Origin of the sequence: Streptomyces sp. NPDC087440 (assembly GCF_044744005.1) — a bacterium.
Lineage (GTDB): Bacteria > Actinomycetota > Actinomycetes > Streptomycetales > Streptomycetaceae > Streptomyces.
Map to the genome: position 1 here is coordinate 57,672 of NZ_JBIUXN010000011.1, position 56,096 is coordinate 113,767.

Annotated in this window: 49 protein-coding genes (2 of these 49 cut by a window edge); 25 read left to right on the plus strand and 24 right to left on the minus strand. The window is 72.7% G+C overall.

Annotated elements, in window-relative coordinates; all coding sequences use genetic code 11:
• A protein-coding gene (locus ACIO3O_RS22020; RefSeq protein ID WP_401748345.1) for a hypothetical protein crosses the window boundary here: on the plus strand, positions 1-328 show its end. Its footprint begins 347 nt before the window's first position; the window shows 328 of its 675 coding nt (coding positions 348-675); its start codon lies beyond the left edge, outside the window; the stop codon is at positions 326-328.
• A gap of 62 nt (positions 329-390) precedes the next feature.
• Here the strand turns inward: ACIO3O_RS22020 and ACIO3O_RS22025 are convergent, their stop codons facing one another.
• The 5 genes from ACIO3O_RS22025 to ACIO3O_RS22045 all read right to left on the minus strand — a co-directional run bounded on the left by ACIO3O_RS22025 (position 391) and on the right by ACIO3O_RS22045 (position 5,699).
• Positions 391-837: a hypothetical protein gene (locus ACIO3O_RS22025; RefSeq protein WP_401748347.1), complete on the minus strand. Its 447-nt coding sequence runs from the start codon at positions 835-837 to the stop codon at positions 391-393.
• Positions 838-1,044: 207 nt separating this feature from the next.
• A complete protein-coding gene (locus ACIO3O_RS22030; RefSeq protein ID WP_401748348.1) occupies positions 1,045-2,229 on the minus strand; it encodes a thiolase domain-containing protein in 1,185 nt (394 codons plus the stop codon).
• Positions 2,222-3,301, minus strand: a complete 1,080-nt coding sequence (locus tag ACIO3O_RS22035; RefSeq protein ID WP_401748350.1) for a thiolase domain-containing protein — start codon at positions 3,299-3,301, stop codon at positions 2,222-2,224. Before ACIO3O_RS22035 ends, ACIO3O_RS22030 begins: the two co-directional genes overlap by 8 nt.
• Positions 3,302-3,304: 3 nt before the next feature.
• Complete coding sequence (locus ACIO3O_RS22040; protein WP_401748352.1) at positions 3,305-4,258, minus strand: Zn-ribbon domain-containing OB-fold protein; 954 nt, start codon at positions 4,256-4,258, stop codon at positions 3,305-3,307.
• A gap of 655 nt (positions 4,259-4,913) precedes the next feature.
• Positions 4,914-5,699 (minus strand): crotonase/enoyl-CoA hydratase family protein, encoded by a 786-nt coding sequence (locus ACIO3O_RS22045; RefSeq protein ID WP_401748353.1) that lies wholly within the window; start codon positions 5,697-5,699, stop codon positions 4,914-4,916.
• Between the two features lie 272 nt (positions 5,700-5,971).
• Between ACIO3O_RS22045 and ACIO3O_RS22050 the strand changes: the two genes are divergently transcribed.
• A complete protein-coding gene (locus ACIO3O_RS22050) occupies positions 5,972-7,597 on the plus strand; it encodes an acyl-CoA synthetase (RefSeq protein WP_401748354.1) in 1,626 nt (541 codons plus the stop codon).
• Between the two features lie 64 nt (positions 7,598-7,661).
• Here the strand turns inward: ACIO3O_RS22050 and ACIO3O_RS22055 are convergent, their stop codons facing one another.
• Positions 7,662-8,093 (minus strand): SRPBCC family protein, encoded by a 432-nt coding sequence (locus tag ACIO3O_RS22055; protein WP_401748355.1) that lies wholly within the window; start codon positions 8,091-8,093, stop codon positions 7,662-7,664.
• 112 nt (positions 8,094-8,205) lie between these two features.
• Between ACIO3O_RS22055 and ACIO3O_RS22060 the strand changes: the two genes are divergently transcribed.
• On the plus strand, positions 8,206-8,709 hold the full coding sequence (locus ACIO3O_RS22060; RefSeq protein ID WP_401748356.1) for a DUF4232 domain-containing protein: 504 nt from the start codon (positions 8,206-8,208) through the stop codon (positions 8,707-8,709).
• A 7-nt stretch (positions 8,710-8,716) separates the two neighbouring features.
• On the opposite strand, the gene ACIO3O_RS22065 is transcribed toward ACIO3O_RS22060, so the two are convergent.
• Positions 8,717-9,661 carry a ketopantoate reductase family protein gene (locus ACIO3O_RS22065; protein ID WP_401748357.1) on the minus strand — a complete coding sequence of 315 codons (945 nt, stop codon included), beginning with the start codon at positions 9,659-9,661 and terminating at the stop codon, positions 8,717-8,719.
• Between the two features lie 255 nt (positions 9,662-9,916).
• Between ACIO3O_RS22065 and ACIO3O_RS22070 the strand changes: the two genes are divergently transcribed.
• Positions 9,917-10,123, plus strand: a complete 207-nt coding sequence (locus ACIO3O_RS22070) for a DUF4236 domain-containing protein (RefSeq protein WP_401748358.1) — start codon at positions 9,917-9,919, stop codon at positions 10,121-10,123.
• A 7-nt stretch (positions 10,124-10,130) separates the two neighbouring features.
• Here the strand turns inward: ACIO3O_RS22070 and ACIO3O_RS22075 are convergent, their stop codons facing one another.
• From ACIO3O_RS22075 to ACIO3O_RS22085, 3 genes are all read right to left on the minus strand, one after another.
• On the minus strand, positions 10,131-10,505 hold the full coding sequence (locus ACIO3O_RS22075) for a hypothetical protein (protein WP_401748360.1): 375 nt from the start codon (positions 10,503-10,505) through the stop codon (positions 10,131-10,133).
• Between the two features lie 72 nt (positions 10,506-10,577).
• Positions 10,578-11,333 (minus strand): alpha/beta fold hydrolase, encoded by a 756-nt coding sequence (locus ACIO3O_RS22080; RefSeq protein WP_401748362.1) that lies wholly within the window; start codon positions 11,331-11,333, stop codon positions 10,578-10,580.
• A gap of 411 nt (positions 11,334-11,744) precedes the next feature.
• The gene (locus tag ACIO3O_RS22085; RefSeq protein WP_401748364.1) at positions 11,745-12,188 is read right to left on the minus strand and encodes a hypothetical protein; all 444 of its coding nucleotides are present in this window, start codon (positions 12,186-12,188) and stop codon (positions 11,745-11,747) included.
• Positions 12,189-12,460: 272 nt separating this feature from the next.
• On the opposite strand from ACIO3O_RS22085, the gene paaK reads away from it, so the two are divergent.
• Positions 12,461-13,747 carry a phenylacetate--CoA ligase PaaK gene (paaK, locus tag ACIO3O_RS22090; RefSeq protein WP_401748366.1) on the plus strand — a complete coding sequence of 429 codons (1,287 nt, stop codon included), beginning with the start codon at positions 12,461-12,463 and terminating at the stop codon, positions 13,745-13,747.
• 19 nt (positions 13,748-13,766) lie between these two features.
• On the opposite strand, the gene ACIO3O_RS22095 is transcribed toward paaK, so the two are convergent.
• Entirely contained in the window at positions 13,767-15,299 is a 1,533-nt protein-coding gene (locus ACIO3O_RS22095) for a fatty acyl-CoA synthetase (protein WP_401748367.1), read from the minus strand.
• 269 nt (positions 15,300-15,568) lie between these two features.
• Here ACIO3O_RS22095 and ACIO3O_RS22100 point away from each other — a divergent pair, with 269 nt between their 5' ends.
• From ACIO3O_RS22100 to ACIO3O_RS22110, 3 genes are all read left to right on the plus strand, one after another.
• Complete coding sequence (locus ACIO3O_RS22100) at positions 15,569-17,893, plus strand: penicillin acylase family protein (protein ID WP_401748707.1); 2,325 nt, start codon at positions 15,569-15,571, stop codon at positions 17,891-17,893.
• Positions 17,894-18,136: 243 nt separating this feature from the next.
• The gene (locus tag ACIO3O_RS22105; protein ID WP_401748369.1) at positions 18,137-20,383 is read left to right on the plus strand and encodes a germacradienol/geosmin synthase; all 2,247 of its coding nucleotides are present in this window, start codon (positions 18,137-18,139) and stop codon (positions 20,381-20,383) included.
• A 79-nt stretch (positions 20,384-20,462) separates the two neighbouring features.
• A complete protein-coding gene (locus ACIO3O_RS22110; RefSeq protein ID WP_401748371.1) occupies positions 20,463-20,636 on the plus strand; it encodes a CsbD family protein in 174 nt (57 codons plus the stop codon).
• 476 nt (positions 20,637-21,112) lie between these two features.
• Here the strand turns inward: ACIO3O_RS22110 and ACIO3O_RS22115 are convergent, their stop codons facing one another.
• Both ACIO3O_RS22115 and ACIO3O_RS22120 read right to left on the minus strand, forming a co-directional pair.
• On the minus strand, positions 21,113-22,678 hold the full coding sequence (locus ACIO3O_RS22115; protein WP_401748373.1) for an acyl-CoA synthetase: 1,566 nt from the start codon (positions 22,676-22,678) through the stop codon (positions 21,113-21,115).
• A 6-nt stretch (positions 22,679-22,684) separates the two neighbouring features.
• Entirely contained in the window at positions 22,685-23,788 is a 1,104-nt protein-coding gene (locus tag ACIO3O_RS22120; protein ID WP_401748375.1) for a nitronate monooxygenase, read from the minus strand.
• A 241-nt stretch (positions 23,789-24,029) separates the two neighbouring features.
• On the opposite strand from ACIO3O_RS22120, the gene ACIO3O_RS22125 reads away from it, so the two are divergent.
• Entirely contained in the window at positions 24,030-25,757 is a 1,728-nt protein-coding gene (locus ACIO3O_RS22125) for a serine hydrolase (protein ID WP_401748377.1), read from the plus strand.
• Between the two features lie 52 nt (positions 25,758-25,809).
• Here ACIO3O_RS22125 and ACIO3O_RS22130 read toward each other — a convergent pair whose 3' ends face one another.
• A complete protein-coding gene (locus tag ACIO3O_RS22130; protein ID WP_401748378.1) occupies positions 25,810-26,169 on the minus strand; it encodes a hypothetical protein in 360 nt (119 codons plus the stop codon).
• A gap of 54 nt (positions 26,170-26,223) precedes the next feature.
• The gene (locus ACIO3O_RS22135) at positions 26,224-27,792 is read right to left on the minus strand and encodes a phytoene desaturase family protein (RefSeq protein WP_401748380.1); all 1,569 of its coding nucleotides are present in this window, start codon (positions 27,790-27,792) and stop codon (positions 26,224-26,226) included.
• 144 nt (positions 27,793-27,936) lie between these two features.
• Here ACIO3O_RS22135 and ACIO3O_RS22140 point away from each other — a divergent pair, with 144 nt between their 5' ends.
• A complete protein-coding gene (locus tag ACIO3O_RS22140; RefSeq protein ID WP_401748382.1) occupies positions 27,937-29,010 on the plus strand; it encodes a copper resistance D family protein in 1,074 nt (357 codons plus the stop codon).
• 46 nt (positions 29,011-29,056) lie between these two features.
• Here the strand turns inward: ACIO3O_RS22140 and ACIO3O_RS22145 are convergent, their stop codons facing one another.
• The 4 genes from ACIO3O_RS22145 to ACIO3O_RS22160 form a co-directional block, all read right to left on the minus strand.
• Entirely contained in the window at positions 29,057-31,324 is a 2,268-nt protein-coding gene (locus ACIO3O_RS22145) for a tetratricopeptide repeat protein (RefSeq protein WP_401748384.1), read from the minus strand.
• Between the two features lie 18 nt (positions 31,325-31,342).
• Entirely contained in the window at positions 31,343-32,230 is an 888-nt protein-coding gene (locus ACIO3O_RS22150) for an oxygenase MpaB family protein (protein ID WP_401748386.1), read from the minus strand.
• Between the two features lie 9 nt (positions 32,231-32,239).
• Positions 32,240-33,424, minus strand: coding sequence for an acyl-CoA dehydrogenase family protein (locus tag ACIO3O_RS22155; protein WP_401748388.1), 1,185 nt, complete (start codon positions 33,422-33,424; stop codon positions 32,240-32,242).
• Between the two features lie 158 nt (positions 33,425-33,582).
• The gene (locus ACIO3O_RS22160; RefSeq protein ID WP_401748390.1) at positions 33,583-34,611 is read right to left on the minus strand and encodes a MerR family transcriptional regulator; all 1,029 of its coding nucleotides are present in this window, start codon (positions 34,609-34,611) and stop codon (positions 33,583-33,585) included.
• Between the two features lie 577 nt (positions 34,612-35,188).
• Here ACIO3O_RS22160 and ACIO3O_RS22165 point away from each other — a divergent pair.
• The gene (locus ACIO3O_RS22165) at positions 35,189-35,608 is read left to right on the plus strand and encodes a CBS domain-containing protein (RefSeq protein WP_401748392.1); all 420 of its coding nucleotides are present in this window, start codon (positions 35,189-35,191) and stop codon (positions 35,606-35,608) included.
• A gap of 70 nt (positions 35,609-35,678) precedes the next feature.
• On the opposite strand, the gene ACIO3O_RS22170 is transcribed toward ACIO3O_RS22165, so the two are convergent.
• Complete coding sequence (locus ACIO3O_RS22170; RefSeq protein ID WP_401748394.1) at positions 35,679-35,870, minus strand: hypothetical protein; 192 nt, start codon at positions 35,868-35,870, stop codon at positions 35,679-35,681.
• 109 nt (positions 35,871-35,979) lie between these two features.
• Here ACIO3O_RS22170 and ACIO3O_RS22175 point away from each other — a divergent pair, with 109 nt between their 5' ends.
• The 4 genes from ACIO3O_RS22175 (at position 35,980) to ACIO3O_RS22190 (ending at position 41,608) form a co-directional block, all read left to right on the plus strand.
• Positions 35,980-36,276 carry a hypothetical protein gene (locus tag ACIO3O_RS22175; protein WP_401748396.1) on the plus strand — a complete coding sequence of 99 codons (297 nt, stop codon included), beginning with the start codon at positions 35,980-35,982 and terminating at the stop codon, positions 36,274-36,276.
• Between the two features lie 97 nt (positions 36,277-36,373).
• Entirely contained in the window at positions 36,374-40,141 is a 3,768-nt protein-coding gene (locus ACIO3O_RS22180; RefSeq protein WP_401748398.1) for a helix-turn-helix domain-containing protein, read from the plus strand.
• Between the two features lie 187 nt (positions 40,142-40,328).
• Complete coding sequence (locus ACIO3O_RS22185; protein WP_401748400.1) at positions 40,329-41,192, plus strand: C40 family peptidase; 864 nt, start codon at positions 40,329-40,331, stop codon at positions 41,190-41,192.
• Between the two features lie 44 nt (positions 41,193-41,236).
• Entirely contained in the window at positions 41,237-41,608 is a 372-nt protein-coding gene (locus tag ACIO3O_RS22190) for a hypothetical protein (RefSeq protein WP_401748401.1), read from the plus strand.
• 156 nt (positions 41,609-41,764) lie between these two features.
• Here the strand turns inward: ACIO3O_RS22190 and ACIO3O_RS22195 are convergent, their stop codons facing one another.
• Entirely contained in the window at positions 41,765-42,040 is a 276-nt protein-coding gene (locus ACIO3O_RS22195) for a hypothetical protein (RefSeq protein WP_401748403.1), read from the minus strand.
• Positions 42,041-42,368: 328 nt separating this feature from the next.
• Between ACIO3O_RS22195 and ACIO3O_RS22200 the strand changes: the two genes are divergently transcribed.
• The gene (locus ACIO3O_RS22200) at positions 42,369-42,758 is read left to right on the plus strand and encodes a hypothetical protein (protein ID WP_401748405.1); all 390 of its coding nucleotides are present in this window, start codon (positions 42,369-42,371) and stop codon (positions 42,756-42,758) included.
• Between the two features lie 108 nt (positions 42,759-42,866).
• Complete coding sequence (locus tag ACIO3O_RS22205) at positions 42,867-43,109, plus strand: hypothetical protein (RefSeq protein ID WP_401748407.1); 243 nt, start codon at positions 42,867-42,869, stop codon at positions 43,107-43,109.
• Between the two features lie 59 nt (positions 43,110-43,168).
• On the opposite strand, the gene ACIO3O_RS22210 is transcribed toward ACIO3O_RS22205, so the two are convergent.
• On the minus strand, positions 43,169-45,628 hold the full coding sequence (locus ACIO3O_RS22210) for an ABC transporter permease (RefSeq protein WP_401748409.1): 2,460 nt from the start codon (positions 45,626-45,628) through the stop codon (positions 43,169-43,171).
• Between the two features lie 217 nt (positions 45,629-45,845).
• Positions 45,846-46,334: a GNAT family N-acetyltransferase gene (locus ACIO3O_RS22215; protein ID WP_401748411.1), complete on the minus strand. Its 489-nt coding sequence runs from the start codon at positions 46,332-46,334 to the stop codon at positions 45,846-45,848.
• A gap of 188 nt (positions 46,335-46,522) precedes the next feature.
• Between ACIO3O_RS22215 and ACIO3O_RS22220 the strand changes: the two genes are divergently transcribed.
• The 4 genes from ACIO3O_RS22220 (at position 46,523) to ACIO3O_RS22235 (ending at position 51,156) form a co-directional block, all read left to right on the plus strand.
• The gene (locus ACIO3O_RS22220) at positions 46,523-48,082 is read left to right on the plus strand and encodes an MFS transporter (protein ID WP_401748412.1); all 1,560 of its coding nucleotides are present in this window, start codon (positions 46,523-46,525) and stop codon (positions 48,080-48,082) included.
• Between the two features lie 38 nt (positions 48,083-48,120).
• The gene (locus ACIO3O_RS22225; RefSeq protein WP_401748414.1) at positions 48,121-49,125 is read left to right on the plus strand and encodes an inositol monophosphatase family protein; all 1,005 of its coding nucleotides are present in this window, start codon (positions 48,121-48,123) and stop codon (positions 49,123-49,125) included.
• Complete coding sequence (locus tag ACIO3O_RS22230) at positions 49,122-50,177, plus strand: enoyl-CoA hydratase/isomerase family protein (protein ID WP_401748416.1); 1,056 nt, start codon at positions 49,122-49,124, stop codon at positions 50,175-50,177. The genes ACIO3O_RS22225 and ACIO3O_RS22230 overlap by 4 nt, the downstream gene beginning before the upstream one ends.
• 91 nt (positions 50,178-50,268) lie before the next feature.
• Positions 50,269-51,156, plus strand: coding sequence for an alpha/beta hydrolase fold domain-containing protein (locus ACIO3O_RS22235; RefSeq protein WP_401748418.1), 888 nt, complete (start codon positions 50,269-50,271; stop codon positions 51,154-51,156).
• On the opposite strand, the gene ACIO3O_RS22240 is transcribed toward ACIO3O_RS22235, so the two are convergent.
• On the minus strand, positions 51,131-52,075 hold the full coding sequence (locus ACIO3O_RS22240) for a LysR substrate-binding domain-containing protein (protein ID WP_401748419.1): 945 nt from the start codon (positions 52,073-52,075) through the stop codon (positions 51,131-51,133). The two genes, ACIO3O_RS22235 and ACIO3O_RS22240, sit on opposite strands and share 26 nt — an antisense overlap.
• A 152-nt stretch (positions 52,076-52,227) precedes the next feature.
• On the opposite strand from ACIO3O_RS22240, the gene ACIO3O_RS22245 reads away from it, so the two are divergent.
• The 4 genes from ACIO3O_RS22245 to scpA all read left to right on the plus strand — a co-directional run.
• Positions 52,228-52,875: a maleylpyruvate isomerase family mycothiol-dependent enzyme gene (locus ACIO3O_RS22245; protein ID WP_401748420.1), complete on the plus strand. Its 648-nt coding sequence runs from the start codon at positions 52,228-52,230 to the stop codon at positions 52,873-52,875.
• 133 nt (positions 52,876-53,008) lie between these two features.
• Positions 53,009-53,437 carry a VOC family protein gene (locus ACIO3O_RS22250; RefSeq protein WP_401748422.1) on the plus strand — a complete coding sequence of 143 codons (429 nt, stop codon included), beginning with the start codon at positions 53,009-53,011 and terminating at the stop codon, positions 53,435-53,437.
• A gap of 259 nt (positions 53,438-53,696) precedes the next feature.
• On the plus strand, positions 53,697-55,583 hold the full coding sequence (mutA, locus tag ACIO3O_RS22255) for a methylmalonyl-CoA mutase small subunit (protein ID WP_401748423.1): 1,887 nt from the start codon (positions 53,697-53,699) through the stop codon (positions 55,581-55,583).
• Positions 55,583-56,096 carry the start of a methylmalonyl-CoA mutase gene (gene scpA / locus ACIO3O_RS22260; RefSeq protein WP_401748425.1) on the plus strand. It continues 1,736 nt past the right edge of the window, so 514 of the gene's 2,250 nt are visible here — the first part of the coding sequence; it begins with the start codon at positions 55,583-55,585; its stop codon lies off the right edge, out of view. The genes mutA and scpA overlap by 1 nt, the downstream gene beginning before the upstream one ends.

A 56,096-nucleotide genomic window follows, 5' to 3' on the forward strand; every position in this document is an offset into this window, starting at 1 on the left:
CGAAGGCCCCGAGGACGTGGCTCTGGCGGCGGCGAAGGTGGACATGGCCATGGCGGCGGCTACCGACCGAGCAGCGGAATGGCTCGCCCACCCCGATCGCGGCAGGTCGACTTCCCTGACGGAGCTGTTGGCACAAGCACAGGCGGGCCGCGTCAGGTTCCGATTCTCCGCCATGCATGCCATACGAGCAGACGGAGGCCAGCTTGAGGTGGTGGAAGCGGCGTCTCGCGCCCGCCGGATGGACTCCGCGTTGTCGCACCACAGCACCAGCACCGGGCTTCAGCATCCTTTCCGGCGACCCCCCGATGTCCCTCCCGACGCTTCGTGAGCGGGTGCCCATGCAGCGTCATCCGATTCCGGGCCATCCAGCACAACGAACACGGAACGCGGTCAACTGCGAATGTGCTTTCCCGCCCGGAGCACGAATTCGTTCAGCGCCTGCTTGGCCTGATCGGCACGGGCCTCCAAACTCGGCCTGTCCGCCGCATCCCACATCAATCTGGTGGCTTCAAGGGCCTCTTCTGCCAGCTGAACAAGGCTTTGATCATCGGTGACAAGGCGGACCCGGAACAGAGCTTGCTGCGCCACCATGCGACGGTGGTACGCCTCCGTCTGCGCATCGGCAAGCGTCGGGCCGTTTCGGCCTTCTGTTCTTCGGTGGAACGGGTCGTACTGCGCCCGCCGGTAGGCGACGACGGCTTCGGCAAAGCTGCTGACGGCGGCCAGCCGTTCTTCTCTGATCAGCCTCCTCCAAGCGAAGGCTTCAGCGCGATCCGCCGCCCGTCGCTGGAAGAGGAAGGTAAGGAAAGATCCCAGCAAGGTGCCTGCAACCGCCACGAGGCTCGTTAAAGCACTGTCCACCCGGCCAGTTCAGCACGGACTGGTTACCTGAGACCAGCCCCTGATCCCACCCCTGGTCTTCGCGTTGCCTAAGGGCATGGACCTGGGCCGTTCCCGGGCCGTCCCTCCTGCCGGAACGGCTCCGGGTTCCGCGCCCCGCCGCGCACCAGAGGCGCCCGAGGCAAACGGGGCAACCGCCCACCCTCACCCTTCCGGTCGCTCCGCCCCCACCACCCACATGGCGAAGAACTGGGAGCCGCCTCCGTAGGCGTGGCCGAGGGCCGTGCGGGCGTCGGGGATCTGGTGGGCGCCCGCCCGGCCGCGGACCTGGAGGGCCGCCTCGGCGAAGCGGATCATGCCGGAGGCGCCGATGGGGTTGGTGGAGAGGACTCCGCCGGAGGGGTTCACCGGGAGGTCGCCGTCGAGTTCGGTGACGCCGGACTCGGTGAGTTTCCAGCCCTCGCCCTCGGCGGCGAAGCCCAGGTTTTCGAGCCACATGGGTTCGTACCAGGAGAAGGGGACGTACATCTCGACGGCGTCGATCTGGCGGCGCGGGTCGGTGATGCCCGCCTGATGGTAGACGTCGGCGGCACAGTCCTTGCCCGCCTGCGGGGAGACGAAGTCCTTGCCCGCGAAGAGGGTGGGTTCGCTGCGCATCGCGCCGCCGTGCACCCAGGCGGGCGGGTGCGGGGAGCGGGCCGCGCCCGCCCGGTCGGTGAGGATCATGGCGCAGGCGCCGTCGGAGGAGGGGCAGGTTTCGGAGTAGCGGATGGGGTCCCACAGCATGGGGGCCGACTGGATCTTCTCCAGGGTGAGGGTGGGGTCCTTGAGGTGGGCGTACGGGTTCTTGAGGGCGTTGCGGCGGTCCTTGTACGCGACGAGGGAGCCGATGTGGTCGGGGGCTCCGGTGCGCCGCATGTACGCCCGGACGTGCGGGGCGAAGAAGCCGCCCGCGCCCGCGAGGAGGGGTTGCTGGAAGGGGATGGGGAGGGAGAGGCCCCACATGGCGTTGGACTCGGACTGCTTCTCGAAGGCGAGGGTGAGGACCGTGCCGTGGACGCGGGCGGCGATGAGGTTGGCGGCGACCAGGGCGGTGGAGCCGCCGACGGAGCCCGCAGTGTGCACGCGGAGCATGGGCTTGCCGACCGCGCCCAGTGCATCGGCGAGGTAGAGCTCCGGCATCATGACGCCCTCGAAGAAGTCGGGGGCCTTGCCGATCACGACGGCGTCGATGCCCGACCAGGTCAACTCGGCGTCGTCGAGCGCACGTTGGGCGGCCTCGCGGACCAGGCCCGCGATCGAGACGTCGTGGCGGGCGGAGACGTGCGCGGTCTGGCCGATGCCGACGACCGCGACGGGCTCCTTGTGGCTGGCGCGCTGGCTACTCACGGGGGTCTCCCTCCAGGACTGCTACGAGGTTCTGCTGAAGGCACGGACCCGACGTGGCGTGCGCCAGGGCCGCGTCGGACTCGCCGCGGTGGATGCGGGCGGCGGCCTCGCCGATGCGGATGAGACCGGCCGCCATGATCGGGTTGGCGGCGAGCGCCCCGCCGGAGGGGTTGACCGTGATGTCGTCGCCGAGGCCGAGGGCCTTGCGCAGGACGACTTCCTGGGAGGTGAAGGGCGCGTGCAACTCGGCGGTGTCCAGGGTGATTTCGTACGCTCCGGCGCGCTCGGCGGCGAGGCGGGCGGACGGTGAGTCGGTGAGGTCGCGGACGCCGAGGCTGTGGGCCTCGATGCGGTGGTCGATGCCGCGTATCCAGGCGGGGCGGGAGCACAGTTCGCGTGCGCGGTCGCCCGCCGCGAGGATGACGGCGGCCGCACCGTCGGAGACGGGAGGGCAGTCGGTGGTGCGGAGGGGGTGAACCAGGTAGTCCCCTGACGGCATGTCACCCTTGAGCTGGGCATGCGAGTTGGCCCGCGCGTCCGTCCTGCTGCGGGAGGCCACGGCGGCGAGGGCCGGTTCGTCGGCGTCGCCCGCGTCGATGAGGGCCTGCGCCTGGAGGGCGGCCAGCGACACGGAGTCGGGCCAGAGCGGGGCGACGTAGTACGGGTCGAGCTGGCGGGTCAGGACGTCGCGGACCTGTCCCGGCGAGGACTTCCCGTACGCGTAGACCAGCGCGGTGTCCGCCTCGCCGGTGAGGATCTTCACCCAGGCCTCGTACAGCGCCCAGGCCCCGTCCATCTCGACGTGCGACTCCGAGATCGGCGGCCACGCGCCGACCCCGTCGAGCGCCATGGTGAAGGAGAAGGCCCGGCCCGCGAGGTAGTCGCTGGAGCCGGAGCAGGTGAAGCCGATGTCGCTGGTCTTGAGGCCGGTCTCGGCGAGGACCCGGTGCAGGACCGGCATCAGCATCTCGACTTCGGACAGTTCGTCGGTGCGGCGGCGGTGGTCGGTCTGCGAGAAGGCGACGACGGCGACCTCGCGTACCGGCCCTGTGGGAGCGGGAGTTGGGGGCATGGCTCAGATCAGCTCCTTGAACGCGTCGTAGTCGGCGTCCGGTTCGCCGGTCGGCCGGTAGTGGTCGGGGTAGCGGGCGTCCCCGGTCCACACCGGCTCGACGCGCAGCCCCATCCGGACCTGGTCGTACGGGATGCCCGCGATACGGCCGTGCAGGGCGAGGTCGGCCCCGTCGAGGGCGATGTGCGCGTAGACGTACGGCACCTCGATGTCGAGGTTCTTGGCCTTGATGTTGACGATGCAGAAGGTGGTGACGGTGCCCCCGGGGCCGACCTCGACCTGCTCGGCGGTGGCGATCCCGCAGGTGGGGCAGGCGCCCCGGGGCGGGACGTACACCTTGCGGCAGGAGGGGCAGCGCTCGCCGACGATGCGGTGGTCGGCGAGGGCGGTGAGGTAGTCGGTGGGGGCGCGGCCGGGGGTGTAGGTGTAGTCGAGGCGGGCGGGGGCGGTGAAGAGGGTGGTCATGTCCTCGAACTCGCCGTCGTGCGGGACCACTTGCTTCTCGCCGTGCTGCTCCTCGGTGCTCTCGTACGGTTCGAAGCAGGCGATGTCGGTGATGGCGCCGGTACGTTCCGGGGCCCAGCGGATGCGGACCCGCAGGCCCGAGCGGAGCTGCTCGGGGCCGGGGGCGTCGAGGGCGTGCAGGAGGGCGGTGTCGGCGCCGTCCAGCTTGACGAGGACCCAGGCGAAGGGGGTGTCGAGGGGCTGGAAGGGGCGGGGGGACGGGTTCCAGGCCCAGATGGTCACGGTGCCGGTGGGGGCGACTTCCACCAGGTCGCGGAGTTCGGCGGCGGTGGCCGGGTCGTACTCCGTGGGCGGGAAGAGCACCTGCCCGGAGGCCGTCCGCACACCGAGGAGGGTGCGGTGACGCAGTCCGGTGAGGAAGGCGGACTGGACGGGGCCGAGGGAACGGGTGAAGGGGAACTCGACGGTGAGGGGAGCTTTCAGGACGGGCATGTGGCCTCCGGTCTCCGGGGTGGGGCTGGTTGGTTACGTCTCTCCGAGGTACTGGCTTTCGGGCTGCACGCGGGCCGGTCGGGATGCGGGTGTGCGGGCCGCCTCCGATGGACGGGACCCCGGCACCGCCCGGCAGGCGGGGTCGCAGGCCGGGCCGGTCGTGAACCCTGGGGGACGTGGAGGGGCGGCCCGGCTGCGCGCGGGGCCAGTCCCCCACCCGGCCCGGTCACGACCCGCGCCCAGGGACCCCGCTGAGCTCGACAAGGCGGTCCGACTGCCTGCCGGGCCAACCCCACACCGGGCGAGACACACCCGACCCCGCCACGATCCGCACCGCGAGCAACCCCCGGACCCCGCTGAGCCCGGCAAGGCGGTCCGACTGCTTGCCGGGCCGACCCCACACCCGGCGAGATGCACCCGGCCCCGCCACGATCCGCACCGCGAGCAAGCACCGGGCTCTGCGGGGCTCGGCGGAGGCCGTCGGGGTTCCTGGCGGCGAAGCCCGGCGCCCCCCGAGGGCTCGGCAGGCGTGGGCCCAGGTCATGCCGGGCGAGCCGCAGAAGCCTCCGAGGGCCGGGGTCCGGCCGGGCAGGTCCCGGCTCTCCCGCCGCGCGGGTTCGCCGTACGCCCCGACAGGCCGACCCGCGCACGCCCCTCACTCCCGCCGGAACACCGCCTCCCGCCCCTCCGCGAACGCCCTCGCCCCCTCCTTCGCGTCCCGTGTGTCGAAGATCGGCCAGCCGCGCTTCAGTTCCGCCGCCAGGCCCTCCTCCTCCGGCAGTCCGGCCGTCTCGTACACCGACGCCTTCACCGCCTCCACCGCCAACGGCCCGCAGCCGTTGATCCGTTCGGCGATCTCCAGCGCCGCGTCCAGCGCCGTTCCGTCCGGTACGACCCGTCCGATCAGCCCGATCCGCGCCGCTTCCTCCGCCCCGTACGGCCGCCCGGTCAGCAGCATCTCCAGCGCGTGCGTGCGGGCGATCTGGCGCGGCAGCCGCACCGTCGAGCCCCCGATGGGGAACAGGCCGCGCCGCACCTCGAAGAGGCCGAAGGTCGCGGAGGCGCCCGCGACGCGGATGTCCGTGCCCTGGAGGATTTCCGTGCCGCCCGCCACGCAGTGGCCCTCGACCGCCGCGATCACCGGTTTGCGCGGCCGGTGGTGGCGCAGCATCGCCTTCCAGTGCAGGTCGGGGTCGGCCTTCATCCGGGCGCGGTACGCGTCGTCCTCGCCGCCCATCCCGCGCTGGCCCGCGAGTGCTTTGAGGTCCATGCCCGCGCAGAAGCATCCCCCGGCTCCCGTCAGGACGATCGACCGCACGGAGTCGTCCGCATCGGCCTCCAGCCAGCCGTCGTACAGCCCGACCAGCATCGGCAACGACAACGCGTTCTTCGCCTCGGGCCGGTTCAGGGTGAGCACCAGCGTGGCGCCTTCGCGCCGCACGGCGAGGTGCTCCGTGCCCGATCCCGAAGGGGACCCCGTATCCGACCCCGTCCCCGATCCCGTATTCGGCCCCGCACTCGATCCCGTACCGGACATGACCGTCCTCCCGTCGTCAGACCTGGAACAGGTTGCAGGAGCGGCCCCGCCACTTCAAGAGTTTTCTGACAGTCAGTCAGATTTCTTCGGCGCACACCCTTCCCACTTGAAGCGCCCTTTGCTGTGATGGCCGACACATCAACGCGCCCATGTGCAACCGGGGTTCAGGAGGAACGGTGGAGTACAACCTTGCCGACCTGTTCGAGTCGGTCGTCGACGCGGTCCCCGACCGCGAGGCACTCGTGTACATCGACCATCCCGGTACGGGCGCGGAGCGCCGCCTCACCTACGCCGAACTGGACGCGGCCGCGAACCGGATCGCGCACCACCTGATCGACGCGGGCCTGAAGCCGGGCGAGCATCTGGGGCTGCACCTGTACAACGGCGTCGAGTACCTCCAGACCGTACTGGCCTGCCTGAAGGCCCGGTTGGTTCCGGTCAACGTCAACTACCGCTATGTCGAGGAGGAGTTGGTCTACCTCTACCGCGACGCGGAACTCGCCGCCCTCGTCTTCGACGCCGAGTTCACCGAGCGGGTGGCCGCCGCGCTCCCCCGCACACAGCAGCTGCGCCACCTGCTGCGGGTGGGCTCGCCGCCCGGCGACGCCCCGGCCCTGGACTGCGTCCAGTACGCGGCCGCCGAAGCCGCCGCCTCCCCGAAGCGGGGTTTCCCCGACCGCTCCGCCGACGACCTCTTCATCATCTACACGGGCGGCACGACCGGCATGCCCAAGGGGGTGATGTGGCGTCAGGAGGACCTGTTCTTCGCGGGGTTGTTCGGCGGTGACCCGACCGGCAACCCGGTCGGGCGCCCCGAGGAGCTGGCCGAGCGCGTGGCGGCCGGCGGTGCGGGCCTCGCCTTCTTCCCCGCTCCCCCGCTGATGCACGGCACGTCGACGCTCACCTCGTTCATCGCCTTCCACTACGGCCAGCGGGTGGTCATCCACCGCAAGTACGTGCCGGAGGAGGTGCTGCGGACCATCGAGAAGGAGAGGGTGTCGAGCGTGTCGCTGGTCGGCGACGCGATGCTCCGCCCCCTGGTCGACGCCCTGCACGGCCCCCTCAAGGGCACCGACCTCTCCTCCCTCTTCAGCGTCTCCTCGTCCGGGGCGATCATGTCGGACACGGTGCGCGCCCAGTTCCAGGAACTCGTGCCGAACGTCGTCCTGCTGAACAACTTCGGCTCCTCGGAGTCCGGCTCCAACGGCCGGGCCACCGACGACTCCGGCCCGGAGAAGGGCTTCCGGCTGGAGGTCAACGAGCGTACGAAGGTGGTCGATCCGGCGACGTACGCACCCGTGGGCGTCGGCGAGATCGGCCGCCTCGCCCAGTGCGGCCACGTCCCGCTCGGCTACTACAACGACCCGAAGAAGACCGCCGAGACCTTCTTCCAGCGCGACGGCCAGCGCTGGGTGCTGCTGGGCGACATGGCGACCGTCGACGAGGACGGCATCGTGACCGTCCTCGGCCGCGGCTCGCAGTGCATCAACACCGGCGGCGAGAAGGTCTATCCGGAGGAGGTCGAACAGGCCCTGAAGTCCCATCCGGACGTGTACGACGCACTGGTCGCCGGAGTGCCCGACCCCACGTGGGGCAACCGGGTCGCGGCCGTCGTCCAGGTCCGCGAAGGCGCCTCCGGGCTCGACCTGGCGGCGGTCCAGGACCACTGCCGCACCCGGCTGGCGGGCTACAAGATCCCCCGCAAGCTGGTCCTCACCGACCGCATCCGCCGCTCACCGAGCGGGAAGGCGGACTACCGCTGGGCGAAGGCGACAGCCGCACAGGCCGCACAGGAGGAGTGAGCACGCACCTCGGCGAGTGAGCGAGCACCTCAGCGCGTGGGCGCTCACCTCCGCAAGGCCGCGCTCACCCCTCCTTGAGCAGCGCCCGCATCGCCCGCCCGAACACCACCCGGCCCGCCGCCGCCAGCAGCGGGTCGCAGAACCGGGGCAGCCCGCGCAGCCGCAGGTCCTCGGTCCAGATCACGTACGCCCCCGGCCCTCCCCCCGGCAGGGGGCGTACGTCGATCTCCGCCCATCCCGTCACCACCCGCCCGCTCTTCTCCAGGCGGCAGTGCTCCGGCGGCCGCCACACGACGACCTCCATGGGGTCGTCGAACCCGATCCGCCCGAGCCGGGTGCGCGCCACGAACCGGGTGCCCTGCCGGGTGGGCGGGTCGGTGCCGAAGACCATGCGGGTGAAGGGGACCTGGGCGGCATGCCGCTCCCAGGCGGTGAGTCGCCGCCAGGCCTCCTCGGGGGCGAGAGGCGTGCGGTCGGTGATGCGGAAGAGAGCCACGGGACAGACGTTACGCACTCCCCGCGTCCCGCACCTGCCGGAGTGTCACGGCCCCGTCACACAAAGGGTGGCGCTCTCCCCGTAACGCCCCTTTCGCCCCCAGCATGGACATATGCACTCGCACCAGCGTTTCACCACGGCCGGCGCACTCGCCGCCACGCTCCTGCTCGCCGCCTCGGCCACGGCCGCGGCCTGCGTCACTCCGCCCGCCCACGCCCCGCTCCCGCGCTGTGCGGAGCGGAACCTGACCCTGAAGGTGATGGCCGCCCCGACCCCGGACGTCCTCACCCTCCGCTTCACCAACAACGGCCGCACCGCCTGCACCGTCGACCGCATCCCCACCGTCACCTTCGGGAACCTCGACGGTGCCGCCCGACCGAACCCTCCGGCCGACAGCGCGCCGTACCGGGTGGCGGCGGGCGCGAGCGCGTACGCCACGGTGCGCACCGTGCTCGCCCCGCCGACTCCGGCCGATGTACGTGTCGTACGGGACATCGGGGTGGCGGCGGACCCGGCGCACCACGGGATGCGGATCACGGCGGCGTCACTCGGCCTGCCGAAGGGCGTCCGCGTCTACGACCCGGTCACCACCCTGTGGCAGCCGAAGGCCCCCTGACCACCCGTCACCCCTTCCCCAACCTGGCCTCCTGCACCCGGAGTTGAAGGGTCGCCAGGTCCAGCAGCGGAGTGGGTACGCCGAGGGCGCGGGCCCTGTCCACGAGGTCGCCGAAGAGATGCTCGGCCTCGGAGGGCAGGCCCGCCGTCATGTCCCGGTAGAGGGAGGTGGTGAGCGGGGAGTCGGCCTGGGTGGCCATCCCGACCGCGAGGTCCCGTACCTCCTGGGACAGCGCGTGCCCCGAGGCGGCGGCGACGGCGGCCGCCTCGGCGAACACGGCGGGCCCGAGGGCATCGCCTCCGGGCACGGCGACGACCTCGCCGACATTCCCCCGCCCGAGGATGTTCACGCTGCTCACCGTCACGATGAACGACCACTTGCCCCACATGTCGCCGAGGACGCCGGCGGAGGCCGTGGCCTGCACGCCGGGCACGGCGTCGAGCAGGGCGGCCGTGCGCCGGGCCCGGTCGGGGTCGGTGCCGTCGATCGGCCCGAGATCGAGGGTGGCGAAGGGGGCGAGGCGGACGATGTCGCCGTCGTCGTTGAGAGTGGTGATGATCTTGGCGACGCCGCCCCAGACGCGGTGCGCGCCGAAGCGTTCGGTGAGCAGGTCGAGGTGGGCGAGCCCGTTGAGGACGGGCAGGATCACGGTGTCCGGGCCGACGGCGGGGGCGAAGTCCTCGACCGCACGGGCCAGGCCGGTGGCCTTGACGGTCAGGAGGATCAGGTCGTACGGGTCCGGGCCGGGCGTGTCCGCCAGTTCGGCGGCGGTGAGCAGGCGGGGCTCGACGCGTTCGTCGGGCTCGCCGAGCCCGGTGAGCCTCAGCCCGCGACGGCGGAGGGTGTCGGCGCGGGCGGGGCGGACGAGGAGGGCGACGTCGTGTCCGGCCTGGGCGAGCCGGGCGCCGAAGTAGCCGCCGGTGGCGCCGGCTCCGATGATGAGGGTGCGCATGGGGCCTCTCGGGGGAGTGGGTGGGTGGGGCTCGGTCGGGTGGTGCGTGCGGGTGCATTGTGGCTGGTCGCGCCGTTCCCCGCACCCCTGGGGTGTTCCCCTCGCCCCCGACGGACGGTTCAGCCCTTCAGCGCGGGCCGGACACTTCGGCGGCAACCCACCGCCCAGCCGTGCCAGGGCCCCACGCATTGACCCGCCCAAAGCGGCAATCCGTACACCATTCGACGGCCCTTTGCCCAAGGAGAAGACGAGCCCATGCCCCTCACCTTCCGCAAGAGCTTCCGCATCCTCCCCGGCGTCCGCCTCAACATCAACCGCCGCTCCTGGTCCATCACCACCGGCGGCGGCAGCCACGGCCCCCGTCACACCCACAGCAGTACCGGCCGCCGCACCACCTCCATGGACCTCCCGGGCCCCTTCGGCTGGCGCAAGACGACGACCAAGCGCCGCCGCAACCGCTGACGCCGGGTCAGCGACCCGCGCTGCGGCCGACCTTCGCCGCCCACATCACGAGCGGTGCCTGCAGCGGGATACGGGCGTAGGCACCGGCCCGCAGCGCGGTCGGCTTGTCGCGCCAGTCGTACGCCATCTTCAGGTGCGCCGGGAGGATGCCCGCGAAGAACCCGGCGGCGGCGAGCCCACCGGCCTTGCGGGTCTGCGGCACGGCGATCGCGGCCGCGAGCAGCAGCTCGACGACCCCGCTCGCGTGCGTCCAGGTGCGCTGCTTGCCCGGCAGGAACTCCGGGACCATGTCGTCGAACAGCTTCGGCACCACGACGTGGGCCGCGCCCGCCCCGGCGAGCAGGCCGACGAGCAGACGGGCGGAGCGGTCGTTCGCGGTCAACTCGGGCCTCCTGAGCAGGGAAGAACGGTCTCGGCGCGGCTCGATAGACGGATCGTCAGCAGCGCGCCGGTGTCAGTAAATACCGAAGGCCCGGAGTTCCGCCAGGAATCCGTCCGGATCGTTCCGGTGGATCAGGTGCCCGACGGGGATCGTCACCCGCCGTGCGTCGGGGAGCAGGTCGGTGAGCTTCTGCTGTTCCGCGTCGGACAGGAAGCTCGCTTCGCCGCCGGAGACGACGAGTACGGGTGCGGCGATCTTCGACAGTCCCGCTTCCCACTCCGGGTGGGGGTGGTTGGCGCCCTCGTCGGTCGCCGGGATCAGGTCCCAGTCGTAGTCGAGGGCGTCGATCTCCTCTTGCGGCGGGCGCGGGTCGGTGGCCCGTGCGGGAACGAGCGGGAACGGGGGCAGCGCGTCCTCCAGCACGATCCGGGTGATCTTCTCGGGCCGGGACTGTGCGACCTGGAGGGCGATCGCTCCACCCATCGAGTGGCCGACGAGGTCGACCCTCTCCAGGCCGAGGGCGTCGATGAACTCGGCGATGTCGGCGACCAGTTGGGGGTAGTGGTAGCCGCCGGGCCAGTCGCTGAGGCCGTGGCCGCGGATGTCGGGGGCGTAGACGCGGCGGGTGGCGGAGAGGGCTTCGGCGATGTCCGTCCAGTCGGTGCTGTTCGTGGTGCGGCCGTGGAGGAGGACGACGGGTGGGGCGGTCGGGGCGCCCCAGGTGCGGTAGGCGACGCGGTTGCCGGCGGCGAGGGGGGTGTACTGGGCGGGGGGCGGGGTGGGGTGGTCTCCGAGGGGAGTTCCCTCGGGCCCGGAAGAGGTCGACATACCCCTCATCCAAACAGCCCCCTCTCCCCCACCACCCCCCGGGCCCCCTTGGGTCGACGCGACCACCCCCTCCCCACCTTCCCCGTAGCCCCCTTGGGCGGCGGGGCCGCCCCCCGGGGGCGGAACGGGCGGGCAAGGGGGCGGCCCCTCCCGCTCCCGGCCCACCCGGGTACCGCCCATGGCCCCGCCCCCGTGCCGGAAGCGCGTCCAAGATGGCCCCGGCCCGCCCCCGTACCGGACACGTCAGCCCCGCCCGGCTCAGGCAGAGAGGCCCCAGACCCGCCCCTTTCCCTAAAGCGCTCGCCGCGCGGCGATTGCACGGTTCCGTGCGGGTGAGTGGGTGGCTGGTCGCGCAGTTCCCCGCGCCCCTGACGGGGCACGGCAGCGAGCGCGGACCCGCGCCGCGGAGGCCTACATCTCCGGGCCGCCGTCGTTCGCCGCCTCCACCGCCGCCTCCCCGGCAGGGGTCCAGCCCCCGCCCGCTGCGACGTACCCCTTGGCCAGCCACTTGTCGAACTGCTGGAGCGCGGTCACCGGATCGTCCGCGTACTCGATCTTGTTGGGGTTCCACCAGCCCGTCGCCTTCAGCCGGTCCAGTTCCTTGGCGGCCGCCTCCGGGTCGCCCGTGAGGATCACGTCCGGCTTGCCTGCGCCCTGGGCCTGGCCCGTCGGAGCCGGGGAAGCGGCCGGGGGCGGCGTCGGGGTGGCCGTCACCGTGACGGTCGGGGCGGGGGCGGTGACCGTCGTCGTCACGGCGGGGGCGGGCTTGTCGTCGCCGCAGGCCGACAGGCCCGCCACCCCGGCCGCCGCCATCAGCACGGCCACTGCGGTTCTGCGGAATCGACGCTGCGTCATGGGCTGGTGCATGTCTGGTCCCTGCCTTCGGTCCGGTTGTTCTGTTCCGTGGGTTCCACGGGGCCCATGGGGTCCATGGGGTACTTCTGCCGATGGCTCACAGTTTGGGGGGTTTCGCCTTGTCCGGAGGGGCGGGACACCCGGAAGTACGTCGTTCCACCCCGTACGACCCCTTGCCAGATGCCCGCCCGTCCTGAATTACTGACCCCGGACGCTGCACGACCGAATGATCGGTCGTCCATTTTGGGTATGCGGGTACGGGAGAGTGATCCATGAAGGCGCTGCTCGACGCGACGGAGCGACTCGGTCGCGAGGAGCTGGAAGTCCTGCAACTGGAGCGGTTGCAGAGCAGCCTGCGGCACGCCTATACGAACGTGCCGCACTACCGGGCCGCCTTCGACAAGGCAGGACTGAAGCCCGAGGACTGCCGTTCGCTCGCCGATCTCGCCCTGTTCCCGTTCACCACCAAGGCCGATCTGCGGGAGAACTACCCCTTCGGGATGTTCGCCGTCCCGCCGGACGAGATCCGCCGGCTGCACGCCTCCAGCGGCACCACCGGACTCCCGACCGTCGTCGGGTACACCGAGAACGACCTCTCCATGTGGGCCGACATGGTGGCCCGTTCCATCCGGGCCGCCGGGGGGCGGCCCGGCCACAAGGTCCATGTGGCGTACGGATACGGCCTGTTCACCGGGGGGCTGGGCGCGCACTACGGTGCGGAGCGGCTCGGCTGTACGGTCATCCCCGCGTCCGGCGGGATGACCGCCCGCCAGGTGCAGCTGATCCAGGACTTCCGGCCCGAGATCATCATGCTCACCCCCTCCTACATGCTCACCCTCCTCGACGAGTTCGAGCGCCAGGGTGTCGACCCGCGCTCCACCTCGCTGAAGGTCGGCATCTTCGGCGCGGAGCCGTGGACGCAGGAGATGCGCCGGGAGATCGAGGAGCGGTTCGCGATCGACGCCGTCGACATCTACGGGCTGTCCGAGGTGATCGGGCCCGGCGTCGCCCAGGAGTGCGTGGAGACCAAGGACGGGCTGCACATCTGGGAGGACCACTTCTACCCGGAGATCGTCGACCCGATCACCGGCGAGGTGCTGCCCGAGGGCGAGGAGGGGGAGCTGGTCTTCACCTCGCTGACCAAGGAGGCCATGCCCATCGTCCGCTACCGCACCCGGGACCTCACGCGTCTGCTGCCGGGCACCGCGCGTGCCTTCCGGCGGATGGAGAAGATCACCGGGCGCAGCGACGACCTGGTCATCGTGCGCGGTGTGAACCTCTTTCCGACGCAGGTGGAGGAGATCGTGCTGCGCACCCCGGCCCTCGCCCCGCACTTCCAGCTCCAGCTGACCCGCGAGGGGCGGATGGACTGTCTGACGGTACGGGCCGAGGCCCGCGCGGACGCGAGCGCCTCGGAGCGGGAGACCGCCGCGCAGTCGGTCGCGTCCGCGATCAAGGACGGCATCGGGGTGTCCGCCCGCGTGGAGGTGGTGGATCCGGAGACGCTGGAGCGGTCGGTCGGCAAGTTCAAGCGGATCGTCGACCGCCGCCCCACGTAAGTGCCGTCGCCGGGTGCCGCTACCCGGCGAACCGGTCCCGCAGCTCCCGCTTGAGGATCTTCCCACTCGCGTTGCGCGGCAGCTCGTCCACGAACACGACGCGCTTCGGCGCCTTGAAGTGGGCGAGCTTCTCGCGTGCGTACGACAGGAGTTGATCCTCCGTCAGGGATGTGTCGCGCGGTACGACGACGGCCGTGACGGCCTCGATCCAGCGGTCGTCCGGCAGTCCGATCACCGCCGCCTCCGCCACGGCGGGGTGGGTGTAGAGGATGTCCTCGACCTGCCGGGAGGCGACCAGCACTCCCCCGGAGTTGATGACGTCCTTCACCCGGTCGACGATCGTGAAGTAGCCCTCGGCGTCCCGCACCGCCAGGTCGCCCGAGCGGAACCAGCCGTCCGCGAAGAGATCCGCATCGTCCATTCCCCAGTAGCCGAGGCAGAGTTGGGGTGAGCGGTAGGCGATCTCGCCCGCCGTGCCGTCGGGGACCTCCGCACCCTTCTCGTCCACGATGCGCGCCTCGACGTGCCGTACGGGACGCCCGCAGGAGTCCATCCGGCCCTCGTGCTCCTCCGGGCGCAGCACGGTGGCCAGCGGGCCGATCTCGCTCTGGCCGAAGCAGTTGTAGAAGGCGAGGCCGGGCAGGCGGGCGCGGAGGCGTTCCAGGACCGGGACCGGCATGATCGACGCCCCGTAGAAGGCCTTGCGCAGGCCGCCCAGCGAACGGGTCGCGAAGTCGGGGTGGTTGGCGACGGCGATCCACACCGTCGGCGGCGCGAAGAAGCTGTCCGCGCGGCCCGCCTCGACCAGGTCGAAGAGCGTGCCCGCGGCCGGGCCGTCGAGCAGGGTGTTCTCCGCGCCGACCGCGAGGTACGGGAGGAGGAAGACGTGCATCTGGGCCGAGTGGTAGAGCGGCAGGGCGTGCACCGGCCGGTCGGTCGCGGCGAGGTCCAGGGCCTCGACGGCGCTGGCGTACTCGTGCACCAGGGCGCGGTGCGTCATGATCGCGCCCTTGGGGTCGGCGGTGGTCCCCGAGGTGTAGAGGAGCTGCACGGGAGCGAGCGGGTCACCGTCCGACACGTACGGGACGGGGTCCTTCAGGGTGTCGAGGAACGAGCCGGGCGCGTCCCGCAGCGGCAGTACCGCGAAGCCCTCGGGGACGCGGGCCGCGAGGTCAGGGTCGGCCAGGACGAGGGAGCTGCCGGACTGGCGCAGGATGTACGTCAGGTCCTCGCCGGTGAGGTTCTGGTTGACGGGGACGTGGATCAGCCCGGCGCGGGCGCAGGCCAGGTAGGCGATGAGGTACGCGTCCGAGTTGTGGCCGTACGTGGCGACCCGGTCCCCCTCCGCCAGGCGGCGGGCGCTGCGCAGGTGGGCGGCCGCGGTGCTGACGGCCGCGTCGAGTGCGGCGTACGTCCAGGAGCGGTCCCGGTAGTGCAGGGCCGTGCGGTCGGGAGTGCGGCGGGCGGAGGCGCGCAGGACGCCGTCGACCGTGCTGTCGAGGAGGCCGGACAGGTGGTCGGGGAGTCGGCCGGGGGTCCCTGGTGTCGTCATGGCGTGATCCTGCGGTGCCCCGGGCGGCAAATCAAGGGAAGCGGGGCGGCCGCATACCGGCCGGGATGTTGACAGGTACCGGTCGGTAATGGCTGAGTGGCACGTGACATCTCGGTCACCCTTCGCAACTCCCGTGTTGCGACGCCTTGTTGGGAGGCACCTTGTCCCTCCGGACCCGTACGAGATCCCGCTCCGCCGCCCGAAACCGTACGCGAACACCGACCGTCGCCCGGAACCGCGGGAGAGGTCTCGCCGTCGGCGCGGTCGCCCTGCTGACCGCGGCCACCGCCCTCTCCCCGACGGCCTCCGCCGACGGTCCGGGCCAGGAGCGGCGACCCTCGGGCGGTGGGCTCTCGGCCCTGATCCGGTACACGGAGTACGGCATTCCACACATCCTGGCCAAGGACTACGCGAACCTGGGCTTCGGCAACGGGTGGGCACAGGCCAACGACCAGGCATGCACGCTGGCCGAGGGCTTCGCGACCGTCCGGGGCGAGCGCTCGCTGCACTTCGGCGCGGAGGGGAAGCCGGACGGCTCGCTGTCGTCGGCGTCGACGAACCTGGCGAGCGACCTGTTCTTCCAGGGCGTCCGGGACTCCGGCGTCGTCGCGAAGCTGATCGCGCGGCCCGCACCGGTGGGGCCGAGCACGCAGGTCAAGGAGCTGATGCGGGGGTGGACGGCCGGGTACAACGCCTGGCTGAAGCAGAACCGGGTGAGCGATCCCGCGTGCAAGGGCGCTCCGTGGGTGCGGCCGGTGACCCTGTCCGACGTGCAGCACCTGAACTACGCGTTCTCGGTGCTGGGCGGGCAGGGGCGGGGCGTGGACGGCATCACGGCCGCGCAGCCGCCGGGCGGCGCGACGCCCCGGACGGCGGCCACCGACCCGGGCGAGGCGGCCCGCACGTTCTTCGACACCTCGGACGCGGCGATGGGCTCCAACGCGGTTGCGTTCAGCGGGAGTTCGACGGCGAACAATCGGGGGCTGCTGCTCGGCAACCCGCACTACCCGTGGTCGGGCGGGCGGCGGTTCTGGCAGTCGCAGCAGACCATCCCGGGCGAACTCAACGTCATGGGCGGCTCGTTGGTCGGCTCGGCGACGGTGTCGATCGGGCACACCGCACGCATCGCCTGGAGCCACACCGTCGCCACCGGCACCACCATGAACCTGCACCAGCTCACGCTCGCCCCCGACGACCCGACGGCGTACGTCGTGGACGGCAGGCGGGAGCAGATGACGAAGCGCACCGTGACCGTACGGGTCAAGGGCGGCGATCCGGTCACCCGCACCCAGTGGTGGACCCGGTACGGGCCCGTCGTCACCGGGCTCGGCGCCCAGCTCCCGCTGCCCTGGACGGCCACGACGGCGTACGCGCTGAACGACCCGAACGCCACGAACCTGCGCGGCGGCGACACCGCGCTCGGCTTCAGCAAGGCGCGGGACGTCAACGGCGTACAGGAGTCGCTGCGCCGCACGCAGGGCCTGCCGTGGGTGAACACCATCGCCGCCGACTCCTCGGGCGGCTCGCTGTTCACCCAGTCGCAGGTGCTGCCCCGCATCACGGACGAGCTGGCGCAGCGCTGCTCGACGCCGCTCGGCAAGGTCACGTACCCCTCGTCGGGACTGGCCGTGCTGGACGGTTCGCGCACGGACTGCGCCCTGGGCAGCGACAAGGACGCGGTCGAGCCGGGGATCTTCGGCCCGTCGAAGATGCCGACGCTGAAGAACGCCCCGTACGCGGAGAACTCCAACGACAGCGCCTGGCTGGCCAACCTGGACCGGCCGATCACGGGGTACGAGCGGGTCTTCGGCACCATCGGCACGCAGCGTTCGATGCGCACGCGGGGTGCGGTCGAGGACGTGGCGGCGATGGCGAAGAAGGGGCGGCTGACGGTCGCCGACCTCCAGAAGCAGCAGTTCACCAACCGGGCCACGGCCGCCGACCTGACCGTGGACGAGGTGGTCAAGGGATGTGAGGACCTTCAACTCGGCGAGGCGTGTGGCGTGTTGAGGAGGTGGGACCGGCAGATGGACACCGGGAGCCGGGGCGCTCTGCTCTTCGACCGGTTCTGGCGTGCGCTGCTTCCGGCGGTCCCGGCGGCCACGCTGTGGAGGACGCCGTTCGACGCGGCCGACCCGGTGCGCACTCCGCGCGGGCTGAACACGGCGGCCCCCGGCTTCGCGACGGCCCTGGGGGGCGCGGTGGCGGAGCTGCGGGCGGCGGGGATCGCGCTGGATGCCCCGCTGGGGCAGCACCAGTACGTCGTACGGAACGGTAAGCGCATCCCGGTCCACGGCGGCACCGAGTCGCTGGGCGTGTGGAACAAGGTCGAGCCCGTGTGGAACGCGGCGGGCGGCGGCTACACCGAGGTGACCACCGGGTCGAGCTACATCCAGGCGGTCGGCTGGAACGGGGGTCCCTGCCCGGTGGCGAAGACCCTGCTGACGTACAGCCAGTCCTCGAACCCGAACTCGCCCCACTACCGCGACCAGACCGGGCTGTACTCGGGCGAGAAGTGGGTGGAGTCGCGGTACTGCGAGTGGGACATCCTCACCTCGCCCAAGCTGAAGGTGGTGTGGGCGAGGGAGCGCTGAGCGGACCTGTGCACCGGCCGAAGGGCCTCGTGCGCCACGAACAAGATCGTTAACCGGCCTCGGGCGAAGATTCACCACTTCGGAGGTGATCGCCCGGGGCCGGGGGCGCTTTCCGGGGACGTCTGCCTAGCGTGAAGCGGATCGGCGCACACGGCTCGGCGCACAAGGCGCTGAATCGATGCTGCACCGCTGTCCAACCGCTGTCAGACCGTTGTCGTACCGGGAAAGGCGATCCCCCGAACCATGCCCCAACCCTTCACGCTGCCCGAGTTCTACATGCCGTATCCGGCCCGGCTCAATCCGCATCTGGAGCACGCGCGCACGCACTCCAAGGCGTGGGCCCGCGAGATGGTCATGATCGAGGGCTCGGAGATCTGGGACGAGCACGACTTCGACAGCCACGACTACGCGCTGCTGTGCGCGTACACCCATCCCGACTGCACGGCCGAGCAGTTGGCACTGGTCACCGACTGGTACGTGTGGGTGTTCTTCTTCGACGACCACTTCGTGGAGCTGTACAAGCGCAACCCCGACATGCGGGGCGCGAAGGCGTACCTGGACCGGCTGCCGATGTTCATGCCGGTGGAGGCGGGCGCGCACGTGCCGGAGCCGACCAACGCCGTGGAGGCGGGCCTCGCCGACCTGTGGCGGCGGACCTGCCCGTCGATGTCCGAGGCGTGGCGGCGCCGGTTCGCGGTCGCCACCGAGCACCTCCTCGAAGAGTCGATGTGGGAGCTGATGAACATCAGCGAGGGGCGGATCTCCAACCCCATCGAGTACATCGAGATGCGCCGCAAGGTGGGCGGCGCGCCGTGGTCGGCGGGCCTGGTGGAGTACGTGGCGAACGCCGAGGTCCCGGACGCCATCGCGGCGTCGCGGCCGATGTGCGTGCTGCGGGACGCGTTCTCCGACGGGGTGCACCTGCGCAACGACCTCTTCAGCTACGAACGGGAGATCCTCGACGAGGGCGAGCTGTCCAACGGGGTGCTGGTCATGGAGACCTTCCTCGACTGTCCCACCCAGGAGGCGGCGGAGCGGGTCAACGACCTGCTGACCTCGCGGCTCCAGCAGTTCGAGACGACCGTCTTCACCGAACTGGAGCCGCTCTTCGCGGAGTTCGGCATCGGACCCAAGGAGCGGCTCGACGTCCTCGCGTACGTCAAGGGGCTCCAGGACTGGCAGGCGGGCGGCCACGAGTGGCACATGCGCTCCAGCCGGTACATGAACGGCGGCGGCCCCTCGGAGACGTACGGGCTCGGCGGCCCGCAGGGGCTGGGCACGGCGGCCTCGCAGCTGCTGGCGTCGCTGGCGGTGGGCATTCCGGCGCGGCTGAAGAACGTGGCGGTGCACCGGTTCGAGAAGGTGGGGCATCTGGAGATCCCGGACCTGGGAATGCCGTACGAGACCCGGCTGAGCCCCTATCTGGACGCCTCGCGGGAGAACGTGGTGGTCTGGGCCCGGTCCATGGGCATCCTGGACGAACTGCCGGGGCTGCCCGGGTCGGGCGTCTGGGACGAGCAGAAGATCCGCGCGTACGACCTGGCGCTGTGCTCGGCCGGCATCCACCCGGACGCCACGCTCGCCGAACTCGACATCACCTCGGGGTGGTTGGCGTGGGGGACGTACGGGGACGACCTGTTCCCCCTGCTGTACGGGCGGACCCTGGACCTCGCCGGGGCGAAGGCGGCCAACGACCGGCTGTCGCTGTTCATGCCGCTGGACGGCGAGCCGGTGCCGGTACCGGTGACACCGCTGGAGCGCGGGCTCGACGATCTGTGGCGGAGGACGGCCGGGCCGATGGCGGAGGACGCCCGGCGCAAGTTCCGCAAGGCCGTCGAGGACATGACGGCGAGCTGGCTGTGGGAGCTGGCCAACCAGGCGCAGGACCGGGTGCCCGACCCGGTCGACTACTTCGAGATGCGCCGCTTCACCTTCGGCTCGGACCTGACGATGAGCCTGTCGCGGCTCTCCCACGGGAACACGCTGCCGCCCGAGATCTACCGGTCGCGGCCGTTTCTGACCATGGAACGCGCGGCGATGGATTACGCGGCGCTGATGAACGACCTCTTCTCGTATCAGAAGGAGATTGAATTCGAAGGGGAGATGCACAACGGAGTTCTCGTTGTGCAGCACTTCCTGCAGTGTGGGGTGGAGCAGGCACGGGATGTCGTCGTCGATCTGATGAAGGCACGCATGGCCGAATTCCAGCACGTGCTGAGCGGGGAGATTCCCGAGCTGTGCGAGGAATTCGGGCTGGACGCGGCGGGGCGCGGAGTGCTGATGCATTACGCGGAGGAGCTGAAGAACTGGCTCTCGGGAATTCTGACCTGGCACGAGGGATGCGCGCGGTACCGGGAGGAGGATCTCGTACGGCACAACGCGCCGCCGGTTCCGCCTGCTCGGCCCGGGTGGGCCGGGCCCAGCGGGATCGGGACCTCGGCGGCGCGGGTCGGGGAGCTGTGGGCGGGGCGGATTTCTGTTGTGGGGTGAGGGGGTTTCCGCGCGGAACGGCGGGGCACGCGATCTTCTGTCAGGGAAACGCCTCAACAGGTAAGGGAGCGCGCACACCATGACCGCGCAGAAGAAGACCAAGGCCAAGGCCGATCAGGTCCAGGGCGCCGCGAAGGAAACCGCGGGAAAGCTCGTGGGCAATGAGCGACTCACCGCGGAGGGGCGCGCGCAGCGGGCCAAGGGGGATGGGCGGGAGTCGGTCGAGAAGGCGAAGGACGCGTTCAAGCGGTGAGGCTTGGCGGGTGGTAGGTGTGGGGTCGCCGCGTTTCAGCGCAGCGCGGTGATTTCGGGGCCACGGCCCGGCGGATTCTCCCCTTTCCGCCGGGGCGTGGTCCTTTTGTGTACGGGGGGCTGCGGGGCTGCGGTGGGGCTGTGCGTGTCCTTGCGGCATGGTCCCGGGGCTGCGGTGAAGCTCTGCTTGTGCCGTGCCCGGCACCTCGGTTGCCTGCGGCGCTCGCCCCGGTCCCGCCCCTTCACCTAAAGCGCTCTGCCGCGCGGCTTGAGTGTGGTTGCTCGCGCAGTTCCCCGCGCCCCTGATGGCATGCCCTCCGGGCAGCCATCCCCCTGCGGCGAAGCCGCCCCGCCCCCTTCCACCACCCCCGCCCCCCGGGGGCGGAACGGGCGGGCAAGGGGGCGGCCCGCCCGATCCGGGCCCGCCCCGGTACCGGCCCTCTCGCCACCGGCCGCACCCGAAGGCCCCTGCCCTGCCTAGAGCGCCCGGTCCCGGCCGTCCCAGTACGGCTCCCTCAAGCGGCGCTTGTAGAGCTTGCCGTTGGGGTCCCTCGGCATCGTGTCGATGAAGTCCAGCGTCTTCGGGCGCTTGAACGCTGCCAGGCGGCCCGCGCAGTGGTCGAGGATCGACGCCGCCAGGGTCTCCGACGGCGGTTCCGTCGGTTCGATCACCGCCTTGACCTCCTCGCCCCAGTCCCCGTGCGGGATGCCGAAGACGGCCGCGTCCGCCACTGCCGGGTGGGAGAGGAGGACGGCCTCGATCTCGGCGGGGTAGATGTTGACTCCGCCGGAGATGATCATGTCGATCTTGCGGTCACGCAGGAAGAGGTAGCCGTCCTCGTCGAGGATGCCCAGGTCGCCGACCGTGAAGAAGTCGCCGATGCGGTTCTTGCGGGTCTTCGCCTCGTCCTTGTGGTAGCTGAAGCCGCCCGTGTTCATCTTGAGGTAGACGGTGCCGAGTTCGCCCGGCGGGAGCCGGTTGCCGTCGTCGTCGAAGACGGCCAGTTCGCTGATCGGCCAGGCCTTGCCGACCGTCCCCGGCTTCTTCAGCCAGTCCTCGGCCGTGGCGAACGCCCCGCCGCCCTCGCTCGCCGCGTAGTACTCCTCGACGCAGTTGCCCCACCAGTCGATCATCGCCCGCTTGATGTGGTCCGGGCAGGGAGCCGCCCCGTGGATGGCGTGCCGCATGGAGGTGACGTCGTACGAGCGTCGTGTCTCCTCGGGGAGGGCGAGCAGACGGTGGAACTGGGTGGGGACCATGTGGGTGTGGGTGCAGCGGTGGGTGTCGATGAGGCGGAGCATGTCTTCGGGGGCCCACTTGTCCATGAGGACCAGGGGGTGACCGATGTGCAGGGCCGCGCCCGCGAATTGGAGGACCGCCGTGTGGTAGAGCGGTGAGCAGACCAGGTGGACGTTTCCGTCGAAGGGCTTGATGCCGAAGATGCCGAGGAAACCGCCCAGGTGGGCCTCCTCGGGCGGCTTGCCCTGGAGCGGGCGGCGGATGCCGCGCGGGCGGCCCGTCGTGCCGGACGTGTAGTTCATGACCCAGCCGAGCGTGCGGTCGGCGGGTGCCGACTCCGGTTGTCCGGCGAGGAGTTGGGAGTAGGGGCGGAAGCCGGGGATCTGGCCCACGGCGTAGCGGTGCGTGGTGGGGAGGTGGGCCTCGTCGGCGGCGGCCGTCGCCGTGTCGGCGAAGCGTTCGTGGGCGACGAGGACCTTCGCCGCGGAGTCGGAGACGATCCAGGCGATCTCCGGGCCGGTGAGGTGGTGGTTGACGGGGACCAGGTAGAAGCCCGCCTGGGAGGCGGCCAGGTAGGCGGTGAGGAATTCGACGCCGTTGGGGAGGACGACGGCGAAGGCGTCGCCCTGATGCAGGCCTGCTGCCCGGAGGCCGTGCACCAACTGGTTGGTGGCGGAGTGGAGTTGGGAGGACGTCCACTGCGTGCCGTCGGGGGCGGTGAGGACCGTGCGGTCGGGGGCTGCGGTGGCCTGGGCCCAGAAGCCGTTCGGGGGGTGCGCCGTGTCGGCGGCGGTCTCGGTCATGCGCGCTCAGCTCCTTCCGGCGATGCGGTTGAGGCGGGTGACTGCCTTCTCGAAGCTGCGGGTGAGGTCGTCGAAGACGGCCTGGACGCTGCGTTCGGAGGTCATCCGGCCGACGATCTGGCCGACCGGGGTGCCGAGGAGGGGTTCCACTTCGTACTTCTGGATACGGGAGTTGGCCTCGGCGACGAGGAGGCCCTGGAGCGGCATGGGGAGCGTGCCGGGGCCGTCCGGGTCGTCCCAGGCGTCAGTCCACTCGGTGCGCAGCTGGCGGGCGGGCTTGCCGGTGAGGGCGCGGGAGCGGACCGTGTCGCCGGAGCCCGCGGCGAGGAGTTTCGCGGTGAGGGCGCGGGAGTGCAGGTCAGCCTCCTCGGTGGTGAGCCAGAGGGAGCCGAGCCAGGCGCCCTGCGCGCCGAGGGCGAACGCGGCGGCGATCTGCTCGCCGCTGCCGATGCCTCCCGCGGCGAGGACCGGCAACTCCCCCACCGCGTCGACGACTTCGGGAACCAGGACCATGGTGGCGATCTCGCCGGTGTGGCCGCCCGCCTCGTAGCCCTGCGCGACGATGATGTCGATCCCGGCTTCCGCGTGCCGCCGTGCGTGTTTGGGGCTTCCGGCGAGGGCGGCGACCAGGACGTCGTGGGAGTGGGCGCGGGCGACGACGTCGGCGGGCGGGGAGCCCAGCGCGTTGGCGAGGAGTTTGATCGGGTAGTCGAAGGCGACGTCGAGCTGGTTGCGGGCGACCTGCTCCATCCAGCCGGTGATGCGCCAGCCGGACGCCTCGCCCTCGGCGAGTTCCGGGACGCCGTGCTTCGCGAGGATCTCGCGGACGTACGCCCGGTGGCCCTCGGGGATCATGGCTTCGACCTCGGCCTCGGTGACGCCCTCGACCTTCTTGGCGGGCATCACCACGTCCAGGCCGTAGGGCTTGCCGTCGGTGTGCGCCTCCAGCCAGTCGAGGTCGCGGGCGAGGTCGTCGGGGGCGGTGTAGCGGACCGCGCCCAGTACGCCGAATCCGCCCGCCCGGGTGAGGGCCGCCGCCACCGCGGGGAACGGCGTGAAGCCGAAGATGGCGTGCTCGACTCCCAGTTTCTGGCTCAGCTCCGTCTTCATGGGCGGCAGGATGCCGCAGGAGGGCGGAGAGCGGAAGGGATTTTCTGATGCTGCGTCAGATTCTTGGGGGCGGTCGGGACCGTTGACACGGGCGGTGCGCTTTGGCCTGCTGGTGACCATGGCTGAGGATGATGCGCACACAGACGGCAGTGGCGGTCGCGGCGACGGTCACCGAGGTACGAGCACGGGCCTGGGGCGACGGCACTTCGCGGGCGGGGCCCTGGCCCTGGGAGGTGCGTTGATGGTGGGCCCGATTCCCGCGGCGCAGGCGGCGGGAGGCGAGGGAGCAGCGGCTGCGGGTGGCGCCGGGCGGACCCGGCCGACGCTGCGGTACGGGTCGGCGGCGCGCGCCGGGCTGCTGCCCGAGCACCTGGAGCGCGTGGTCGCGGAGGCGAAGCGGTTCCTGGGGCCCTCCCCGAAGTACCCGTGGTACGCGGGTGCGGTGGTGCTGGCCGGGCGCGGCGGCACGGTCGCGCTGCACGAGCCGGTGGGCATGGCGGTGCGCTACGCGGCGTACGACGAGAAGACGGACACTGCGGTGGAGTTCCCGCCGGAGCGGCAGATCGCGATGGCCAGGGACACGGTGTTCGACCTGGCGTCGGTGTCGAAGCTGTTCACGTCGATGCTGGCGGTGCAGCAGATCGAGCGGGGCGCGCTGGAGCTGGAGGCGAAGGTCGCCTCGTACCTGCCGGAGTTCGGTGCGGCGGGCAAGGCGGAGATCACCGTACGGCAGTTGCTCACGCACACCTCGGGGTTCCGGGCGTGGATTCCGCTGTACTCGCAGCCGACCCGGGAGGGGAAGCTGAGGATGCTGTGGAACGAGGTCCCGGCGAGCCCGCCCGGGACGGTCTACCTCTACTCGGACCTCAATCTGATCTCGCTCCAGCTCGTTCTGGAGAAGATCACCGCTCGCGCTTTGGATGCCCTGCTCCACGACGAGATCACTGCTCCACTCGGGATGCACCGCACTCGCTACAACCCGCCCGCCTCCTGGAAGCCGAAGATCGCCGCCACCGAGGACGCCCGCAAGCCCTGGTCGGGGCTCGACCGGGGGCTGGTCTGGGGTGAGGTGCACGACGAGAACGCGTTCAGCTTCGACGGCGTCGCCGGGCACGCCGGGGTCTTCTCCACCGCCTGGGACCTCGCGATCCTGGCCCGCACCCTCCTCAACGGCGGCGTCTACGGCCGCGCCCGCATCCTGAAGCCGGAGTCCGTGGAGCTGATGTTCACGGACTTCAACACCGCCTTCCCCGGCGACGAGCACGGCCTCGGCTTCGAGCTCTACCAGCACTGGTACATGGGCGCGATGGCCACCCCGCGCACCGCGGGCCACACCGGTTTCACCGGCACCAGCCTGGTCATCGACCCGACGACGGACTCCTTCCTGATCCTGCTGGGCAACTCCGTCCACCCGGTGCGCAGTTGGCGCTCCGGTTCGGCACCCCGGGTGGCGACGGCGGACGCGATGGCCCGCGCGGTCGCGGTGCGCCCGGCACACGGACGTACCGCCTGGTTCTCCGGCATGGCCTCCGCGACCACGGCCACCCTCGCCCTGCCCGCGCTGCGGCTGGGCTCGGACCGGGGACTGTTCCGCTGCGACCTGTGGTGGGACACCGAGCCCACGGCGGACACGCTCACGCTGGAGGCGTCGGCGGACACGGGCGCGAGCTGGCGGGCGGTGCCGTTCACGACCGTACGGAAGGGGGAGCGGCCCGAGCCGCATCCCGGCGGGACGGTCACGGGGTGGTCGGGCCGGGTCTGGCACCGCGCGGGCGCGGACCTCGCACCGTACGAGGGGAAGGACGTCGTGCTGCGCTGGCGGTACACGACGGAGGTGCGTTACGTCGGGCGCGGGGTGTACGTCGACGGGCTGCGGGTCGAGGACGGGCACCGGACGGTATTCGACGAGGCCCGTTCCCGGGACGCCGCCCGCATCGTGGCACAGGGCTGGACGGCGTCCCGGGACTGACGGAGCTTCGGGGAGCGGGGTCGGCGGGCGTCCCGGGGCACAGCCGAACCCGTCAGCGGCGGCGGCGCAGGAGCAGCACCGAGGCCCCGAGCACCGCCGCCGCACCCAGCACGTTCCTTCCGCCGATCGTCCGGAAGCCGCCCCGCGACTGGAGGGAGAGCACCGCGCCGCGCGACTGCGCGGACAGCAGCGAGCCGACGCTCTGGTACGAGCCCATGGAGAAGCAGGACAGCGCCGATCCGATCGACCCGAACGACAGGGCGCTGCCCACCGACCCGATGGACAGCACGGAACCGACGGACCCGATGGACAGCACCGAGCCCTCGGAGCCGATCGACAGCAGGGAGTCCTTCGACCAGGCGGAGAGCGTGGAGGAGTGCGGGGACTTGTGCCTCTTCAACGGTTTTGACATGCGGTCATCCTGCCCCGGAAGGGCTGCTTCCGGGTAGCGCCGCCACGGAAGGCGCTACCGCCCCAGCACCGCCATCGCCGCGTTGTGCCCGCCGATCCCGCTGACGCCGCCGCCGCGTACCGAACCGGCCCCGCACATCAGCACGTTGGGGTGCGCGGTGGCCACTCCCCACCGGTCGCCGGGCCCGGCCGCGTACGGGAAGGTCAGGTCGCCGTGGAAGATGTGGCCGCCCGGCATCCGCAGGTCCCGCTCCAGGTCGAGGGGGGTCTTGGCCTCGATGCAGGGGTCGCCGTTCGCGTCCGCGGCCAGGCAGGCGGCGATCGGCTCGGCGAGGTGGTCGTCGAGCCGGGCGAGGGTGGTGCGCAGGAGTTCGGCGCGGGCCGCGGCGTTGTCGGCGGCGAAGAGGCGGGCGGGGGTGTGCAGGCCGAAGAGGGTCAGGGTGTGGTGGCCGCCGGCCACGAGCTCGGGGCCCAGGATCGAGGGGTCGGTGAGGGAGTGGCAGTAGATCTCCGAGGGCGGCGCGCTCGGCAGCCGCCCGGCCGCCGCCTGTGTGTACGCCACGCGCAGCTCCTCGTACCCCTCCCCCACGTGGAAGGTGCCGGAGAACGCGTCGCGCGGGTCGACGGAGGGGTCCCGGAGCTTCGGCAGCCGCTTCAGCAGCATGTTCACCTTGAACTGGGCGCCTTCGGGCGGCGGCGCGAAGGGCGTGCCCTGCTCGCCGAGCAGGCGGCCGAGGTGGTGCGGCGCCGCGTTGACCAGGACATGCCCGGCGCCGACGGTGCCGGTCGCCCCCTCGCTCGTGCGGTACGAGACCTCCGCGCGGACCCCGTCGGTCTCCACGCGGGTGACGTCGTGGCCGGTGCGGAGGGTGGCCCCGGCCGTGCGGGCGGCGTGGGCGAGGGCGTCGGTGAGGGCGCCCATGCCGCCGACGGGGACGTCCCAGTCGCCGGTTCCGCCGCCGACGACGTGGTAGAGGAAGCAGCGGTTCTGGACGAGTGAGGGGTCGTGCGCGTCGGCGAAGGTGCCGATCAGCGCGTCGGTGAGCACCACGCCCCGGACCAGGTCGTGCGCGAAGGTCTCCTCGATCGCGACGCCGATCGGCTCCTCGAAGAGCATCCGCCAGGCCACCGGGTCGTCGACGCGGCGGCGCAGCTCGTCGCGGGTGGGCAGGGGTGCGGTGAAGGTCGGGAAGACCCGCTCGGCGACCCGGCGCAGCCGCCCGTAGAACTCCTCCCAGGCCCGGAACTCGTCCTCTCCCCCGGTCAGTTCCGCGAACGAGGCCCGCGTACCGGAACCGCCGACCAGCAGTCCGCCGTCTCCCTTGGGGGTGTACGAGGAGATTGTCCGCTTCCGGACGTCGAACGAGAGTCCGAGGTCGCGCACAATGGCTGCGGGGAGGAGAGACACGAGATACGAGTAGCGCGAGAGCCGGGCGTCCGTACCGGGAAAGGGGCGGGCGGACACGGCCGCGCCGCCGGTGGCGTCGAGGCGCTCCAGCAGGAGCACCGAGCGACCGGCGCGGGCGAGGTAGGCGGCGGCGACGAGACCGTTGTGACCGCCACCGACGATCACGACGTCGTACGAGGAACGCAGCGGCGAGGGCATCGGCCGGGACATCGACATGGCCGGACCCTATGCGGTGCGTCACAGGTGCGACAGGGGGCGGTGACACAGATGGCCGTGGAGCGGCAGGAGTACAGACCGGGCGGGGACGATCCGGAGGGGGGCCGCTTTGTGCCACCTCGTCCGTATAGGGAAAATCAGGAGGTGACCTACCCGGAGCCTCCCACCCCGACCCACGACGACCGACGTCCGGACGCGTCCCTGAGCGCGACGCCGCTGCACACGACGCCGCTGCGGACGACGCCGTTGAACGCGTCCGCGGACTGGCGGCAGCGCGCGCGGACCTTCGCCACCCCGGCGGCGGCCGTCGCCGTGCTGATCGTCATCGCCCTGCTGGGCATGGGCATCGTGTCCCGCGACACGGGCGAACTGCGGATACCCGGCGCCGGGACGACGACGCTGCTGCGTTCGGTCTTCCTGGCCGCCCTCTTCCTGCACGCCGGCGAGATCGTCGGGCACCGGATGGCGCGCACGGTGCCGGGTGCTCCGGAGGTCCGGCCACCCATGTGGGGGATCGCGCTGTCGCTGGCCGGGGCGGCGGCCTCGTTCGGCCAGATCGTCCAGATGGCCGACTACAGCGGGCTGACCTTCACCGAGACGTACGCGACCGAGCCGGGCGGCATGCTGCTGCTCCAGGCGAACGCGTTCCTGGCGGCGGCCGCGTGCACCTGGCTCCTCAAGAAGCCGGTCTGGGCGCTGCTGCCCCTGGCGGCGGTGATCTTCTCCGAGGCGGTGCGCGCACACCCCGAGCAGGACACCCCCGAGATCGGCATCCTCCTCACCACGATCCACCTGACGGCCTCGGCGCTGTGGACGGGCGGGCTGGTCTACGCCCTGCGAGCGATGCACCAGTGGCGTGCGCGCCCGGACGCCGAACCGGGGGCGGGCCGCCGTCTGCTGGCCCGGTACGCCCGGCTGGCGGCCTTCCTCTATGTGGCGCTGGCGGTCACCGGCACGTTCAGCACGCTGCGCCGCCTGCCGCTGGAGAACATCTTCGTCACGGCGTACGGCCGCACCCTGCTGGTCAAGCTGGCCCTCTTCGCCATCGTCAGCGTGCTGGCCCTGATCGCCCGTTCCCGCCTGCACCGCAAGCAGTCGGCGCACCGCCGGGTGGACCCGGACGGTGCGGCGAAGGCGGCGCGGGCGGAGGTCGTGATGCTGGTGGGCGTGGTGGCGGTCTCCGCCCTGCTGACGGTGGTTCCGACGCCGACGTGGTAGCCGCAGGCCGGGGCCTTGCCGGGGGCCGGGGCCTTGCCGGGGGAGGCTACCCCCGGCCCCGCCGGAGTGCCGCCACCCGGCGGTAGATCTCCGCCGCCTCCGCGCCCCTGCCCAACTGCTCCAGGCACTGGGCCTCGTCGTTCCGGCTGGCGAGCGCGTCCGGATGGTCCGCCCCCAGCACCCGTTCCCGTGACCGTGCCACCTCCCGGTACACCGCCAGCGCGTCCGCCCACCGGCCGAGCCAGCCGAGCCCCACGGCGACCTCGCGCCGCGAGACCAGCGTGTCGGGGTGGTCGGGCCCCAGCACCCGCTCCCGGATCGCGCACACGTCGCGCGCCTCGGCGAGGGCCTCCTCCCAGCGGGCGAGGCGCCCGAGGTTGACCCCGAGCCCGTGCCGCGCCCGCAGGGTCTCCGCGTCGGCGGGGCCGCCGGTGCGCGTCCGGTCGTCGACCAGGTCCCGGTAGAGCTCCAGCGCCTCGGCGCTGCGTCCCAGCCGCCCCAGGCAGATCCCGACCTCGTACCGTGCCGAGAGCGTGTCCGGGTGGTCGGCGCCGAGCGCCTGCGCCCGTGCCGTCGCGACCTCCCGGTACGTCTGGAGGGCTTCCGTCCACCGGCCGAGCTGCCCGAGCGCGTACGCCACTTCGTACCGGGTGACCAGCGTGTCCGGGTGCGTGGCGCCCAGCACGCGGGCCCGCGCCGCCGCGACGTCCCGCGCCATCCGGTACGAGTCCTCCAGCCGGCCCAGCCGACTGAGGTTGAAGGCCAGGTTGTGTCGACATCTCAACGTGTCGACATGATCGGGGCCCATCGTCCGCTCCCGTGCCGTGAGCACCGCCGCGTACACCTGGTGGGCGTCGAAGTGCCGGCCGAGCTGTCCCAGGACGTATGCGGTCTCCTGCCGGGCGGCGAGGGTCTCCGGGTGCTCGGCGCCCATCGTCCGGGTGCGCCCCTCGGTGACCTTGGTGAACTCGCGCAGGGCGTCCGCGGCCCGGCCCGTGCGGCTGAGCGTGAAGCCCACCTCGTAGTGGCTGGCCAGGGTGTCGGGGTGGTCGGGTCCCAGCGCGTGCTCCCGTTCGGCGGCGACCGAGCGGTGCACCTCGCCCGCCTCTTCCCAGCGGCCGAGGCGGCCCAGGCTGAGGCCCGCGTTGTGCCGGTTGTCGAGGACCTCCAGGACCTCGGGCGGCGGAGTGGGCCGTTCGGTGCGGGGCGGGGGCACCGGGGCCGCGCGCAGGCCGCCGCCGCTGGTCCACTCCCCCGTCAGCCCGGCCGCCGGGTCGCCGTGCGCGGGGGTGAGCGTGCCGGTGCCGCCCGCCTTGTGACCGGTGGTCATGCCGCGCGTCCAGGAGGGCAGCCGGGGTGCGCGGCTCGGCGGCTGCTCGGGCTGTTTGGCGGGCGGGCGCAGTTCGGGCGGCGCGGCGGCGAGGACGGTGGCGGGGTGCCCGGCGAGGGCGACGCCGGACGGGCCGGTCCGCCCGTCGCTGAGCCGCCGCCCGAGCGCCTTGGCGTCGGCGGGCCGCTCGTCGGGGGTCTTGGCCAGCAGGTCGAGCACTATCCGGTCGAAGAACTCGGGCAGTTCCTCCCGGTGGCTGCGCGGCGGTTCGGGTGCGGTGTCGCGGTGCCCGACGAGCACCGCCCAGGCGTCGTCCAGGTCGAAGGGCGGCACGCCGGTGGCGATCTCGTACAGCACGCACCCCAGCGAATACAGGTCGCTGCGGTGGTCCACATTCACCCCGCTGATCTGCTCGGGCGACATGTAGTGCGGGGTGCCCATGGCGATGCCGGTGCCGGTGAGGCGGGAGGTGAAGCCGATGTCGTGGCCCAGGCGCGCTATGCCGAAGTCGCAGATCTTCACGGTTCCGTCGGCGAGCCGCATGATGTTGGCGGGCTTCAGGTCGCGGTGGACGATGCCCTGTTCGTGGGTGTACGCGAGGGCCCAGGCGACCTGTTCGGCGATGTCGACGACGTCGTGGACGGGCAGCGGGTGCTGCTTGTTGTCCTCCAGGAGCTGGCTGAGGTTGCGCCCCTCCAGCAACTCCATCACCAGGTACAGCACGCCTTCGTACTCGCCGAAGTCGTGGACGACGGTGACGCCCCGGTGCTGGAGGGCGGCCGCCACCCGGGCCTCACGCCTGAAGCGCTCCCGGAGCACCCCGGAGATCTGCTGGTCGTGCTGGGTGCCGATGGGCTTGAGGCACTTGACCGCGACCCGTCGTCCGAGCGATTCGTCGCGGGCACGCCACACCTCGCCCATGCCCCCGCGCCCGATCAGGTCGAGCAGCCGGTACCGGCCCTGGATCAGCCTGGTGTCCGCCATCTCCTGCTGTCGCCCCCGTCAATTCCGCTGCGCCCTCCCCGGCCCGTCAAGTATGGCCGCCTGCGCCTTGAGTTTGTACGGGGCGGGGCGGCTGCCGGGGCCCAGGCGGGCAACTGCCTTCAAGATGTGACCTGGTGGGAGCTGCCAGCGGAGCTGGGAGGGAATCGCGCGCAGGAAGTTCCCGGTGGCGCGCAGTTGACGGTCCGCCGCCCGGACGCCGGGTCCCGGCCTGCCGTACAGCGCGTGGGCGAACGGGGGCAGCGATGCGTACGCGACGGAAGCGACCCGCCTCCAGACGAGCTCGCGCGCCGGTACGAGGGCGGGGTGCACCGGTGGCCTGCGCAGGAAGGCGTCCACGGTACGGGCGTCCTCGCCGCCCGCCAGGACGGGCCGCACGGCGGCGAAGTAGGCCGCAAGCCCGGCCGTGCCGGACGGGACGTCGGCCGGGTCGAGGCCGACCAGGCGGGCGCTCTCGCGGTGTTCGTCGACATAGGCGTCGGCCTGGGCGTCGCTCAGCGGCAGCCCGGAGCGGCGGGCGACCGAGAGGTAGCTGTCGATCTCCGCGCAGTGCACCCAGAGCAGCAGCTCCGGGTCGTCGACGCCGAGCAGCCGGTGGATCTTCCGGACGCGCGCCCCGGCCCGCTCGGCGGCCTCCGTCGTCCCGTAGGTGGTGGTGCCGACGAAGTTCGCGGTGCGCATCAGCCGCCCCCAGGCGTCCTCCATGAAGGTGCTGTTGATCAGGACGCCGCGCACGGCGACGGGATGCAGGGCCTGGAGGTAGAGGGCGCGGACCCCGGCGATCCACATCATCGGGTCGCCGTGCACCTGCCAGGTGACGGAGGAGGGCCCGAAGAGGCCGGGGTCGGCTCCGGTGTAGGTGGGCGCGCCCGCCCGCGGGAAGGTCATTCCCGCACGCTAACGCCGGACCCTCGGCATCCCCAGTCCGATCCAGGAAATGATCTCGCGCTGGATCTCGTTGTTGCCGCCGCCGAAGGTGAAGATCACGGCGGAGCGGTAGCCGCGTTCCAGCTCGCCGTGCAGGACGGCGCCGGTGGAGCCCTCCTTGAGCGGGCCCGCCGCGCCGACGACCTCCATCAGCCAGCCGTAGGCGTCCCGGCGGGCCTCGGAGCCGTACACCTTGACGGCGGAGGCGTCCTGCGGGGTGAGGGTGTTGTTCTGGACGGCGTTGACCATTCTCCAGTTGAGGAGCTTCATCGCGTCGAGCTTGGTGTGGGTGCGGGCGAGGCGGCCGCGCACCCAGTTCAGGTCGATGACGCGGCGGCCGTCGGAGAGCGTGGTGTCCATGGCCCAGCGCTGCACGTCGTGCAGGGCGCGGACGGCCATGGTGCCGTGGGCGGCGAGGGTGACGCGTTCGTGGTTGAGCTGGTTGGTGATGAGCCGCCAGCCCTTGTTCTCCTCGCCGACGCGGCGGGAGACGGGGACGCGGATGTTCTCGTAGTAGCTGGCGGTGGTGTCGTGCGAGGCGAGGGTGTTGATGAGGGTGCAGGAGTAGCCGGGGTCGCTGGTGGGGACCAGGAGCATGGTGATGCCCTTGTGGGGCGGGGCGTCCGGGTCGGTGCGCACGGCGAGCCAGACCCAGTCGGCGGTGTCGCCGTTCGTGGTCCAGATCTTCTGGCCGTTGACGAGGTAGTGGTCGCCGTCGCGGACCGCCTTCGTCTTCAGGGCCGCGAGGTCGGTGCCCGCGTCGGGCTCGCTGTAGCCGATCGCGAAGTCGAGTTCGCCGGAGAGGATCTTGGGGAGGAAGTACGCCTTCTGCTCGTCGGTGCCGAACTGCATGATCGTCGGCCCGACGGTGTTGAGGGCCATCAGCGGCAGCGGGACGTTGGCCTGGGCGGCCTCGTCGAAGAAGACGTACTGCTCCATGGGGCTCAGCCCGCGCCCGCCGTACTCCTTCGGCCAGCCCACCCCGAGCCAGCCGTCCGCGCCGAGGCGGCGGATCGTCTCGCGGTAGAACCGCTTCTGGGCGGCGGGGTCGCCGTAGCGAGCCCGGGCATGGGCCTCGTCGGGGACCAACTCGGCGAAGTAGGCGCGCAGTTCGGTGCGCAGTCGCTGCTGTTCGGGGGTGTAGGCGAGGTGCACGGGCCCTCCAGGCGTGTGGCACGGGGTTCCGGCGGCGGCGCACACAGTAGAACGTGTTGCAGGAATGCGGAAGGGGAGGGGCGGGTGGGGGTGCGTCTCCGGTGCGGGCTTGTCCGGTGCACGGCCGTCAGGCGTACGGCCTGTCAGATGTACGGCCGTCAGGTGTACGAGGCCGACTCGACCAGGTCCAGCGCGTCCGCCAGGCTGTGCGGCCGGTGCACGCCCTCGCTGGGCGCGGTGCGCGACCAGCCCGGGCCCGCGGCCAGTACCGCCGGGTGGGTGCGGGCGCCCCGGATGCCGCGCGCGGTGGAGCGGACCAGGCCGAGGACGGCCCGGTCGGCGGTGGGTCGGGTCTGGGACCACAGGACGACGGCACGCGGGCCCGTGCGGCGCACGGCCTCCGAGAGCGCGTGCAACGGCACGGCCGCCCCGAACATCCTTACCGGGAGCCCCCGTTCGGCCAGCGCCGCGGCGAGGGCCTCCAGGGCGAGGGTGTGCAACTCGCCGGGCAGGCACGCCAGGAGCACCGGCCGTTCGGCGTCGCCGGGGTCCTTGACGTCGGCGTTGCGGCGCAGGGCGGTGGAGATGTGCCAGGACAACAGGTGCTCCGCCTCCACGTACCGCTCGCCCGTGGCGTCGCCCGACGTGGCCCAGGTGCGGCCGATGGCGCGCAGGGCCGGGGCCATCGCGCCCTCCCAGGAGCCGATCAGGCCGTGGGAGTGCACGGTCGCGGTGAGCAGGCTGTCGATGAGCGGGGAGTCCAGGCGCACGGCGGCGTTGCGCAGGCCGCGCACGGTGCGGACGGGGATGCCGGAGGACGGGGGGCGGGGGGCGGGGATCTCGACGCGGGGGTCGGCCGGGGCGAGTGCGGGTGGCTTCGGCGCACTGTCACGGGCCAGCCTGGCGGCCTCGGCCGGGGGGACGCCGCGTGCGGTGAGGGCGCACATGCGCTCCAGGAGGTCGACGTCGGCCGGGGCCCAGCGGCGGTGCCTGCCGTCGTCGCGGACCGCGGGGCCGATGCCGTAACGGCGGTCCCAGGAGCGCAGGGTGGTGGGGGCGACTCCGAGGCGGCGCGCGACGTCTCCGGTGGTCAGTCCCGGGCTCGGGGCGGGGGCGGACGCACGGGGGGTCGTGGTGCTCGCGCGGGGGATCGTCGTGCTGTCGTTCGTGGGCCGACTGCCGTTCATGGGCCGACGATACGACGCACGAGCGATGCGAGTTGCCGGGTTTGCGCAACTGCGGGAAAGCTGGGCGGCGCAGGAACGGCAGCCGGGTCCACGGCCCGCGCCTCCTCCGCCGCCGGCGTTGCGGAGGACGTGCGGGGGCACCCATGCGGGGAGCACGAGAGTGGCCCGGGCTGCGGGTGGTGTCACGGGCGGATGATCGGCCGCCCGTGACCCGCCGAACACCGTCCGGTGGGGGTGTGGGGTTTCCGCCCCTCCGCCCCGGTGGGGTGTGGCTGCTGGTGTTGTGTTCCGGGGCCGAACCCTTTTGCTCGCTACGGCGGGGGTCTGATGCGTGCCGGGCCCGGCACCTCGGTTGCCTGCGGCGCCGCCCCAGGCCCGCCCCTTCACCTAAAGCGCTTGGCCGCGTGGCTGGGTGGGTGGCTGGTGTCTTGCGCAGTTCCCCGCGCCCCTTACGGTGTTCCACTCGCCCGGCGGTCAGCGTTGAGCGCTCTCACTCGTACGGCGGTGTCCGGTCGCCCCTGTGGAGTGCTCGCCGGAGCATGACGATGCGCTCACTTCATCGACTCCGGAGGAATCCATGACCACCGTCCGTGACCTGATGACCCCCGACGTCCGGTCCATTCCGGCCACCGAGACGCTCGACCGGGCCGCCCAGCTCATGCGCGAGCACCACATCGGCGCCCTGCCCGTCGAGGGCAGCGACGGCGCGCTCACCGGGATCGTCACCGACCGTGACATCGTCGTGAAGTGCATCGCGGCCGGTCACGACCCGTCGAAGAAGACCGCGGGCGACCTCGCCGAAGGTGAGCCGGTGTCCGTCGACGTCTCGGCGGACGCCGACGAGGCCGTGCGGGTCATGAGCGACGCCCGCATCCGGCGGCTGCTGGTGCTGGAGAACGGTTCGCCGGTCGGCATGGTCACCGAGGCCGACCTCGCGCGGGCGCTGCCCGCCGACCAGCTCGTGACCTTCGTCAGCGCCGTGTACGCCGGGCGCTGATCTCGGCGTACGGACACGTGTGCCCCGCCCGACGTCGCGTCCGGGCGGGGCACAGGCGTGTCGCGGCGGATCAGGGCAGCTCGCCCTCGATGGCAGCGCGGCCCTCCTTCTCCAGCCGCTTGCGCGCCCACTCCAGGTTCTCCGGCGTCACGTCGCGGCCCGATGCCAGCACCAGGTCCTCGGGGGTCGCGTCGTCGCTGCCGCCGCTGTGCAGCAGGCTGTCGGGGGTCACTTCCGACGGGTCGGGGCCTTGGTCGCTCATGCCGTCTCCTTGCGCTGGTCGGGTTCCCGCTTGGCTCGATTCTTGTGCCGGTCCGCGCGCTCCGCACCTTCGGGATGCGTACTCCGTCCGGGTGAGGCAGCGTGAGGTCATGAGCGACACGTACGACACCGACGGCGACCTCCCCGAGGACGACGGGGTGCTGGACGCCCAGGACTCCCTGATCACGGACCGGCTCGACTACGACCCCCTCGACACCGGCATCGACCCACCGGACCACTGGTCGCCCGCCGAGTCCTTCGGCACGACCGCCGAGGAGGCCAGGCGCGGCGAGTCCCTCGACCAGCTGCTCGCCGAGGAGGAACCCGATCTTCCGCAGCCCTCGGGGGACGAGTTCGGCGAGGAGTACGCCGATGAGCTGGATCTGGATCCGTCGGACGACCTGTGAACGCGGACGACCCGTGAACGCGGTGGCGTTCGCGAGTTCAGGTGAACATGTCCGGTGACAACTGAAATGTCCATGTCCGCCCTGTACGGTGCCGGGCATGAACGGGGTACGGGGCTCGCGCCCCCTCGATGAATCCGGCACGTTCGGGGCCGAGTTGAGGCGCCTGCGGGGCGAGCGCGGCATGTCGCTCACCGCACTGGCACGGGCCATCCACTACAGCAAGGGCTACCTCAGCAAGATCGAGACCGGCGGCAAACCGCCCACCAGCGACGTCGCCCGCCGCTGTGACGAAGTGCTGGGCGCCGACGGCGCGTTGCTGCGGCTCGTGCCGGAGGTTCCGGCGGCGCGCAGGGCCTCGTCCGTGGCCGTCGAGCCACCGACGGCCCTGCCGCCCAGGGCGCTTGACGCGGCCGAGTGCCCGTACCGGGGGCTCGCCTCCTTCGACGTGCAGGACGCGCGGTGGTTCTTCGGGCGGGAGCGGGCCACCGCCGCTCTGTTGGGCAAGCTGGCGGAGCGTGCCGGGGTCGGGCCGCTCGTGGTGGCGGCGCCCTCGGGTGCGGGGAAGTCGTCGTTGCTGCGGGCCGGTCTGGTGCCCGCGCTGCGGCGCGGGGAGCTGCCGGTGCCGGGGTCGTGCGCGTGGACGGTGGCGCTGTGCACGCCCACGGCGCACCCGGTGCGGGAGTTGCTGCGGTGCGTGGGGGACGCGGTCGGCGCAACGGTGGGGGAGGTCGGGCGGCTCGCCGAGGACTTGCGTGCGCAAGGGGTGGGGGGCGAGGGACGGCGGCTCGTTCTTCTGGTCGACCAGTTCGAGGAGGCCTTCGCCCTCTGCGCCGACGCGCGCGAGCGGCTCGCCTTCGTCGAGGCCCTGTGCGCGCTCGCCGGGCCCGGCGGTCCGACCGTCGTGGTGCTCGGGCTGCGGGCCGACTTCACCGGGCGGTGTCTCGAAGTGCCCGCCCTGGTGCCCGTGTTCACCCACGGTCTGTTCGCCCTCGGGCCGATGTCCGCCGGTGAGCTGCGGGAGGCGGTCGCCCGGCCCGCCGACCGGTGCGGGCTGGTCCTGGAGCCGGGGCTGGTGGAGTTGTTGCTGCGCGACGTGGGGGCCGACGGTGCGGCGGGGTGTGCGCCGGACGCGGCCGGTGCGCTGCCACTGCTCGCGCACGCCCTGCGGGTGACCTGGCAGCACCGCACCGGGCGCACCCTCACCGTCGCCGGGTACGAGCGGACCGGCGGCATCCGCGGGGCCGTCGCGCTGAGCGCGGAGGAGGTGTTCACCGGACTGCTGCCCAGCGAACGCGACATGGCCCGGCGCCTGTTGGTGCGGCTGGTGCACCTCGGGGACGACGGCAGCGAGTCGCGGCGGCGCAGCGGGCGGGAGCGGCTGCTGGCCCGGCTGCCCGACCCGGGCGGCGCGCAGGCCGCGCTGGACGCGTTCGTCGCGGCCCGGCTGCTCACGGCGGGGCAGGACTGCGTGGAGATCACGCACGAGGCCCTGCTGCGGGCCTGGCCCCGGCTGCGGGACTGGATCGACGCCGACCGGGCGGGCCTGCTGCTGCGCCAGCAGCTCACCGCGTCGGCCACCGAGTGGGTACGGGCCGACCGCGACCCGGCGCTCCTCCCCCGGGGTTCGCGGCTGCGCAAGGTCGCCGCGTGGGCCGAGCAGCGCGACGCCCGGATCGAACTGGGGCCCGCCGAGGCCGAGTTCATCGCGGCCGGGCGGGCGGAGGAGCGGGCCAGGCAGCGCACCGAGACGCTCCGGGTGCGCACCCGCCGGGTGCTGCTGGGCACGCTCGCGGTGCTGCTGGTGCTGGCGGTCGGGGCGGGCACGGTGGCGTACGAACAGCGTGAACGCGCCTACCAGGAGCGGCTGACGGCCCAGTCGCAGGCCATGGCGGTACGGGCCCAGACGCTCGCCGCCGGGCGGCCGGAGGAGGCGATGCGCCTGGCCCTGCGCGCGTACCGGGCCGCCCCCACCGTGGAGGCGCGCGGCGCGCTGCTGAGCACGCAGGCGCAGCCCTTCGCGGGGCGTCTCAGGGGGCACAGCGGGCCGGTGAACGCGGTGGCCTTCGCCCCGGACGGGCGGACGCTGGCGTCGGGCGGCAACGACGGCACCGTACGGCTGTGGGGAGGGGCGGGGCACCGGCGTCCGCTCGCCGTGCTGACGGGGCACGGCGGGCAGGTGCTGGGGCTCGCGTTCAGCCCGGACGGGCGGGTCCTCGCGTCGGCGGGGGCGGACGGGACCGTACGGCTGTGGGGTGTACGGGACCACCAGGGGGCCGGGACGCTGCTCGGGCACGGGGGTGCGGTGCGGGCGGTGGCGTTCGCCCCGGACGGCCGCTCCCTGGTGACCGGCGGCGCGGACCGCACCGTACGCCTGTGGGACGCGCGGCGGCACACGCTGCGCGCGACGTGGCACGGTCACACCGATGTGGTGATGGCGGTCGCCTGGTCGCCGGACGCGCGGCGTGTGGCGTCGGCGGGCATGGACCGGACCGTGCGCCTGTGGAACACGCAAGAGGGCACACAGACGGAGAAGCCGGCACCGGCACTGGTGCTCGCGGGGCACAGCGACGGGGTGCTCTCGGTGGCCTGGTCGCCGGACGGCGAGCAGATCGCCTCCGGCAGCGCGGACCGCACCGTGCGCCTGTGGGACGCACGGCGGCGACAGCTGCGGCAGGTGCTGGCGGGGCACAGCGACGACGTCAACGCGGTGGCGTACTTCCGGGACGGGACCACCGTCGTGAGCACCGGCGGTGACGGCACCGCGCGCCTGTGGGACGTGGCGAGCAGGCGCACCGTGGCGACGCTGTCGGGGCACACCGACTACGTGCTGGGGGTGGCCGTCGGGAACGGCACCGTGCTGGCGACGGCGGGCTTCGACGGCACGGTGGTGCGCTGGGACCTGGGGCGGGCGGCGCTCGTCACGCATCCCTTCGCGGAGTCCTGGCAGCCCGCGTTCTCGCCGGACGGGCACTGGCTGGCCTCCGCGAGCGGCGATCGTACGGTGAAGCTGTGGGACGCCCGCGCGCACCGGCCCCGGGGCTCGCTCGACGGGCACACCGGGTCGGTGTTCCAGGTGGTGTGGTCGCCGGACGGGCGGCGGCTCGCCTCGGCGGGCGCGGACCGCACGGTGCGGGTCTGGGACACGGGCTCACGGCGGCTCCTGAAGTCCCTGTCCGGGCACACCGGTTCGGTACTGGGGCTGGCCTGGTCGCCGGACGGACGGTGGCTGGCGTCGGCGAGCGCGGACCGTACGGTACGGATCTGGGACGCCCGTACGCTGCGGTCCACGGCCGTCCTGACCGGGCACCGGGACTTCGCGAACGCGGTGGCGTTCGCCCCGGACGGGCGCACGCTCGCCAGTGGCGGCGACGACTTGACGGTACGTCTGTGGAGCGTCCCGGACTGGCGGCCGGGCCCGGTGCTGCACGGGCACACCGGGTCGGTACGGGCACTGGCCTTCGCCGGAGGCCGGGACGGAGGCCGGGACGGGGACGGAGGCGCGGGCGTGCTGGCGTCGGGCGGCAACGACGGCACGGTGCGCCTGTGGGACCTGGCGCGCGGTGTCGCCGTCGCGGCGCTCACGGGACACAGCGGCGCGGTGCGCGCGGTGGCCTTCGCACCCGGCGGCGGTGACACCCTGGCGAGCAGCGGCAGTGACGGCACCGTGCGCCTGTGGGACGCCGCCCGGCAGTTGCCGACGGCCACCCTCACCGGTCACCAGGGGGCGGTGTGGGGCATCGCCTTCGACCGGCGCACGGGGACGCTCGCCAGCAGCAGCAACGACGGCACGGTCCGGCTGTGGGACACCTCCCTAGAACACCGGGAGAAGGCGGTGTGCGCGCTGGCGGGGTGCCCCGTCGACTGACCGCGCGCCACGGTGAACACCCCGGTTTCCCTGGGCGTTTCCCGTTTCCCGGCGCATCGGGAGACACCAGGAGTCTCGACAGCCACGGCGGGCGGCCCCCAGTCTCGAAAGGGCCGGGCACACCTCCGGCGACACCCTCACGCACCACGAACCGACACCCTCACGCACCACGAACGGGGACCCTGTCATGCACCACCGCACCCGGCACCCGCCCCGGACCGCCGCCGCCCTCGTCGCCGTCCTCGCCCTCGCCGCCACCCCGCTGACGCTGGTTCAGGCGGACGCGGCGGACGCACCGGCACCGGCGGCGTGCGACGTCCTCTCCCCCGGTGCGTCCGCCGCCGCCGAGAAGGCGGTCCGGGCCGCCTGCACGCAGCTCGGCGTCTGGTACTCCTGGGGCGGCGGGCACGGGCCGCAGCCCGGGCCCACGTACGGGCAGGTCGACCCGACCGACCCGGACAGCTCCCAGGACCCGTACCGCAAGGGGTTCGACTGCTCGGGCTTCGTGCGGTGGGCGTACGCGCAGGCCGCCGGGCAGGACATCCTCGACGGCAACGCGCACAGCCAGTACAACTCCGGGCGGGTGAGCGCGCGTTTCACCGCGGCGCAGGGGCTCGACCCGCTGCTGCCGGGCGATCTCGTCGTCTGGGGCAGCGCCCGCAAGGTGCACCACATCGCGGTCTACCTGGGCGCCGGGAAGATGGTCGAGGCCAAGGAGTCCGGCACCAAGGTCATGGTGAGCGACGTCCGGCTGGGCGGGGACTACTTCGGAGCGGTGCGCATCAACGCCGAACCCGGTCAGGGCGGTGGCCACAGCACCTGGGGCACGGACGTGTGGACGCACACCGAGCCGTCGACGACGAGCCCGCGCGTGCACAAGTTCACCGGTCCGACGGCGGTGCGGATCGAGTGCCAGAAGCACGCCCAGTCGGTGACCGCCGAGGGCATCACCAACGACGCCTGGTCGTACCTGCCCGACCACCAGTCGTGGATCACCAACATCTATGTCAAGGGACCGGCCTGGCTGGACGGCGTGCCGACCTGCCCGTAGCCGCCCTGCCCCCCACACCCAGAGAACAGAAACAGGAGCACTCCATGAACCTCACCAAGAAGTTCGCCGTCGCCCTCGCCGCCACCGCGCTCACCGCCGGTCTCACCGCGGCCGCGGCACCCGAAGCCGCCCCGCAGGGGGTCGCCGCCGAGTGCGGGGTGCGCTCCGACGGCAAGCTGTACTGCGGCAACAAGGCGGGCGCCAAGGGGTACGCGCACCGTTCGTACGCCTCGGCGGTGCGCGGGCAGATGAACACGACGTTCAGCTGGTTCCAGTGCTGGGGCCGCGGCGACGCCCACGGCGGCGGCAACAACGTCTGGTACTGGACCAAGCTGGACAACGGCCAGTGGGGCAACATGCCGGCCGTGGACGTGCACACCCCGGTCGACCCGGCGCCGGGTCTGCGCGAGTGCTGACACCCCTCGCCACCGGCTGACCCTCCTCGCCACCGGCTGAATCCCCTCGTCACCGGCTGACCCCCACCGGTCCGGCATCCCCCGCACGGGCTGCCGGACCCCGAGACCGTGGGCCGCCCCCTTCTTGCCGGGGGCGGCCCACGGCCGTGCCCGGCGTCAGACGAAGACGCTCCTGCCACCGGTGTACGAACCACCGGGGTTGATCACGTATTCGACGTTTCCGGTGCAGCCGGAACCCGTCCACACCACCACGACCTGGTCCGTCTGGTTGCCGACCGTGGACGGCACGAAGTCCCCGAGCTGGTAACAGCCGCTCGGTTCCCGGATCGCCTGCCCGTCGATGTACAGGAACCCGCGGGCCGCGAACGCGGGGCCCGCAACCGTGAGCGTCAGTGCCGCCGCAGCCATGCACGTCCCCAGAACCTTCGCCATGCGTCGCCTCATGTGCGCCTGCCTCTTTCCGTGTCGCGCGGACCCGCCTCCGGAACGAGCCCTCCCAATAACCGAAAGTAGGCTTTACGTCACACAGCGCGACCACTCCTGTCGACGTCGATCCCCCTGCCGCCCAGGCATAGGACAGCGGCAACACGAACGTGTGCATGGTGTCGCGCGGTTGACGACCTCCCCCTCTGCACCAGGGGACACGCAAGGGGCCCGCCCGGTGCACGCGCCGCGCCTTGCTCCGTTCAGCCTCCCCCGATAGGCGTAAAACGGGGCAAGAGCAGGCGATTCGGCCACTCGTCGGGGGAACCTGTGCCCCATGGCTTCCGTGCCCCTCCCCTCACGGACGGTGCTCCGGCGCGTGCTTGCCGCGCTGCTGGCGTTCACCGCCGTGTTCGCGCTGCTGGTGGGCGCGGAGCCGGGTGCGGAGAGCGCCGCCGCCGCGGGCGAGTCGCGGTCGGCGGGTGCGCCGCCCGGCTCGGGCTCCGCCGAGAGCGAAGGCACGCCGGACGGTTCCGCCGACCCCGAACTGCGGTTGCTGCTGGGCGGGGTGCGCCGGGTGCAGGCGCCGCCCGCGCCGTCGCGGACCCGGCCCCCGAGCGGTCCCCCCGTCCGTCCGGTGCGTGCGCCGCACGGACGGGTTCCGCGCACGTCCCCCGCCCGTGGTCCGGCGCCGTACGCGGCCCGGTGTGCGGTGCTGCGCTGCTGAGAGGGCCCCGTACCGGCCCCGCATTCCTGTCGCCGGTACACCGTGCCGACCCGCGCCCCGGTACCGGGGTGTGCGGGATCTCTCCGTACCGCAAAGGACGACACAGCCATGCCCTTCGACCCGTACGCCGCACTGAACGCCATGATCCGCGCCGAGGTCCGCCGCTCCTCCGACACCGGCCCTTCGCCGATCGCGCGCCGCACGACCGAGCCGGTCTCGCGCCCGTCCGTCGAACGCCGGGCGGCCTCGCACCAGGCCACCGAACGCGCCCGCGGGGAGCACCACCCGGCCGCCGAGCGGTCCGAGCCGGTCCGCCGGACGGCCCCGAAGTCCGGCCGCGACAAGAGCTGACCCGGACGACTGCGGGGGCCCCGGGCGTCGTACGGCGTCCGGGGCCCCCGCACGTGCGCTCACTCCGCGTGCAGCGCGTCCACCACCGGCATCCGGCGCACCCGCCGGGCGGGGAGCACGGCTGCGGTCAGGCCGATCAGGACGGTGACCGCGAGCAGTCCGAGGAGCAGCAGGACCGGGGTGTGCTCGAACCCGTACGCCCGGGTGACGGCGTGGCCCGCGAGCCAGCCGTAGGCCAGGCCGAGCGCGGTGCCCGCGACCGCGCCGGTCAGGGACAGCAGGACGGCCTCCAGGGTCAGCATCCTGCGCAGTTGGTCGCCGCTGAGGCCGATCGCGCGGAGCATGCCGATCTCCCGGGTGCGCTCGTCGACGCCCAGCATCAGCGTGGCGGCGACGCCGAGTGCGGCGATCGCCATCGAGAAGGCCAGCAGCACCGCGGCGATCATGACCATGCGGTCCATCATCGTGCGCATGACCTCGGCCTCGGCGCCGGAGTCCCGGACCCGGACGGTCGGCTGGTCCAGCAGGGTCGCGTCCAGCAGCTTGCGGGCCTCGTCGTGCGGCAGGTCGCCGGTCGGGGAGACCCAGGCGGTGCTGACGACGGCGTTCGGCGCGATGCGGTCCATGGTGCGCGGGGTGACGAAGTACGTCGCCTCGGGGACGACGGCGTACGGGAACATCGACGCGCCGCCGGTGGGCTTCAGGCCCGCCGGAACGGTGCGGGAGGAGCCGAGGGAGGCCAGGGTCTCGCCGTCGGTGAGGGCGCGGGCCCGGTCGACGTCCTCGGCGCCGTCGTTGAGGAGGGCGGGGTCGGCGGACGCGACGACGACCGTGTGCCCGTCGACGTCGAAGGACGCGGTACGGACGGGGGCGACGGACAGCCGCCGCTCCGCGCCGATCGCGGTCAGCGCCGCCCCGGGCACCTGCTTCTTGTCGGTGGCCAGGGAGAACGCCCCGGGTTCCCGGGAGCCCAGCAGGTCGCCGAGTGCGCCGCCGGTGGTGGAGACGACGGTGGCGGCGGCCACCATGACGGTGACGCCCACCAGCAGCGCGGAGGCGGCGGCCCCGGTGCGGCCCGGATTGCGGTGCAGTTGCTGGGCGGCCAGCTTGCCCGTGGTGCCGAAGAAGCGGCGGGCGGGAAGGGCGAGCAGCGTCACCACGGGCGGCAGCACCCAGCGGGCCAGCCGCAGCACGCCGAAGAAGCTGAGGATCGCGCCCAGGGTGACCGCCAGCAGGCCGAGCGGGCCGGAGGAGGCGGTGGCGGCGACGAGCAGCAGGACGCCGAGGCCCAGCAGCAGCGCGGAGAACACCGTGCGCACGACGCGGCTGCCCGCACTGCCCGGCGTCGCCGCGTGCGCCCCTCCGAGCGCCGCGATCGGGGGCACGGCCGAGGCGGCCTTGGCCGGTGCGCGGACGGCGAGCACGGTGAGCAGCACGCCGAAGAGGAAGGCGAGGACAAAGACGTACCAGGCGGGCATCAGGTCGACCGTGACCGGGCCGAGGTCGAACGTGGACAGCAGCAGCGTGCCGCAGGCGGCCGCCCCCGCTCCGAGGCCGAGCCCGACGAGGGACGCGCCGACGCCGAGCAGGAGGCCCTGGCGGCGGACGTGGCGGCGCACCTGGGTGCGGGAGGCGCCGATGCAGCGCAGCAGGGCGAGCTGGCGGATCTGCTGGGAGAGCACCACGGAGAACGTGTTGCTGACGACCATGCGCGCCACGGCCATCGCGATCAGCACGAAGCTCAGGGCCGCGACGAGGACGATGCCGAAGAGGGTGTTGCTCTCCCGGGTGGCGGCCTGGACGGAGGCCTCGTGCGTGCGGACCCGGACCTGGTCGCCGAGTGCCTCGCGCAGGGCGCCGACGGTGGCCTGTTCGCGGCCGGGGGCCACCGCGAGGTCGAGCTGGGTGATGCGCGGGCCGGTGGCGTACCGGGCGAAGACGGCGTCGGGCACGCCGAGCACGGGCTGTCCGGACATGCTGGGGGCGGCCCGGGTGTCGAGGGTGCCGGTGAGGAGTGCGGAGGCGCGGGCGCCGGAGGCGGTCAGCAGGGGGAGCCGGTCGCCCGGGTGCACGCCGATGCGGTCGGCGGTGCCGCTGTCGAGCATCACCTCGTCGGGGGCGGTGGCCCACGTCCCGCCGTCGGCGAGCTGCCAGCGCAGGCCGGGCGCGGAGGCCAGGGAGGTGGCCGCGGCGGTGTCGTCGAGGGGGCGGCCGGCGGGGGTGAGCACGGTGGCGTGGCCGGTGCGGCGTACGCCGACGGCATCGACGCCGGGCACCCGGGCGGCCTTCGCGGCGGCGTCCCCGGGCACCTGGCGTGCGCCCTCCCCCTCGGGGGTGACCTGGACGGCGGCCGGTCCGACCTCGGCGGCGGCGAGCTGGCTGAAGGAGCCGACCAGGGCGCCGCTGCCGCCGACGGCGAGGACCAGGAAGGCCACGCCGACGGCCACGGCGGCGCCGGTGAGCAGCAACTGCCGCACCTGGCCGCGGAATTCCTTGAGCGTGTACCTGCCTGTGGCCATGTCCGTCCTCACCCCTGCCGCGAGGGGCCGGGCCCCTCGTCCTGTCTCCTTCGACGCTAGGTGTGGCCGGGCGGGGACACGTCAACTCCGGGGTGGGACCGGGGGTCCTCCCGAGGGCTGACGGTGCGCGGTGCGTGTAGCCCCGGAGGCTGACCCGGACCCTGAGACTCCGGATGCCGGACCGGGTGCGGGTCCTCGGTGTGCCGAGGGGCGCCGATCAGAGGGGGCGGTACATGACGTGCAGGCCGACGTACCCCTGCTCCGGGTGGCGGAAGCCGTCCGGGATCGTACCGACGACGTGGAAGCCGAGGCGCTCGTAGAGGCGGACGGCGTGGGTGTTGGTGGCGGCGACGGCATTGAACTGCATGCCCCGGAAGCCCTGGGTCCGGGCCCAGTCGAGGGTGTGCTCGACCAGGGCGCGGCCGACGCCCCGGCCGCCGTGGGCGGGGTCGACCATGTAACTGGCGCTGGCGATGTGGGCGCCGTTGCCGTGCTGGTTGTTGTTCATCTTGGCGGTGCCGAGCACGGTGCCGTCGTCGTCCACGGCGACGACCGTACGGTTCGGGGCGCTCAGCATCCACCAGCCCCGGCCGGTCTCGCGGTCGAGGTCGACGGGGAAGGTGAAGGTGTCGCCGGCGGCGGTGATCGTGTGGAAGAAGGGCCAGATCGCGGCCCAGTCGTCGGCGGTGGCTTCTCTGATCAGCATCCGGTCAGGGTGCCCCCTCCCGAGGCCTGCCACCAGCGGTTTTTCCGGTGCCGCCCGGCGGATGCCGGTTCTCTGCCCTTCTGACCCCCTCCCCAGAGTGGGACATCAGCCTTTCGTGTGAGACACTGATGTCTCATTCGAGGCTCACTCGTCTCGCAATGCAGTCCTCACACCGGAATGGATGTCTCATGTCCTCCCCCGTCGCCACCCGGCCCGACGCCCAGGCCACCGCCCCGCTGCTGGACCCCCGGCGCTGGATCGTCCTGGCGATCCTGTCGGGCAGCCTCCTGCTGATCGCGATGGACACCACGATCCTGAACGTGGCGTTCCCCTCGCTGGTCTCCGACCTCCAGCCGGGGTCGGTCGAGCAGCTCTGGATCATCGACGTCTACGCCCTCGCCCTGTCCGGACTGCTGGTGACGGCGGGCGCACTGGGTGACAGGTTCGGCCGCAAACGGATGCTGCTGACCGGCTTCGCGATCTTCGCGCTGGCCTCACTGCTCGCGGTGTTCGCCACCGAGGCGTGGCATGTGATCGGTGCCCGGGCGCTGCTCGGCATCGGCGGTGCGGCGATCATGCCGTCCACGCTGTCGATCCTGCGGCACGTCTTCACCGACGCCCGTGAGCGGGCCTTCGCGTACGCCGTGTGGGCGGCGGTCTTCGGCGGCGGCATGGCGCTCGGTCCGGTCGTCGGCGGTCTGCTGGTGGAGGACTTCGGCTGGCAGTCCGCGTTCCTGCTGAACCTGCCGGTCGCGGCCCTGGTCATCGCGCTGGGCGCCATGTTCCTGCCCGAGTCGCACTCGCCGCGCACCGGCCGGTGGGACTGGTGGGGCGTCGGTCAGTCGATCGTCGGCATGCTCGCCCTCGCGGGCGGCATCAAGCAGCTCGGCAAGAGCGGCTTCGCGGACCCGCTGCCGTGGGCGCTCCTGGTGCTCGCCGCGGTCGCGCTGACGGTCTTCGTACGCCGTCAGCTGCGGCTGGAGAGCCCGCTGCTCCAGGTCCGGCTGTTCGCCAACCGGTCCTTCTCCATCGCCGCCGTGTCGATCTTCCTCGGCATGGTCGGGATGGGTGCGGTGCTCTTCCTGGTGACGCAGTGGTTCCAGTACGGCGAGGGGTACACGCCGCTGGAGGCGGGCGTCCGGCTGCTGCCCGCGTCGCTGGGTCTGGTCGTCACCTCGATGGTGACGCCGTCGCTGATGCACCGCTTCCCGATCCGGCACGTGCTGGGCTTCGGCCTCCTCGTGATGACGGCCGGGCTCGCCCTGCCGTGGACGGTGCAGCAGTTCACCCCGATCGGGTACCCGGCGGTCGCCGTCGCGCTGGCGGTCCTCGGCATGGGGGTCGGCATCGCCACCACGGTCGCCTCGGTGACGCTGATGGCGGCCACCCCGGCGCACGAGGTCGGTGGCGCGGCCGCCGTCGAGGAGACCTGCTACGAACTGGGCGCGGCGCTCGGCGTCGCCATCCTGGGCAGCCTGGCCACCGCGCTGTACCGGTCCAACCTCCCCTCGCTCGACCTGGACGGGGCAACCGCTCAGGCGGTCCGGGGCTCGGTCGGCGAGGCGGCGCACGTGGCGCAGGGCATCGGCGGCGAGGCGGGGCGCTCGCTGCTGGACGCCGTCTCGGCGGCGTACACGACGGCCATCACCCCGGCCTTCCTGATCGGTTCGCTGCTCACGCTGGCCGCGGCGGCGATCGCGTGGGCGTGGGTGCCGCGCGACCTGCGGCCGACGGAGAACGCGCACTGACCGAAGTGCGCGGCGGGGGTGCGGTTAGCCTGGCGATCATGTGGATCGACGAGGTCACCGACATCCTGCGCGAGGCAGCCGCCGAGGCGATCCTGCCCCGCCACCGGGCCCTCACCGAGGGCGAGATCACGGAGAAGACCCCCGGCGAGGTGGTCACCGTGGCCGACCGGGAGGCGGAGGCCCTGATCACCCGGCGGCTGCGCGCCGTCCACGACGTCCCCGTGGTCGGCGAGGAGGCGGCGGCCGCCGACCCCGCCCTGCTGCACGCCGTGCGCGGCGCCCCGCAGGCCTGGCTCGTCGACCCGCTCGACGGCACCCCCAACTTCGTCGCGGGCCGGGACGACTACGCGGTGATGGCGGCACTGGTGCGGGCGGGCGAGACGGTCGCCGCCTGGATTCTGCAACCGGCGACGGGCGTCGCGTACGTCGCGGAGCGCGGCTCGGGGGCATGGCGCACGGAGGGCCCGGGGCGAGGCCGCGAAGCCACCCCCGACTGCGCGTGCCTCCCGTCGGTGCAGGCTCTCGGTGACCCGCCTCCCCAGGGCCTCCGCCGCGCCGCAGCAGAGCCGGCAGGGGCGACGCCGCCGCACGGCGAGCCCGTACGGGAGGTGTCCGCGTGCCCCTGTTGTGCGCGCGGTGGCGCGCGGCGGATCGTGCGTGGCGGTGCGTCCGGTGATCCGGCGGAGCTGCGCGGGGCCGCGCTCACCGGGTTCCTCTCCCCCGCGGCGCGGGCCCATGTGGAGGCGTCCGCGTCGCGGGTCGGCGCGTTGTCGTCCGGCACCCGGTGCGCCGGGGTCGACTACCCCCGGCTCGCCTCCGGAGAGCTGGACTTCCTGCTCTACCACCGCACCCTGCCCTGGGACCACGCTCCCGGCGCGCTCCTGGTCGCCGAGGCGGGAGGTGTCGTGCGCAGGCCGGACGACGCCTCCGCCTACCGGCCGTCCGACGACCGCAGCGGGCTGATCGCCGCCGCCGACACGCACACCTGGCGCACCGTCCGCGATCTGCTCCTGCCTCCCTTCCCGCGAAAGGCCCACGCATGACCGAGCAGCAGACCGAAGCCCCCGTCCTCGTCCACGTCGAGGGCCGAGCCGGGCACCTCGTCCTCAACCGCCCCCGAGCCCTCAACGCCCTCACCCACCCCATGGTGCGCATCCTGGACGCGACCCTCGCCGCCTGGGCGCAGGACCCGGACATCGACACCGTGGTCCTCTCCGGCGCGGGCGAGCGCGGCCTGTGCGCGGGCGGCGACATCCGCACCATGCACGACGACGCGCGCGACGGCGACGGGACGGCCACGGAGGAGTTCTGGCGGGACGAGTACCGGCTGAACGCGCGGATCGCCCGCTCCCCGAAGCCGTACGTCGCGATCATGGACGGCATCGTGATGGGCGGCGGCGTCGGCGTGAGCGCGCACGGCGGCGTGCGCGTCGTCACCGAGCGCTCGCGGGTCGCCATGCCCGAGACCGGCATCGGCTTCGTGCCGGACGTCGGCGGTACGTATCTGCTGTCCCGGGCGCCCGGTGAGCTGGGCACGCACCTCGCGCTGACGGGTGGCTCGGTGGGTGCGGCGGACGCGCTGCTGTGCGGGCTGGCCGACCACGTCGTACCGTCGCGACGGCTGGCCGCGCTGCGGGCCGACCTGGCGTCCGTACCGGCGACGGAGGCCGTGCGGCGGCATGCGGTGGAGCCCGACGCGGGGGTGCTCGCGCAGGCGCGTGCCTGGATCGACCACTGCTACGCGGCGGACACGGTCGAGGAGATCGTGCGGCGGCTGACCGACAGCGGGGAGCCCTCGGCCAAGGAGGCCGCCGAGACGATCCTCGCGAAGTCCCCGACGTCGGTGAAGGTCACGCTGGAGGCCGTGCGGCGGGCGCGGGAACGCGGCTCGCTGGAAGCGGTGCTGGAGCAGGAGTACCGCGTGTCGTGCGTGGCGCTGCGCAGGCCGGACATGGTGGAGGGGGTGCGCGCGCAGATCGTCGACAAGGACCGCACCCCGCGGTGGTCGCCCGGCACGCTGGAGGAGGTCACCGCGGAGACGGTCGCGGAGTTCTTCGCGCCGCGCGGCGACGGGCGCGAGCTGACGTTCGACTGAGCCCCTTGGCAGGGGCGCCTCGCGCGGGCAGGATCGCGGGACGAGTGGCAGAGGCACGCGTCGTGTCCGGCCCGGCAGAGGAGTGGTGGACGTGGCAAGTGTGCGGATGCGGGTTCTTTCCCTCGTACTGCGGAGGCTGCGCAAGCCGCTCCTCGCCTCGGCCCAGGCGGCCCGCAAACGCATCGCCGCACCCAAGTCCGACCCCGCGCCGCCGCTGCCCCTGCTGCGGCGGCACCGGGTGAGCGTGCGCGAGGTGGAGGGCTTCCCGGTCTACAGCGTGATCCCGCGCGGCGGTTCGGCGCCGTCGCGGGCGGTCGTGTACTGGCACGGCGGCGCGTACACCGCCCAGATCCTGCGCCAGCACTGGGGTTTCGTCTCGGCGCTGGCGGACGCGGGCTGTCGGGTGGAGGTGCCGTTGTACGGGCTGACTCCCGACCACGCGTACCGGGAGGCCCTGCCGCTGGGCCGGGCCGTGCACGCCGAGCTCCTCAAGCAGTTCGAGCCCGGCGCGGTGACGCATGCCGGGGACTCGTCGGGCGGCGGGCTGGCGCTCGCGGTCACGCAGACGCTGGCCGGGGCGGGGCTCGCGCTGCCGGGGCGGCTGGTGCTGCTCTCGCCGTGGCTGGACCTGACCATGGCGAACCCGGGCATCGCGGCGGTGGAGCCGCACGACCCGTGGCTGAGCAGCGCGGGGCTGATCGAGGCGGGGCTGGTGTGGGCGGACGGGGACGATCCGCTGCGCCCCGAGCTGAGCCCGCTGCACGGGGAGCTGGCGGGCCTGCCCGAACTCGACATCCGGATCGGCACGCACGACGTCTTCCACCCCGACTGCGTCGCCCTGCACGAACGCGCCACGGCCGCCGGGGTGCGCTCCGAGCTCCACGAGGTGGAGGGCGGTTGGCACGTCTACGTTCTCGGGCCGGTGCCGGAGGGGCGCCGGGCCCGCGCGGAGATCATCCGGAAGGTCGCGTTCGGCTGAGCGGTGCGCCGGTGACGGTGCGGAGCCGGGCCGGGAGCGATGCGGACAGGTGGTCCAGGAAGGCCCGGGCGGCGGGACCCGCCGGGCCTGCGGCCGGGCGGGCGAGGGCGACACGCGCGCGGGGCGTCGGGTCGGTGAGGGCGAACGTGCCCAGCCCGGGCCCGCTCCGCCGGGCTATGCCTGCGGGGAGCACGGCGACGCCGAAGCCGCGGGCGGCCAGGGGGAACAGGGCCTGCGGGGCGGACGCCTCGAAGGCGACCGGCGGCTCGAACCCGGCCTCGGCGCAGGCCCGCTCCAGCACGGCGCGCACGCCGGTGCCGGACGGGAGCGTGATCAGGGGCCGGTCCCGGAGGGCGGTGAGCGGGACGGCGTCCGCACCGTGCAGCGGGTCCCCTGCCGCGACCACCCCCACCAGCGGCTCGTCCAGGAGGACCTGGAGGGCCACGCCCGGCAGCGGTCTCTCGTCGGCGAGCGAGGCCAGGGCCATGTCCAGGGTGCCGTGCCGGACCGCCGTCAGGAGGCGGTCCGAGGTGTCCTCCGTGAGGGAGAACTCGACCCCGGGGTAGGCGTCGTGGAAGTCGGCCAGCACGCCTGCCAGGTCGAACACCTCGGGTGGGGCGCCCAGCAGTGAGCCCAGCCTGACCCGGCCGCGCAGCAGTCCGGCGAACTCGTCGGCCGTCTCGCGCATCGCGTCGACGGCGGCGAGTGCGGCGCGGGCGTGCGGGAGGATCGCCTCGCCCGCCTCGGTGAGGGTGACCGTGCGCCCGGACCGGTCGAGCAGCGGCTGCCCGAGTTCCTTCTCCAACTGCCGCACCTGGGCACTGACCCCGGGCTGCGCCAGGTGCAGACGGGCTGCGGCGCGCGTGAAGTTGGCCTCCTCGACGACGGTGACGAAGGAGCGCAGGTGGCGAAGTTCCATGGCCGTGATGCTAGAAGGCCGTGATGCTGGACGTCCGTGATGCCAGAAGACGTCCGTGGTGCCGGACGTCCGTCGTGCCAGAAGTCCCGCTTCTGATCGTCAGCAGTAACCCTTCTTGGACTTATGGTCACGGCCCGACCACGCTGGTGATCATGGCGAAGACGAAGCTGCGGACCGACGACGCGACGATCCGGGCGGCCATCGCGGCCGAACGCCGTGAACTGGCCGACCTGCTCGACCTGTTGCCGGAGGAACGCTGGGACGAGCCGACGCTGTGCACCGGGTGGCGGGTGCGGGAGGTGGCGGCGCACATGTCGTTCGGCTTCCGCCACCCGCTGCGCAGGGTGGTGGGCGAACTGGTGCGGGCGCGCGGCAGCATGGACCGAATGACCGACCGGGTCGCCCGCCGGGAGGCGCAGCAGATGTCCCGGCAGGAGATGGCCTCGGCACTGCGGGACAACGCGGACCACCCGTGGACGCCCCCGGTGGGCGGCCTCGCGGCGGCGCTGGGCCACGACGTGGTGCACGGACTGGACATCACGATCCCGCTGGGCCTGGACCGGAAGGTGCCCGCGGACCGGCTGCGCGTCGTGCTGGGCACGGCGAGCCCGCTGGGCGCGCGGTTCTTCGGGGCGAAGCTGGGTGGCGTACGGCTGCGGGCGGACGACCTGGAGTGGTCGTACGGCAGCGGCAGCGAGGTGACCGGGCGGGCGCAGGACCTGGTGGCGGTGCTGTTCGGGCGGAAGGTACCGGCGGGGCGCCTGCACGGGGAGGCAGCCGGACGCTTCACCTCCGCGTGACCCGATCCTCCCCCAACAGCCGTCCTCCCGGCGGCGTTTCCCGGTCCGGCGGGGGTACTCGCAGCACACAGCGGTGTCGCGGGTCCAGGCACGGCATCGCCCGATCCGGATGAAGCAGAGGCGGGGCAGGAACATGACGGTGGCAAAGCGGACGGTGCTGGTACTGGACTGCGCGGAGGCGGACGAACTGGCCCAGTTCTACGCCAGGTTGTTCGACGCGGAGACCCGTCGGGGCGAGGACATGGACTTCGTGGAAATCGTCGGGCACGAGGGCGTGCACCTGGCGATCCGGCGCGACCACGGGTACGCGCCGCCGAGCTGGCCGCGCCCCGACGACTCCCAGCAGGCGCACCTGCGCATCCTGGTGGCCACCGACGACATGGACGAGGCGGAGCGCGAGGTGATCGGCCTGGGCGCGCGCCCGCTGGAGACCCCGAACAACACGGGTCTCAGCCGGGACGTGCGCCGCTTCTCCGACCCGGCCGGGCACCCGTTCTCCCTCGTCGCCTCGCCGACCGGAGGCGGCCAGGAGCAGCCGGAGGGCGAACTGCGGCTGGCCTGAGCCCGGTTCGGGGCACCGCGGCACGACCGTGCCGCGCCATGGCCGTGCCGCGCCGGTCGCCGGTCTCCGGAACCCGGCGCGGCACGCCGGTGCCCGGCACACCGCCGAAAGCCCCGACCCCGGACCCGACCCCCGGAACCACCCCGCCACTACTCCCCGGTAGGGCATTCGGCCGAACGGATCAAGGCAGGTCAGGAGAGGTCAAGGTCACAGCTGCTACCCCTGCTGCTCCTTCGCCGGGCTGCCCTAGCATCTGAGCATGACGGTCCTGCCTGACGACGGGCTCTCCCTGGCCGCCGAGTTCCCTGATGCGACCCATGAGCAGTGGCAGCGCCTGGTGGAAGGCGTGCTGCGCAAATCGGGTAAAGACGTCACGGGGTACGCGGCCGAAGAAGCCCTCTCCACTTCCCTCGACGACGGGCTGACGACACGCCCGCTGTACACCGCCGACGACCCCGCCCCGCAGAGCGACTCGCCCGGACTGCCCGGTTTCGCCCCCTTCACCCGGGGTGCGTTCGCTGCGGGCACGACGGCCGCGGGCGGCTGGGACGTACGGCAGCGGCACGAGCGCCCCGATCCGGTGCGCGCCAACGAGGCCGTGCTGGCGGACCTGGAGAACGGCGTTTCGTCGCTGTGGCTCGCGGTCGGCGGCTCCGGGCTTCCGGTGTCCGGCCTGGAGCAGGCGCTGGAGGGCGTGTACCTGGACCTGGCGCCCGTCGCCCTGGACGCGGGGGCCGAATTCGACGCCGCCGCACGGGAGTTGCTCCGCCTGTACGAGCTGCGCGGCGTGGCGCCCGAGGACGCGCGCGGCAACCTGGGCGCGGACCCGCTGGGCTACACCGCCCGCACCGGCGTCCACGATCCCGTACTCGCCGCCTCGGCCACCGAGCTCGCCGAGTTGACGGCCCGTCAGTACCCGGGGCTGCGCGCCCTGGTGGTGGACGCGCTGCCGTATCACGAGGCCGGTGCCTCGGCCGCGCAGGAGCTGGGCTGCTCCCTGGCCACCGGCGTGGCCTACCTGCGTCAGCTCACCGAGGCCGGACTCGACGTCGAAACGGCCTGCGGGCAGATCGACTTCCGGTACGCGGCGAGCGCCGACCAGTTCCTGACCATCGCCACATTCCGTGCGGCGCGCCGTCTGTGGGCCCGCGTCGCCGAGGCGTGCGGCGCGCCGGAGGCGGGCGCGCAGCGGCAGCACGCGGTGACGTCGTCGGTGATGATGACGCGCCGCGACCCGTGGGTGAACATGCTGCGCACCACGATCGCCTGCATGGCGGCCGGGGTGGGCGGCGCGGACGCCGTCACCGTGCTCCCCTTCGACCAGGCGATCGGCCTCCCCGACGCGTTCGCGCGCCGCATCGCCCGCAACACCTCCACGATCCTGGTCGAGGAGTCGCACCTGTCGCGGGTCGTCGACCCGGCGGGCGGCTCCTGGTACGTCGAGCAGCTCACCGACCAGCTGGCCGAGGCCGCCTGGGAGTGGTTCCAGGAGATCGAGCGGGCGGGCGGTCAGGCCGAGGGCCTGCGCTCGGGCCTGGTCGGCAGCCGGATCGCCGCCACCTGGGAGCGCCGTACGAAGAACCTGGCCAAGCGCAAGGAACCCATCACCGGCGTCAGCGAGTTCCCGCTGCTCGCCGAGCGCGAGGTCAGCCGCGACCCGGCCCCCGAGCGGCCCACCGGCGGACTCCCCCGGGTGCGCAGGGACGAGGCGTACGAGGTCCTGCGTGCCCGCTCCGACGCGCACCTGGCCGCGACCGGGGCGCGCCCGCGCGTGTTCCTCGCCGCGCTGGGTCCGGCCGCCGCGCACACCGGGCGTGTCACCTTCGCCGCGAACCTCTTCCAGGCGGGCGGCATCGAGCCGGTCCACGACCCGGTGACGGTCGACGCCACGACGGCGGCGGAGGCGTTCGCCGCGAGCGGTGCGAGCGTCGCCTGCATCTGTTCCAGCGACGCCCTGTACGCCGAGCAGGCGGCGGACGTGGCGCGCGCCCTCACTCAGGCGGGTGCGCGGACGGTGTTCCTCGCGGGCCGCCCCGGGGAAGCCGAAGAGACATACCGGAGTGCCGGCGTCGACGCGTTCGTCTTCGCGGGCTCGGACGCGGTGGCCACGCTCACCTCCGTCCTCGACCGTATGGAAGTGAAGTAATGGGCAGCCCCAAGAAGACATCAGGTGCCGCCGGGATTCCCGACTTCTCGCAGGTTCCGCTCACCTCGGAGTCCGCGTCGGCCGCCTCCGAGGAGCAGTGGCAGACGGCCGTGAAGGAGTCGACCGGGCGCGGCGTGGCGGACCTGGTCTGGGACACGCCCGAGGGCATCCCGGTGAAGCCGCTGTACACGGGCAAGGACACCGAGGGCCTGGACTTCCTGAACACGTACCCGGGTGTGGCCCCGTATCTGCGCGGCCCGTACCCGACGATGTACGTCAACCAGCCGTGGACGATCCGCCAGTACGCGGGCTTCTCCACCGCCGAGGAGTCCAACGCCTTCTACCGGCGCAACCTCGCCGCAGGTCAGAAGGGCCTCTCCGTCGCCTTCGACCTGCCCACGCACCGGGGGTACGACAGCGACCACCCGCGCGTCACCGGAGACGTCGGCATGGCGGGCGTGGCGATCGACTCGATCTACGACATGCGGCAGCTCTTCGACGGCATCCCGCTGG

Bases quoted from the DNA above. Each gene is read 5' to 3' on its own strand.
- ACIO3O_RS22180 (WP_401748398.1), top strand. From the start codon at position 36,374: ATGAACGGGGTACGGGGCTCGCGCCCCCTCGATGAATCCGGCACGTTC.
- ACIO3O_RS22245 (WP_401748420.1), top strand. From the start codon at position 52,228: ATGGCGAAGACGAAGCTGCGGACCGACGACGCGACGATCCGGGCGGCC.
- ACIO3O_RS22250 (WP_401748422.1), top strand. From the start codon at position 53,009: ATGACGGTGGCAAAGCGGACGGTGCTGGTACTGGACTGCGCGGAGGCG.
- ACIO3O_RS22165 (WP_401748392.1), top strand. From the start codon at position 35,189: ATGACCACCGTCCGTGACCTGATGACCCCCGACGTCCGGTCCATTCCG.
- ACIO3O_RS22120 (WP_401748375.1), bottom strand. From the start codon at position 23,788: ATGAAGACGGAGCTGAGCCAGAAACTGGGAGTCGAGCACGCCATCTTC.
- ACIO3O_RS22185 (WP_401748400.1), top strand. From the start codon at position 40,329: ATGCACCACCGCACCCGGCACCCGCCCCGGACCGCCGCCGCCCTCGTC.
- ACIO3O_RS22065 (WP_401748357.1), bottom strand. From the start codon at position 9,661: ATGCGCACCCTCATCATCGGAGCCGGCGCCACCGGCGGCTACTTCGGC.
- paaK (WP_401748366.1), top strand. From the start codon at position 12,461: ATGAAGGCGCTGCTCGACGCGACGGAGCGACTCGGTCGCGAGGAGCTG.
- ACIO3O_RS22190 (WP_401748401.1), top strand. From the start codon at position 41,237: ATGAACCTCACCAAGAAGTTCGCCGTCGCCCTCGCCGCCACCGCGCTC.
- ACIO3O_RS22225 (WP_401748414.1), top strand. From the start codon at position 48,121: ATGTGGATCGACGAGGTCACCGACATCCTGCGCGAGGCAGCCGCCGAG.
- ACIO3O_RS22130 (WP_401748378.1), bottom strand. From the start codon at position 26,169: ATGTCAAAACCGTTGAAGAGGCACAAGTCCCCGCACTCCTCCACGCTC.
- ACIO3O_RS22040 (WP_401748352.1), bottom strand. From the start codon at position 4,258: ATGCCCGTCCTGAAAGCTCCCCTCACCGTCGAGTTCCCCTTCACCCGT.
- ACIO3O_RS22170 (WP_401748394.1), bottom strand. From the start codon at position 35,870: ATGAGCGACCAAGGCCCCGACCCGTCGGAAGTGACCCCCGACAGCCTG.
- ACIO3O_RS22035 (WP_401748350.1), bottom strand. From the start codon at position 3,301: ATGCCCCCAACTCCCGCTCCCACAGGGCCGGTACGCGAGGTCGCCGTC.
- ACIO3O_RS22060 (WP_401748356.1), top strand. From the start codon at position 8,206: ATGCACTCGCACCAGCGTTTCACCACGGCCGGCGCACTCGCCGCCACG.
- ACIO3O_RS22230 (WP_401748416.1), top strand. From the start codon at position 49,122: ATGACCGAGCAGCAGACCGAAGCCCCCGTCCTCGTCCACGTCGAGGGC.
- ACIO3O_RS22105 (WP_401748369.1), top strand. From the start codon at position 18,137: ATGCCCCAACCCTTCACGCTGCCCGAGTTCTACATGCCGTATCCGGCC.
- ACIO3O_RS22215 (WP_401748411.1), bottom strand. From the start codon at position 46,334: ATGCTGATCAGAGAAGCCACCGCCGACGACTGGGCCGCGATCTGGCCC.
- ACIO3O_RS22150 (WP_401748386.1), bottom strand. From the start codon at position 32,230: ATGACCTTCCCGCGGGCGGGCGCGCCCACCTACACCGGAGCCGACCCC.
- ACIO3O_RS22195 (WP_401748403.1), bottom strand. From the start codon at position 42,040: ATGGCGAAGGTTCTGGGGACGTGCATGGCTGCGGCGGCACTGACGCTC.
- ACIO3O_RS22115 (WP_401748373.1), bottom strand. From the start codon at position 22,678: ATGACCGAGACCGCCGCCGACACGGCGCACCCCCCGAACGGCTTCTGG.
- ACIO3O_RS22125 (WP_401748377.1), top strand. From the start codon at position 24,030: ATGGTGGGCCCGATTCCCGCGGCGCAGGCGGCGGGAGGCGAGGGAGCA.
- ACIO3O_RS22110 (WP_401748371.1), top strand. From the start codon at position 20,463: ATGACCGCGCAGAAGAAGACCAAGGCCAAGGCCGATCAGGTCCAGGGC.
- mutA (WP_401748423.1), top strand. From the start codon at position 53,697: ATGACGGTCCTGCCTGACGACGGGCTCTCCCTGGCCGCCGAGTTCCCT.
- ACIO3O_RS22080 (WP_401748362.1), bottom strand. From the start codon at position 11,333: ATGTCGACCTCTTCCGGGCCCGAGGGAACTCCCCTCGGAGACCACCCC.
- ACIO3O_RS22145 (WP_401748384.1), bottom strand. From the start codon at position 31,324: ATGGCGGACACCAGGCTGATCCAGGGCCGGTACCGGCTGCTCGACCTG.
- ACIO3O_RS22095 (WP_401748367.1), bottom strand. From the start codon at position 15,299: ATGACGACACCAGGGACCCCCGGCCGACTCCCCGACCACCTGTCCGGC.
- ACIO3O_RS22220 (WP_401748412.1), top strand. From the start codon at position 46,523: ATGTCCTCCCCCGTCGCCACCCGGCCCGACGCCCAGGCCACCGCCCCG.
- ACIO3O_RS22240 (WP_401748419.1), bottom strand. From the start codon at position 52,075: ATGGAACTTCGCCACCTGCGCTCCTTCGTCACCGTCGTCGAGGAGGCC.
- ACIO3O_RS22135 (WP_401748380.1), bottom strand. From the start codon at position 27,792: ATGTCGATGTCCCGGCCGATGCCCTCGCCGCTGCGTTCCTCGTACGAC.
- ACIO3O_RS22160 (WP_401748390.1), bottom strand. From the start codon at position 34,611: ATGAACGGCAGTCGGCCCACGAACGACAGCACGACGATCCCCCGCGCG.
- ACIO3O_RS22070 (WP_401748358.1), top strand. From the start codon at position 9,917: ATGCCCCTCACCTTCCGCAAGAGCTTCCGCATCCTCCCCGGCGTCCGC.
- ACIO3O_RS22085 (WP_401748364.1), bottom strand. From the start codon at position 12,188: ATGACGCAGCGTCGATTCCGCAGAACCGCAGTGGCCGTGCTGATGGCG.
- ACIO3O_RS22205 (WP_401748407.1), top strand. From the start codon at position 42,867: ATGCCCTTCGACCCGTACGCCGCACTGAACGCCATGATCCGCGCCGAG.
- ACIO3O_RS22210 (WP_401748409.1), bottom strand. From the start codon at position 45,628: ATGGCCACAGGCAGGTACACGCTCAAGGAATTCCGCGGCCAGGTGCGG.
- ACIO3O_RS22200 (WP_401748405.1), top strand. From the start codon at position 42,369: ATGGCTTCCGTGCCCCTCCCCTCACGGACGGTGCTCCGGCGCGTGCTT.
- ACIO3O_RS22175 (WP_401748396.1), top strand. From the start codon at position 35,980: ATGAGCGACACGTACGACACCGACGGCGACCTCCCCGAGGACGACGGG.